Here is a 56246-nt window from a genome sequence, read left to right on the forward strand (position 1 = left end):
GCCGGGCGGTCGCGGCCCGGGCCGCCACCGCGGGCCGGGCGGTTACCCGCGCGGGCTGCGGCGTTCTCGGCGCGGACCTCGGCGATGTTCTTGACGTCGCCCTTGTAGATCCAGACCTTCACACCGATGCGGCCGAAGGTCGTCTTGGCCTCGAAGAAGCCGTAGTCGACGTTCGCGCGGAGCGTGTGCAGGGGCACACGGCCCTCGCGGTAGAACTCCGAGCGGGACATCTCGGCGCCGCCGAGACGGCCACCACACTGGATCTTGATGCCCTTGGCGCCGGCCTTCATCGTGCCCTGCATGCTCTTGCGCATGGCACGACGGAAGGAGACGCGGGAGGACAGCTGCTCGGCGACGGCCTGGGCCACCAGCTGAGCGTCCGTCTCCGGGCTCTTGACCTCAAGGATGTTCAGCTGGACCTGCTTGCCGGTCAGCTTCTCGAGGTCGCCGCGGATGCGGTCGGCCTCGGCGCCACGACGGCCGATGACGATGCCCGGGCGCGCGGTGTGGATGTCCACACGGACGCGGTCACGGGTGCGCTCGATCTCAACCTTCGAGATGCCGGCGCGCTCCATGCCGGACGTCATCATCCGACGGATGGCGACGTCTTCCTTGACGTAGTCCTTGTACAGCTTGTCGGCGTACCAACGGGACTTGAAGTCCGTGGTGATGCCGAGCCGGAACCCATGCGGGTTAACCTTCTGGCCCATTACCGGGTTCCTTCCTTGCTGCTGACGACCACGGTGATGTGGCTGGTCCGCTTGCGGATCCGGTAGGCACGGCCCTGGGCACGCGGACGGAACCGCTTCAGGGTCGGGCCCTCGTCGACGAAGGCCTCGGAGATGACAAGGCTGCCGGCGTCGGTGTGGTCGTAGTTGTGTGCGGCGTTGGCAATGGCGCTGTCAAGCACCTTGCCGACCGGCACGCTCGCGGCCTGCGGGGCGAAACGCAGGACCGCCTGAGCCTCCGTGGCATCCATGCCACGGATAAGGTCCACCACGCGGCGGGCCTTCATGGGCGTGACGCGGATGTACCGCGCCTGGGCCCTGGCTTCCATGGTTGTCCTTCCAGTGTCTGTCATGGTCGATTCCACCCCGCGTTAGCGGCGCTTCGACTTCCGGTCGTCCTTGACGTGACCCCGGAAGGTGCGCGTCGGCGAGAACTCGCCGAGCTTGTGGCCGACCATCGACTCGGTGACAAACACCGGGATGTGGGTCTTGCCGTTGTGCACCGCGATCGTGTGGCCGAGCATGGCCGGGATGATCATCGAGCGACGGGACCAGGTCTTGATGACGTTCTTGGAACCGGCTTCGTTCTGTACGTCCACCTTCTTGATGAGGTGGTCGTCGACGAAGGGCCCCTTCTTGAGACTGCGCGGCATCTAAACCCGCTCCTAGCGCTTCTTGTTCGTCTTGCGGCGGCGGACGATGTACTTGTTCGAAGCCTTCTTCGGCGAACGAGTACGACCCTCCTTCTGACCCCACGGCGAGACCGGGTGACGTCCACCGGAGGTCTTGCCTTCACCACCACCGTGCGGGTGGTCAACCGGGTTCATCGCCACACCGCGAACGGTCGGGCGGACGCCCAGCCAGCGCTTGCGGCCGGCCTTGCCCCAGTTGATGTTGCTCTGCTCGGCGTTGCCGACCTCGCCGACCGTGGCGCGGCAGCGCTGGTCGACCAGGCGGATCTCACCGGACGGCATGCGGAGGTGGGCCATCGAGCCCTCCTTCGCGAGCAGCTGTACGGAGGCACCGGCGGAGCGGGCGAACTTGGCGCCGCCACCGGGACGGAGCTCGATCGCGTGGATCGTGGTACCGACCGGGATGTTGCGGAGCGCCAGGTTGTTGCCCGGCTTGATGTCGGCCCCGGGACCGTTCTCGACGCGGTCGCCCTGCGACAGGTTGCGGGGGGCGAGGATGTAGCGCTTCTCGCCGTCCGCGTAGTGAAGCAGCGCGATGCGCGCGGTGCGGTTGGGGTCGTACTCGATGTGCGCGACCTTCGCCGGCACGCCGTCCTTGTCATGGCGACGGAAGTCGATGACGCGGTAGGCGCGCTTGTGTCCGCCACCCTGGTGGCGAACGGTCACACGACCGGAATTGTTACGGCCGCCCTTGCTGTGCAGGGGGCGAACCAGCGACTTCTCCGGCGTGGACCGCGTGACCTCGACGAAGTCGGCGACGCTGGAGCCACGACGGCCCGGCGTAGTCGGCTTGTACTTGCGGATTCCCATTTCTCAGTCCTCGTCCGATATTCGGACCAGGGCGCTCCGTTAGGAGGCCTGGCCGAAGATGTCGATACGGTCGCCCTCAGCGAGGGTCACGATCGCGCGCTTGCTGTCCGCACGCTTGCCGAAGCCGGTGCGGGTGCGCTTGCGCTTGCCCTGACGGTTGATCGTGTTGACCCCGGTGACCTTGACCGAGAAGACCGCCTGGACGGCCTCCTTGATCTGCGTCTTGTTGGAGCCGGGCGCGACGATGAAGGTGTACTTGCCCTCGTCGAGAAGCGCGTAGCTCTTCTCCGAGACGACCGGCTTGAGGAGCACGTCACGGGGATCCGTGAAGGACTTGCTCAGCGGGGTCTCGACGGTGTTCTTGCCCTCGGTGGCGTGGCGCTTCGCCTTGGCGACGCGCGCGACCTTCTTGGCCTTGGCGGCCTTCGAGGCGATGCTCGGGTGACGCGTAGCCATCAGGCTTCGCTCCCTTCGGTGTCAGCGTTCCGCTCTGCGGAGGGCGCGCCAGACACGAAGGACTCGAAAGCGGCCTGGGTGAAGACCACGTCGTCCGAGACGAGAACGTCGTACGTGTTCAGCTGGCCCGGCTCCAGGATGTGCACCTGGGGCAGGTTGCGTGCGGAGAGCAGGCCCTGCTCGTCCTCGCGGGAGATGACCAGGAGCACGTTCTTGCGCTCGCTGATCTTGCCCAGCAGGGACTTCGCGGCCTTCGTGGAGATCTCGCCGTCGACCACGCCGGTGACGACGTGGATGCGAGCGTTGCGGGCCCGGTCGGTGAGGGCGTGGCGCAGGGCCGCGGCCTTCATCTTCTTCGGGGTCCGCTGCGAGTAGTCACGCGGCACGGGACCGTGCACGACGCCACCACCGGCGAACTGGGGCGCGCGGGTCGAGCCCTGACGGGCGCGGCCGGTGCCCTTCTGGCGGTACGGCTTCTTGCCGCCACCGCGAACCTCGCCACGGGTCTTGGTCTTGTGCGTGCCCTGGCGGGCAGCGGCCAGCTGGGCGACGACGACCTGGTGGATCAGCGGAATGCTGATCTTCTCGACGTCGAAGATCTCCGCGGGGAGCTCGACCGTCCCGGTCTTGTCGCCTGCCGGCGAAAGGATGTCAACAGTGCTCATCGTTACCTCAGGCCCCCTTGGCCGCGGTGCGGACCAGGACGAGGCCGCCGTTCGGACCGGGAACCGCGCCCTTGATGAGCAGCAGACCCTTCTCCGCGTCAACGGCGTGGACGGTCAGGTTCTGGGTGGTGACCCGCTCGTTGCCCATGCGACCCGCCATGCGGAGGCCCTTGAACACACGGCCCGGGGTGGCACAGCCACCGATGGAGCCGGGAGAGCGGTGCTTGCGCTGGGTGCCGTGACCGGCGCCGAGGCCCTTGAAGTTGTGACGCTTCATGACACCGGCGAAGCCCTTGCCCTTGCTCTTGCCGGTCACGTCCACCTTCACGCCGGCCTCGAAGACCTCCGCGGAGATCTCCTGACCCAGCGTGTACTCGGAGGCGTCCGCGGTGCGGATCTCGACGAGGTGGCGGCGGGGGGTGACGTCGGCCTTGGCGAAGTGACCCTTGAGGGGCTTGTTCACCTTGCGCGGGTCGATCTCGCCGAAGGCGATCTGGACCGCTTCGTAGCCGTCGGAGTCGTTCGTACGGACCTGGGTGACGACGTTGGGGGAGGCCTTGACGACCGTCACGGGAACAACACGGTTGTTCTCGTCCCACACCTGCGTCATGCCGAGCTTCTCGCCCAGGATGCCCTTGATCTGCTTAGCCATTCTCAGATCACCGGCCCCTAGAGCTTGATCTCGATGTCGACACCGGCCGGGAGGTCGAGTCGCATCAGGGAGTCAACGGTCTTGGGCGTCGGGTCGAGGATGTCGATCAGGCGCTTGTGCGTGCGCATCTCGAAGTGCTCGCGCGAGTCCTTGTACTTGTGCGGCGACTTGATGACGCAGTACACGTTCTTCTCAGTGGGCAGCGGCACCGGGCCCGCGACAGACGCACCAGTTCGCGTCACCGTCTCGACGATCTTCTTCGCCGAGCTGTCGATGACCTCGTGGTCGTAGGCCTTGAGCCGGATGCGGATCTTCTGTCCCGCCATGGCTACTCAGTAGTCCTTAGTCTCGTTTAACGCTCTGGAACCCGGGGGTTCGCGTCCCTTGCCTCCGACCCACGCGGTCGGGCGTGTCGCGCTCCTGCTGACAGAGATGTCCACGAGTGGATTTCCCTGCCGAGGGACGCGGCTGAGCCCAAAAGACAACCGCTGGACCGGGGGCTGAACACCCACCGGGCGCCTGGTCGGCACCCCGCTGACACTTCCCGGAAGATTCCCGTACGTCCGCTCCAGCGCTGCCTTACGGCAGTTGGAGCGACGAGTACTGTGGGACTCGCTTCCGGTCCTCCCGGCGGGAGGCGCGCAGCATCGGCACTCAACCGAGCAACCCCGACAGTCTGCCATACGGGGCATACGGCTGGCCAATCGAGCCGGAGAGAATACCCCCAGGGTGACGCAGGTCAAACACAGGCTCGCAGGGGAGCGGGGCGGGCGCCCTCCACGGGGCCGCTGGCCGCGAGCCGCCACAACGCCGACCGTCACCGCCGGCCGCCTGGACGATCTCCCGCCGCCAGGTCTCACAGCCGTCCTGCACTCGCGACACGATCGCGGTCGCTCGCGGTCGGCGGGCCTGCCCCCGGCCCGCGTCGTCCGGCTTCTCAGCCCCGGGGCTCGTCGCGTTCGAGTGCGTCGAAGTCGATCGGCCGATAGCCCGGGGCGTAGCCACGCAGGAACACGGCCGCCTCCGTCGGCAGGGGCGGGGTCGCGATCACCGCGTACTCCAGTACGCGCTTCGGGGCGAAGTACTTCCAGAACTCGTACTCCGGCTCCCCCGCCGCGAGGCCCGGATACCGGTCCGTGACGCCGAGGCTGTCCAGGAGTTCGGGAAGCGTGGCATCGGCGAGATTCGCCATCGGCTCACGCGGGAGCACGATCCGCTCCACACCGGGGTCGAGACGAGGCTGCTTCCCTTGCGCGATGTCCTCCAACTGGGGCCGGTCCAGCACGTACCAGGGCCCGGCATACTCCTGCACGAGCCAGCTGTCCCGGGTGTCACTGCGGTGGATGGCGCATTCGTCGCCCCGGAAGATCTGCTCGACGTAGCCGAGACCGGGCTGGATCAGGGTCTGGGTCTCGCCGGCCGCCTGATACGTGATCTCCCTTCCGTGCCCTGTCGCGATCTGCGCGAACTCGGCGGCGAACTCCGACCGGGCGGGCGAGGCACGCAGGCAGGAGAAGTGGAGCGACCCGACCACGAACGCGTGGTCCTCCTGCCAGGTCGCCCGCATGAGGCGGTACGAAGGAACACTGCTGGCCCACCCGGGGATGTGCAGGACGAATTCCCCGCAGAAGACACACGAAGCATGTTCATTACTCATTACAGCTTTCCCTTTCCGCGGCGCGGTTCATGCCAAGGTATGCACATCGGTCATCCCATTCGCACGGGAACGATGAACCCCAATGGATTCACCGGACCACCCTCAGGATATGTCCCCTGCGGCAGCTCACGGATTCCCGCACCGTCGAAGAATCTCAGATTTCCGTCCCTGCTGACGACCACTTCCATATGATCCGACGCTTTGTATTCCAGGTCCCGCGACATGCTGTTGGGAATTCCCCGCGCCTCTTCTATTCGGTTGGGCGGTCCGGGAATTCGGTCTTCCGGGTGCGTATGGGCGATGAAATCGTAGTCCTGTCCCCTGAGGTCCCGTGGAATGGAACTCGTCCGCTCCGTCCCCCGGAAGAGACGCAGATCTCCCGCCGGATTCTGGATGATCGCGTGCTCGACCCCGTGGAAGCTCTGGAGTTCGGAGAGATGGGAAACATTCACCTCTCCGGGCCGGATGGGTATGTGCCCGTTCTCCAGCGCCCGGGTGAGCTGCCTGGCCTTCGGGGACAGCGCCCGGTAAGGGATCTGGCCACCCGGCATGCGGGCTCCGCCCTTGAAGACGCCGCTCATGCCGCGAACGCCCTCGGCCATGCCCTTGAGCCCGGCCTTGAGCCCGTTCATGGTCCGGAGGCCCTTGAGCCCCTTGGCGAGTCCGCCGAGGGTGGTGAGGCCCTTCATTCCGGGTATGCAGTCCAGCGCCGCGAAGGCCACATCCCACAGGGACGCCTGCCCCTTCATGTATTTGTTGAGGGTGTCGGCCAGGACGACGAGCGCCGCGATGAGAACGATCGCGCCGAGAATCGGTCCGCCGATGATCAGGGCGATGATGCCCAGAACGGCCACGACGACCTTGCAGACCGCGACGATGGTGTCCCAGTTGTCGGTGAACCAGTCCCCGACCTCCTCGTACCACTTACGGTTCTGGATCCCCGCGTCGGACGCCTCGTCCAGCTTCCGCTTGGCGTCCCCGGCCGCGTCCTCACGCATCTTGCGCGCGTCCGCCGCCATCTTCTTCGCGGCATCGAGGGCATTGGAGGCAGAGGTGACATCCGACTGGGCGGACGTCTGCGCGGACTCCGCGCTCTGCGCATCCCTCGTCGCGGCACGGACCTTGGACTCGTCCGGCTTCGGGACATCCTTGCCCGCGTCCTTGTCCTCCTTGTACTTGTCCGCTTCCTTGTTGGCCCGGGTCACCCACGAATCAGCCGACGAGAGACGGGACTTGGCAGAGGAGAGGTCCGCCTGGGCCTCACGCCCCTGGGCCAGCGCCTTGTCGGCAAGGGCCTGCGCACGCTCCAACTGCGGCCAGTACGCCGCCAGCGCATCCCCCGCCAGGTCGTACGACTTCTTGAGCTTCTTCAGGTTCTTCGGAACGCCGGAGAACTCGTCCCGGAACACATCGGCGGTCTTGCCCACCATCGTCAGGACGGCGTCTTCCTCCGCCATCCCCTTCACCAACCGCAGAGCATCCTGCACATCGTCCGCGAAGTCGTGCAGGCTCTTCGCCAGCGACTTCACCCGGACCGGATCCCCCGGCGTCGGATCCTTCTCCAGGTCCAGGACATGCCAGTCCGTCGGCCGATACCCCGCCACGCCTCATCCCCCGTCACGCCAGTACCAAAAGCATCCGTGTGCACACGTGAACTTACCGGGAACACCGGTGCGATCAAGCTGCAGCCCGAGACTGCGAAACCGATCACGACAGGAGCGGCACTCCAACTGGGCTCAGGCAGACACGAGAAGCTTCTCCAGCTCAAGGTCGTACGCGCGAAACGCGGCCCGCCCACTCTCCGGTGCCTCCGAATACGGGTGGAGGATGCCCGGCAGGTGGGCAACCCGCCACATGCGGAAGGCCGATTCAGGGGAGTTGCGGCCCGAGGGGTCCGCCAGGTCGGAGGCGATGCCGAGGATCTCGTGCTCGCCCCGCGACAACCGAGACACCCAGCAAGCCAACCAGCAAGACAACTTCAGAACATGCGACGGCCCCCGTCCGGGACTGCAATCCCGATCGAGGGCCTGACCACCGAGGAAGCAAGGACCCTTCCCGATGGATAAGCAGAACCCTAGCGCGCCCCCGTGCGCCCAGCCCTGGATTCCGCGGGGCATCACCCACATCAACGTCCCCCACACCACCCGCTTCACGGTGATCGGCAACCATCTCGCCCAGCACCCGGAGCTGTCCGGGCTCGCGATCGGGCTCGCCGTCCACATCCAGTCGCTGCCCACCGGTGCCCGCGCAGACATCAAGACGCTCGCGGCCCGCTTCCCCGAGGGCGAGACGAGAATCGCGGCGGCCCTACGGGAGTTGGAGACGCACGGCTATCTCGCCCGAACCCGCGAGCGCCTGCCGAGCGGCCGCGTAGTCACACACACGGTGTCGTACAACCGGCCGAGGAACACCGACGCCCAGGAGCCCCGACCCACGACTCCCCAGCCGAAGCCTGCTCCCACGCCGACGCTGACCTCTGCCCCGGCCCCGGCGCCTGCCCCCGCCCCCGTACGGCCCGACGCCGAGGTTCCACCGAGCCCCACCCCAGACCCCCACCCCAGAAACCCTCTCCCCACCCCCGAACCGCACACCCACCACTCAGCCGCCCACCACACAGCCACCGCCCTCCTCGCGAGCCTGCACCGCGACGACCCCCGCCTACTGCTCGCGGAGCGTGACGTACGCCGCCTCGCCCCCGCCGTCACCGCCTGGCTGGACCGCGGAGCCGCCCCCGAAGCCGTCGCCGCACCCTGACGGCGAGCCTCCCCGAGGCCCCCCTCCGCCACCCGGCCGGTCTCCTGGCCCACCGCCTCACCGAACTGCTCCCACCCCCACTCCCCGCGGCCCCGGCAGCCCGGGCAGCCGTACGCCCACTCCCCCTCCAGAACTGCGACGGCTGCGACCGCGCCTTCCGGGCCCCGGGCCCCGGCCGCTGCCGCGACTGCCGATCCGATCTCCTGGAGGCCGCCTAGCATGAGCGCTCACCGCCGGTACCGGACGGTGCCTCCATGGCCGGATACCTTGATCGGGGCACCCCTGGAGGACACCATGCGCACACGGTCCGACCATGGACACGAGCTGATCCCCCGCCCCGACAAGACTCCCGAAGCCCTACGCGCTGCCCTCGCCGTCATCGCCCCCGATCGTCTGGAGGAGATGCAGGCCGAGAAGGACGAAGCCTTCGCCAAAGCAGTCGAGTGGCAGTCCGTGACTCCGGTGCAGAGCTGGGTCCTGATCTGGGCCAGGGAGATCGAAATCGCCCGCCGCCCCGACCTGTCGACTCGCTACGCCGACGCGAAGAGCAATCTGGAGCACGAGGACTCGACGACCGCGCAGGAAGCCCTACGGGAGCTGAGCGCCGTCCTGGACGAGGCGAAGAAGGCAGTCCGCGCGTGAGCTGAAAGTGGGAGTAGGCCTTCGGCGCGGAGGCAGCCGCCCGCACCGCTCCCGCCGCTTTCCTGTCCGGTGTGGAGAGAAGGGCAGACGAACTGGTCAGGGCTGCCGAGGCTTTACACGTCCACGGTCGGGCTCATGAGGGGATCGACCCGAGGGGCGGCGACATCATCGTCCCCGGCGGCATGTTCACGTATCAGGTCGTCGTGCGCAGCGAGCGTGTCTAAGTTGTCCAGATCACCTGTCTGGGTTTCTGAACCGCAGAACGCCGCCCACTGCTCTGTTCCACAGCCACCTCCGATCGCTGCCGCGACCGTAGGTCCGAGTTGATGGAGATCGCTCAGCATGACGACTCGCCAGGGGTATCGGACGATGCGGAGTGTCATCCAAGCCTTGGACGACACCCTTCCCGGCAAGTTCGAGCTCACCGAGGAAGGGATCATCCATGACCTCGCAGCACCCAATTGTCCTCACGAACTGTCCTGGTCTCACCTGCGGAAACGCCTTGAGAAGGTGATGCAGGACAGCCTCGTCGCCCATACCGGTACCCCAGACGTGGAAAACGAGCCCGGGCGCATCATGCGCCGTCCCGACGTAATGGTGATCGCGACAGCAGACATGGAGGGCGACGGGGCCTTCGACCCTCATACGCTCATCGCCGCCATCGAAGTCGTCTCCCGCTCCAACCCCGACAACGACTGGGTCGGCAAGATGCGCGACCACGCCCTGCTCGGCATCCCGATCTACGTGATCTTCGATCCACGCACGGGCGAGGGCGCCGTCCTCTCCGACATCCACGCAACCCCGAGCGGCCCCCGCTACGCGACCCGCAAGGACTTCGTCTACGGCGAGGACGTCACCATCGGCGACTGGACGATCTCGACGGAAAACCTGCCGCGCTACGCGGACAAGGAGAAGGTCAAGCCCGAGGGCACCGGCTGACACAGCCCCTGGTCAACGTCAACGCCCCTCCGCCAGCCCCTCCCCCACAGCCCCATAAGCCGGTTTCCGTCCGAAGTCCTCCGTCATCAACGTCGCCGCCCCCTGCCCCGCGAAAACCCCCGGCACCCACGAGTACTTGTCCGTGAACCCCCACACGGTGAAGGACTTGCAGCTCCGCGCCCCCAGGCAGGCGTCCAACAGCCCCCGGAAGTACGTCGCCTGCGTGGCGAGCTTCTCCGCATCCGCAGGCAGGATCATCCGTACGTCCACCTCGGTGAAAGCGGTCTGCATTCCCAGCCGTTCGAACCGCGCGAGGTTCCCCGCCACGTCCCCCGGGAAGCCGTACTGGATGGCCAGGTGCCCCTGGATCCCGAAGCCCTGCACCGGAACGCCCTCCGCCCGGAGCCGCTTCGCCAAGTCGTAGTAGGCGGTCGACTTCGCGTTGACGCCCTCCACGTTGTAGTCGTTCAGGAAGAGCTTCGCCTTCGGGTCGGCCGCGTGGGCCCAGCGGAAGGCGTCGGCGATGTACGACGGTCCGAGCTTCTGCAGCCAGATCGAGTTCCGCAGCGAACCGTCCTCCTCGAAGACCTCGTTCACCACGTCCCACTGCTGGATCCTGCCCTTGTACCGCTTGACCTCCGTGGTGACGTGCTTGCGCAGGATCCCCCGAAGCTCCCCCGCTCCGATCGAACCGTCCGCCACCCCCGCCGTCAGCCACCCCGGCAACTGGCTGTGCCACACCAACGTGTGACCGCGCACAACCTGCCCCCGCTCCCGCGCGAACCGCACCAACTCATCCGCCCCCGACCAGTCGTACGTCCCCCGCGTCGGCTCGACGACCTCCCACTTCATGACGTTCTCGGCGGTAACGGAGTTGAACTCACGCCCGGTCGCCCGCCGATACGCCGTGTCGTCGGCCAGTGCCGCCATGTCCACGGCCGTACCGATCCGCAGGTCGGCACGCTCGGCGAGCGTCCGCAGCGGAACCGGTGACAGCTCATCCGCGGAAGCCGTCTGTACGCCCATGACGCCCGTGACCAGCAGCGTCGCACTGAGCAGCCCGACAACAGGCATGCGGAACTTCTTCATGTGCGGTCCCTCCAATGAATACGGCTCGACGAGTACGCCTCAGCGAACGCAGTTCAACGAACGCGGTAGCTCTCCAGCGGCCCCAGATACGTCGGCGTCAACCCACCCGTATCGATCACCAGTCGCTGCACGACCACCGTCGGATCGACCATCCAGAACTTCAGCCGGTGCACCCCGGCAGCCCCGATGGTGTGGCGCGTAGACGTGCGATTGACGTTGTCCGATGTGTTGCGGGCCCACTCGATGTCCATCAGCCCGTCATCGGCACCCGTGGCCGCATGGATGTCGACGATCTGCGGGGCGTCCCCGTCGAACGAGATCCCGTACCGCAGCCCGCCCGTCGGCAAGGCCGGGTTCCGCGGAGACAGATACGCCCACACCGTGACCTCACCCGCGGACAGCAGGCTCACCTCGTACTCCAGCCGCGGAGACGAGCCGCCCGGCGTCCGCCTCGGAGCCGTCACCGGCCATGGCGTGACCCCCGCCCCCGTACGCCCGATCCCGTCGATCCGCCGCCACGTCCCCACCGAGCGCTCGAAGTGCTCGGCATCGACGGCCACGTACCCACCCGCCTCGACGAACCCCCGCAGCCCACGGACTCCACGCGCCCCACTCACCCCACGCGCCGACGGCTGCTCGGCAACCACCCCGACCGTCACCACCGCACCCGCCCCCTCCACGGTCACCGACGCCTCCGTACGCCCCTGCGGAGCCCGGGCCCAGTCCACCGTCACCACCGCCCGCACCTGCTTCTCGACCCGACCCCGCGGACGGTCGACCCTGATCCACGGCACCGACGGCGTGATCCGGTAGTCGAAGGCCGTACGCCCCCGGTTGAAGACCTCGATGTACTGGTCGGGCCGGGTCTGGTACGGGCTGAAGACGGGCAGCGCTGCCTCGCCGGAGGCACGCGAACCCGGCCACCACTCCCCCGACTCCACCCCGTCCACCGCCACCCCCATCTCCGCCCCCACCGGCACCTCGACCCGCTTCACCGCCGGAAAGATCTCATCCGGAAGAGCCACGTTGTCCCGCTCCGGCTGCTGCCACGGCGCGTTCGGCCCGTACCGCTCCACGTCCCCGTACCCGATGTGCGGCTGCGTCTGGAAGCCGCGCCATTTCCCGCCCGCCACCCGGGAGTTGAAGCGCTCGGCGAGAGCGAAGTCCCGGGCGAGCCCGGCCTCCGCGTCCGCCGCCAGGTCATTCGTCGCGGCCCGCCCCTGACGCGCGTACAGCAGGTTGGTGAACTCGGCCTGCCGCAACCCGTACAGGTTGGCCGTCGCCTCCACCGCGTACCCGACGAGCTCGAACCACGCGTCCTGGTCCGCGGCCGGCAGCCGTCGGCCGATCCGCTCCGCGTCCCTCCCCAGCCGCCGCCACTCCTCCGTCACCCGCTCCAGCTCACGGTGACCGAAGTGGAAGGGCGTCTGCTGGTCGTCGTACACGACCTTCCCGTCCACCAGCGTGATTCTGCGGTTCAGCAACTCCGGCTTACGGCGCGACTGGAGCTGCGCGTACCTCGCCAGCACCGACGCGATCTCGGAAGCAAGCGCCCCGCCGAAGTTCTGCCGCGCATACCTCCGCTCCCACTCCCCCAGCCTCTCCAGCGGCCAACGCCCCGGATCCCAGGCGTAGTCGAGGAAGAACTCGGTCGGCAGCTCGTTCCCCTTCAGGTCGCCGACGTTCGTGACCCACAACTCCCGGTTCCCGTACTCGGCCGCCTGCTGGAGCTGGTCCCACATGTTCGGCAGCGAAGTGGTGTCCACCCACTTGTAGTTGCGGCCGACGCCGACGTAGTCGAAGTGGTAGTACAGCCCGTACCCGCCGCCCCGAAGCGCCTCCGCCGGATCCGGATGCTTGCGGATGTTCCCCCAGTTGTCGTCCGTCAGTACGACGGTCACGTCATCCGGGGCCCGCAGCCCGCGGTCCCAGTACCGCTGGACCTCCTTGTAGAGCGTCCACACCTGCGGGGTCTCGGCGGCCGGGCGCCCGGTGACGTCCTCGATGATCGACCGCTGCGTCGCGATGATCTCCCGCATCAGCTCGATGCCGTCGCCGTCGGGCAGGCTCGTGTCCCCGTTCCCGCGCATCCCGAGCGTGACGACACCCTCGAAGTCCTGGTCGGCCATGCGCCGCACGCCCTCGCGCCAATACGCCCTGATCGCCTCGGAGTTGCGCCGGTACGACCACTCCCCGGTGCCGCCGTAGGGATCGCTCCCCGGCGTCACGACGTTCCCCGCGCTGTCACGCACGGCCGGCACCGCATGCCGGTTCCACTCCTCGATACCCCGCATCATCGGCGCCTCATGAGACGTGCCCATGACAATCCCATACGCCTTCGCCCGCGCATGGTTCTCGGGATCGTCCTCGGCGAACGCCCGCCCCCACACAGCCGGCCACAGATAGTTCGCCTTCAGCCGCAGCAGCACCTCGAAGACCCTGGCGTAGAAGTCCGCGTTGAAGCCGCCGGGATGGCCAGGCGCCTTCCCCGGCCCGAAGAACGCGGGCGCCCACGTCCCCAGCGCCGGGTTCTCGTCGTTGATGAAGACCCCGCGGTACTTCACCGCCGGCGTGCCCTGGCTGTACCGCCCCGGCAGCACGTACACCTCGCTCCGCCGCACCGGCCGCACGTCGTCCCACCAGTACCAGGGCGAGACCCCGATCCCGTACGAGACGTCGTACGCCCCGAAGATCGTGCCGCGCGGATCACTGCCGGCGACGACGAAGGCCCGCTCCACCCCCGGCATCGGCCGCTCGACAACGGTCTGCAGCGAGGTCTCCCACTTGCCCCGGATCCCGCGGACGTCGAGTTTCCCGGCCGCGATCAGCCCGTCGATCAGCGGACTGCTCCCGATCGTCCCGACGAGCACGACCTCCCGCGCCACCGCCGAACCCGGCCGCACCCCCGTCACCCGCCCGATGTCGTCCCGCAGATCCCCTGCCACCCGTACGACTCCGGGATGGTCGTCATCACTGACCACAACCGGCGCCCCCACGAGGGGAAAGGCCCCGGCCTCCGGCGAGAAGGAGACGTACACCCCCGGATCCGTGGGCGCCGGATCCGCAGATCCCGACCCCGCTTCCGCCGCCCACGCGGCACCCGACAACCCGGCGCCCGACAGCGCGACCGACCCGGCCCCCGCCCCGATCCCCGCTGTCACCCCCGCCCCGAGAACCGTTCTACGGCTGACGCGCCCAGACATACCTCACCCCTCGAACATGTCATCCTGAATTTGCTCAGCGGCATGACAAATGGTGGAGGGAGGGGCCCCTGAGGGGAATGGGTCGTCGGCGCCGAATACTTTCGTTACAGCCACCGGCAACAGCAAAGGGGCCCGCACGACCGACGTCGTACGGTCGTACGGGCCCCTCGGTCCTACTTCGATTCCAACGACTCGTCGAATGCCCGCTGCCCGTCCCAGGGCACCTCGTCGCAGGGCTCCACCGCCCCCTTGACCGCGTAGATGCTTGCGGCAGGGCTCATCCGGCCCTTCACCGGTTCGGGCTCCTCGAAGACCAGGGAGTCACCGGAACGCAGTGTGTACTCGTACTTGGGCACCACAGAGGGGTCGCCCGACGAGGTCAGGCTCCAGCGCACCTGGTACACCTCACCACGAGGTTGCGCGCAGACATAGCCGCTCCTGGGCTTGTCCACGCTCACGGTGATGCCCTCGGCCCGGAGCCGCTCGGTCAGTTCCTTCTTCTCTTCCCCGCTCAGCAGGATCTCCTCCACGCTGACCGTGACACTGCCGTCCTCGTGCCGCTCGACGGCGTACGCCTGCGCCCCACCCGTCGACGCCGGCAGCGCCACCACGCCCCCCGCCGCGGCGACACACGCCGCGAGGGCGACCAGCGCCCGGCGAGTGGTGATCCTGCGGCGGATCACCGGCTCCGGCTCTGGCGGGTCCTCGGCCCTGAGAGCGATCTCCCGCTGGAGTTCGTTCAGCAGCCGGTCCTCGAAGGTCTTCGTCGTCCTGGCGCTCATGCCTCTCCCCCTGCGTACGTGAGTGGTGCCTGCTGCCCGCCGGCTCCGGCCGCCGCCGAGCGCAGCGACCTGCGCGCCCGGTGCAGCCGCACCCGGGCGGTGACCTTGCGTATGCCCAGCGCCACGGCGGCCTCGGTGACGCTCAGCTGGTCGACGGCGACGAGTTCGATCACCGCACGCTCGCCGTCGGGGAGCCTGACCAGGGCGGCCAGCGCGCGACGCCCGGCCTCCTCGGCGTCGAGCTTCTCCTCCAGCCGGTCGACGTCGTCGCCTTCCAGCAGCCGACGGCCGGCGATACGGCCGCCGAGCACGTTCTGACGCGCGCTCCTCCGGGCTTCCGCGGCCACCACGTTGCGTGCGATGCCGTACAGCCAGGCCGTCTCGCTCCCGAGGTCGGGGCGGTAGGCACGGGCGGAGTCGATCACCGCGAGGAAGGTCTCGGCGGTGAGATCGGCGACGGTGTGCGGGTCGGTGACCCGCCGGGCCATGAAGCGGGTGACGGTGTCGACATGGCGGCGATAGAAGACCTCGAAGGCGGCCGGGTCGTACATCTCTCCCGGTGGACCGCCCCGGCTTCTGCTGTCGGATGCCAAGGTGTGAACCTCCCGTTGTCCGTCCTGCTGTCACTTCTACTTGGGACAGGGAGCCGAATGCGTTACAGGACGGCCCCGGCGGGCCTGCCGGGAAAGCAAAAGGGCCCGCACGACCGAAGTCGTGCGGGCCCCTTCAAGGAGCTCAGCAATGCTGGAGCTACCAGGCGTTCAAGCCCAACAGGTAAGCGATGCCTACTTGTTGATCTTGGTGACCTGGCCGGCGCCCACGGTCCGGCCACCCTCACGGATGGCGAACTTCAGGCCCTCCTCCATGGCGACGGGCTGGATGAGCTCAACGGTCATCTCAGTGTTGTCGCCCGGCATGACCATCTCGGTGCCCTCGGGGAGGGTCACCACGCCAGTCACGTCCGTCGTGCGGAAGTAGAACTGGGGACGGTAGTTGTTGAAGAACGGCGTGTGACGGCCACCCTCGTCCTTGGACAGGATGTACGCCTGGGCCTCGAACTCCGTGTGCGGGGTGACCGAGCCGGGCTTGATGATGACCTGGCCGCGCTCGACGTCCTCGCGCTTGATGCCACGAAGCAGCAGACCGACGTTCTCACCGGCCTGGCCCTCGTCGAGCAGCTTGCGGAACATCTCGATGCCCGTGACCGTGGTGGTGGTCTTCTCGGTCTTGATGCCGACGATGTCGACGGTCTCGTTGACCTTGAGGACACCACGCTCGATACGACCGGTGACGACGGTGCCACGACCGGTGATCGTGAAGACGTCCTCGATCGGCATGAGGAACGGCTTGTCGACGTCACGCTCGGGCTGCGGGATCGACTCGTCGACGGCCTTCATCAGGTCGAGGACGGACTGGCCCCACTCCTTGTCGCCCTCAAGGGCCTTGAGCGCCGAGACCTTGACGACCGGAAGGTCGTCGCCCGGGAACTCGTACTCGGAGAGCAGCTCACGGACCTCGAGCTCGACGAGCTCCAGGATCTCCTCGTCGTCCACCATGTCGGCCTTGTTCAGCGCGACAACGATGTACGGAACGCCGACCTGGCGGGCCAGGAGCACGTGCTCCTTGGTCTGCGGCATCGGGCCGTCGGTGGCGGCGACCACGAGGATGGCGCCGTCCATCTGGGCAGCACCGGTGATCATGTTCTTGATGTAGTCCGCGTGACCCGGGCAGTCGACGTGCGCGTAGTGACGCGTCTCCGTCTGGTACTCGACGTGCGCGATGGAGATGGTGATACCGCGCTGGCGCTCCTCAGGAGCCTTGTCGATCTGGTCGAAGGCCGAGGCCTCGTTCAGGTCCGGGTACGCGTCATGCAGCACCTTGGTAATGGCGGCCGTGAGGGTCGTCTTACCGTGGTCGATGTGACCGATGGTGCCGATGTTGACGTGCGGCTTAGTCCGCTCGAACTTCGCCTTCGCCACTGGGTCCTCCTGTGGAGTGGTTCTGGTACGCCTTACTCATCGGCGCCAGGGTGATCTTTGCTGGGATGCCGCCCGCCGGGATTTCCGTTTCCGGATGAATCCCGTCGGTCGGTGTCAAGCCTAAAGCGTGCAAACGGTGTGCGTTACTCGCCCTTGGCCTTCGCGATGATCTCCTCGGCGACGTTCCGGGGAACCTCGGCGTAGGAGTCGAACTGCATCGAGTAGCTTGCGCGACCCGAGGTCTTGCTGCGGAGGTCGCCGACGTAGCCGAACATCTCCGAGAGGGGCACGAGGCCCTTCACGACGCGGGCACCGGCACGCTCCTCCATGGCCTGGATCTGGCCACGGCGGGAGTTGATGTCGCCGATGACGTCACCCATGTAGTCCTCGGGCGTGGTGACCTCGACGGCCATCATCGGCTCGAGCAGCACGGGGCTGGCCTTGCGGGCGGCCTCCTTGAAGGCCTGCGAACCGGCGATCTTGAACGCCAGCTCGGAGGAGTCGACCTCGTGGTAGGCACCGTCGAGAAGCGTGACGCGGACGCCCGTCATCTCGTAACCGGCGAGGATGCCGAACTGCATGGCCTCCTGCGCACCGGCGTCCACCGACGGGATGTACTCCCGCGGGATACGGCCACCGGTGACCTTGTTCACGAACTCGTACGAGGCGTCGCCGTCCACGATCGGCTCGATCGCGATCTGCACCTTGGCGAACTGACCCGTACCACCGGTCTGCTTCTTGTGGGTGTAGTCCACACGCTCGACGGCCTTGCGGATCGTCTCACGGTACGCGACCTGCGGCTTACCGACGTTGGCCTCGACCTTGAACTCACGGCGCATACGGTCGACCAGCACCTCGAGGTGCAGCTCGCCCATACCACCGATGATGGTCTGGCCGGTCTCCTCGTCCGAGTGAACCTGGAAGGAGGGGTCCTCCTCCGCGAGACGCTGGATGGCTACACCCAGCTTCTCCTGGTCACCCTTGGACTTGGGCTCGATGGCGACCTGGATGACCGGCGCCGGGAAGTCCATGGACTCCAGGATGACCGGGTGCTTGTCGTCACTGAGCGTCTCACCGGTGGTGGTCTGCTTCAGGCCCATCACGGCGACGATGTCGCCGGCGCCCACCGCCTCGATCTCCTCACGCTTGTTCGCGTGCATGCGGTAGATCTTGCCGATGCGCTCCTTCTTGCCCTTGACGGAGTTCAGCACGGCAGTGCCGGACACCAGGCGGCCCGAGTAGACCCGGACGAAGGTGAGCTTGCCCAGGTGCGGGTCGCTCATGATCTTGAACGCGAGGGCGGACAGCGGCTCGTCCACGGACGGCTTGCGCTGGATGACGACCTCGGGGTCCTTCACGTCGTGGCCCTCGATGGCCTCGACGTCAAGCGGGGTCGGCAGGTAGCGCACGACCGCGTCGAGCAGGGGCTGAACGCCCTTGTTCTTGAACGCGGTGCCACAGAACACCGGGGTGACCGTGGTGCCCTCGGACTTGCCGGACGCGATGGTGATGCGGCGGATCGCGGCGTACAGCTGCTCCACGGAAGGCTCCTTGCCCTCCAGGTACAGCTCCATGATCTCGTCGTCGTTCTCGGCGACCGTCTCGACGAGCTTGCCGCGGTACTCCTCGGCAGCCTCGGTGTGGGTGGCCGGGATGTCGACGACGTCGTACATCTCGCCCTTCTCCGCCTCGGCGGACCACACGAGAGCCTTCATCGTGACCAGGTCGACGACGCCCTTGAAGTCGGCCTCGGCACCGATCGGGAGCTGCATGACGATCGGCTGCGCGCCGAGGCGGCCGCTGATCATGTCGACGCAGCGGTGGAACTCCGCGCCGGTCCGGTCGAGCTTGTTCACGAAGCAGATGCGCGGCACGCCGTAACGGTCGGCCTGACGCCACACCGTCTCGGACTGCGGCTCGACACCCGCGACACCGTCGAACACGGTGACGGCACCGTCGAGGACGCGGAGCGAACGCTCCACCTCGACCGTGAAGTCGACGTGACCCGGGGTGTCGATGATGTTGATCGTGTAGTCGTTGTCCTCAAGCGGCCAATGACAGGTGGTAGCAGCAGAGGTGATCGTGATGCCACGCTCCTGCTCCTGCTCCATCCAGTCCATGGTGGCAGCGCCGTCGTGGACTTCACCGATCTTGTAGCTGACGCCGGTGTAGAAGAGGATCCGCTCGGTGGTGGTCGTCTTACCCGCGTCGATGTGGGCCATGATCCCGATGTTGCGGACCCTGGCCAGGTCAAGTGAAGTGGTAGCCATAAGGCTTCGGTCTTCTCTCGGTCTCGATGGGGGTAGCGACTACCAGCGGTAGTGCGCGAAGGCCTTGTTGGACTCGGCCATCTTGTGGGTGTCCTCGCGCTTCTTCACAGCGGCACCGAGGCCGTTGGAGGCGTCGAGAAGCTCGTTGAGCAGACGCTCGGTCATGGTCTTCTCGCGACGGGCGCGGGAGTAGCCGACCAGCCAGCGCAGCGCCAGGGTGCTCGCGCGGCCGGGCTTGACCTCGACCGGCACCTGGTAGGTGGCGCCACCGACACGGCGGGACTTGACCTCGAGGGTCGGCTTGATGTTCTCAAGAGCGCGCTTGAGCGTGATGACCGGGTCGTTGCCGGTCTTCTCGCGCAGGCCCTCCATGGCGCCGTAGACGATGCGCTCGGCGGTGGAGCGCTTGCCGTTCAGCAGCACCTTGTTGATGAGCGACGTGACAAGAGGAGAACCGTAGACCGGGTCGATGATGACCGGGCGCTTCGGGGCGGGGCCCTTACGAGGCATTTCTACTTCTCCTTCTTGGCGCCGTAGCGGCTGCGGGCCTGCTTGCGGTTCTTGACACCCTGGGTGTCCAGGGAACCTCGGATGATCTTGTAGCGAACACCCGGCAGGTCCTTCACACGGCCACCACGCACGAGCACGATGGAGTGCTCCTGCAGGTTGTGTCCCTCACCCGGAATGTAAGCGGTGACTTCGATCCCGCTGGTCAGACGCACACGCGCGACCTTACGCAGGGCCGAGTTCGGCTTCTTCGGGGTGGTCGTGAACACACGCGTGCAGACGCCGCGACGCTGGGGCGAACCCTCGAGTGCGGGCGTCTTGTTCTTCTCGACCTTGTCCTGCCGGCCCTTCCGGACCAGCTGCTGGATCGTAGGCACTACTTCTCCGGTTTCTGTGTGCCGAATGGTGAAGCTAACCTGGAACATCGCCGACCCACGCGGTCGGGTGTGTCGAATCCTGCAGACTCTCGCCGCGAGGCGAGAAGGGCGCAGATTTACGGTGGCCGCTTACGACTCCCCTTGCGGTTTGAAGGCACGCACGGGAGCCAGGGCACACCCCAGGCACAAGGTCTGAGCGTACCTACCTCATACGCTGCGGTCAAAACAAATGGGCCGCACTAACATCACTGAGCGGACCATGCCAACCCGCCACGCCGTCCGTGATCTTCATCCGGTCGTCAGCGCGGCGATGAGCAGCAGCGTCACCACAAGGGTCCAGCTGGCCGTGGCCAGCCATCCGATGACGAGCCCGGTGAGCGCCAGACCGTCACCGCCCTCGCCCGTGCGCCGGATCTCCGAGCGCGCGGAATGGCCGAGAATCACCGCGGGAAGACCGGTGAGCCCGACGGTCACCAGGCACAGCCCACCGCAGATCGCCGACCCGATCGCCTTCTCGTTCGTCTTCGGCACGGGAAGGGGCAGGAACGTCCGTGGCACGGCTCCTACGGCCGCCGGCAGCGGTACGGGCCCCTGGGGCAGGTCGGCCACCAGGAGGGCCAGCTCGCCCACCGTACGGGCCGCGTAGGCCCTCGCCACCCGCTTCTCGAACTCGGCCTGCTCCATGCGCCCCTCGCCGAAGCCGGCTCTGAGCACGTCGACGGCCCGCTCCCGGTCCGCGTGCGAGGCGAGCATCGAATGGCTGCCGTCCGCGTACCCGGGCTGCGGCGGACCGCCCTGCCCGTACCAGACCGGCGGCTGACCACCCTGCCCACGCCAGGACGGCACACCACCCGGCCCCTGCCGGGCCTGCGGATCCTTCGGCCCCTCCCCGGGCTGCCACGACGGGTACGACACGGGAGCACCTCCCCCCGAAAGACTGGGCTTCCATCATGCTCCAACGCGGCATTTCCGGCATAGGTTCCCGTCACAGGAAAAGCCGAAGGGCGGCCACCCCGAAAGGTGACCGCCCTTCAACTCAAGCAACCCGCTTACTGGTTGTACGGACCGTAGTCGTAGTCCTCCAGCGGAACGGCCTGGCCGGAGCCCGTGCCGAACGGCGAGTAGTCGATGTCGTCGTAGCCGACGGCCGAGTACATCGCGGCCTTGGCCTCCTCGGTCGGCTCGACCCGGATGTTGCGGTAGCGGGACAGGCCCGTACCGGCCGGGATGAGCTTACCGATGATGACGTTCTCCTTGAGGCCGATCAGGGAGTCGGACTTGGCGTTGATCGCCGCGTCCGTCAGAACCCTGGTCGTCTCCTGGAAGGACGCCGCCGACAGCCACGACTCGGTGGCCAGCGACGCCTTGGTGATACCCATCAGCTGCGGACGGCCGGAGGCCGGGTGGCCGCCTTCCTGGACCACACGACGGTTCTCGGTCTCGAACTTCGACCGCTCGACGAGCTCGCCGGGCAGCAGCTCCGCGTCGCCCGACTCGATGATCGTCACACGGCGGAGCATCTGCCGGATGATGATCTCGATGTGCTTGTCGTGGATCGACACGCCCTGCGAGTTGTAGACCCGCTGGACTTCGCCGACCAGGTGGACCTGGACGGCACGCTGACCCAGGATGCGCAGCACGTCGTGCGGGTTGGTGGCACCCACGGTGAGCTTCTGGCCCACCTCGACGTGGTCGCCCTCGCCCACCAGCAGACGGGCACGCTTCGAGATCGGGAACGCCGTCTCGTCGCTGCCGTCGTCGGGGGTGACGACGAGCTTCTTGGTCTTCTCGGTCTCCTCGATCCGCACGCGGCCGGAGGCCTCGGAGATCGGGGCGACACCCTTCGGCGTACGAGCCTCGAAGAGCTCGACGACACGGGGCAGACCCTGGGTGATGTCGTCACCGGCCACACCACCGGTGTGGAAGGTACGCATCGTCAGCTGCGTGCCGGGCTCACCGATGGACTGGGCGGCGATGATGCCGACCGCCTCACCGATGTCGACCAGCTTGCCGGTGGCCAGCGAACGGCCGTAGCACATGGCGCAGGTACCGACGGCGGACTCGCAGGTCAGGACCGAACGGGTCTTGACCTCCTCGATGCCGTACTTGACGAGCTCGTCGATGAGGACGTCGCCCAGGTCGGTGTTGGCCGGGGCCAGCACCTTGCCGTCGACAGTGATGTCCTCGGCCAGCGCACGTGCGTACACGCTGGTCTCGACGTTCTCCGTCTTGCGCAGGGTGCCGTCGGCGTCCCGCTCGGCGATCGCCAGACGCAGGCCGCGGTCGGTGCCGCAGTCCTCCTCGCGAATGATGACGTCCTGCGAGACGTCCACCAGACGACGGGTCAGGTAACCCGAGTCGGCGGTACGCAGGGCGGTGTCGGCCAGACCCTTACGGGCACCGTGCGTGGAGATGAAGTACTCCAGCACGGACAGGCCCTCACGGAAGGACGCCTTGATGGGACGCGGGATCGTCTCGTTCTTGGCGTTCGACACCAGACCACGCATACCGGCGATCTGACGCATCTGCATCATGTTTCCGCGAGCGCCCGAGTTGACCATCATCGAGACCGGGTTGGTCTTCGGGAAGTTCGCGTTCATCGCCTCGGCAACCTCGTTGGTCGCCTTGGTCCAGATCGCGATGAGCTCCTGCGTGCGCTCGTCCTTGGTGATCAGACCACGCTCGTACTGCTTCTGGACCTTCTCGTCCTGGTCCTCGTAGCCCTTGACGATCGCGCGCTTCGCGTCGGGAACGACGATGTCGGAGATGGCCACGGTGACGCCGGAACGGGTCGCCCAGTAGAAGCCGGCCGCCTTCAGGTTGTCGAGCGTCGCCGCCACGATGACCTTGGGGTAGCGCTCGGCGAGGTCGTTGACGATCTCGGAGAGCTGCTTCTTGCCGACCTCGTAGTCGACGAACGGGTAGTCCTCGGGCAGCAGCTCGTTGAAGAGCGCGCGGCCCAGCGTGGTGTTCAGGCGGAAGGTGTCACCCTGCTGCCACTCCGGGTCGCCCGCCTCCTGAGCCGGCGGGGTCCAGCCGCGCGGCGGGATGGTGCCCACCGGGAAGCGGATGTCCACCTGCGACTGCAGCGAGAGGTCACCGGCGTCGAACGCCATGATCGCCTCGGCCGCGGAGCCGAAGGACCGGCCCTCGCCCTTGACGTCCCGCAGCTCGCCGTCTGTGGTGAGGAAGAACAGACCGAGGACCATGTCCTGGGTCGGCATCGTCACCGGACGGCCGTCGGCGGGCTTGAGGATGTTGTTCGAGGACAGCATCAGGATGCGGGCCTCGGCCTGCGCCTCCGCGGAGAGCGGCAGGTGCACGGCCATCTGGTCACCGTCGAAGTCCGCGTTGAACGCGGTGCAGACGAGCGGGTGGATCTGGATGGCCTTGCCCTCGACCAGCTGCGGCTCGAAGGCCTGGATGCCGAGGCGGTGCAGCGTCGGCGCACGGTTCAGCAGAACCGGGTGCTCGGCGATGACCTCTTCCAGGACGTCGTACACGACCGTGCGGCCGCGCTCGACCATCCGCTTGGCGCTCTTGATGTTCTGCGCGTGGTTCAGGTCGACCAGGCGCTTCATCACGAACGGCTTGAAGAGCTCCAGCGCCATGGCCTTCGGCAGACCGCACTGGTGGAGCTTCAGCTGCGGACCGACGACGATCACGGAACGCGCGGAGTAGTCCACACGCTTGCCGAGCAGGTTCTGACGGAAACGACCCTGCTTGCCCTTGAGCATGTCGGACAGCGACTTCAGCGGACGGTTGCCGGGGCCCGTGACCGGGCGACCACGACGGCCGTTGTCGAAGAGCGCGTCGACGGCCTCCTGGAGCATGCGCTTCTCGTTGTTCACGATGATCTCGGGCGCGCCGAGGTCGAGAAGCCGCTTCAGACGGTTGTTCCGGTTGATCACACGGCGGTACAGGTCGTTCAGGTCGGAGGTCGCGAAGCGGCCACCGTCCAGCTGCACCATCGGGCGAAGGTCCGGCGGGATGACCGGGACGCAGTCGAGAACCATGCCCTTGGGGCTGTTGGAGGTCTGCAGGAAGGCAGACACGACCTTCAGCCGCTTCAGCGCACGGGTCTTCTTCTGGCCCTTGCCGGTACGGATGATCTCGCGGAGGCGCTCGGCCTCCTCGTCCAGGTCGAAGGACTCCAGGCGCTTCTGCAGGGCAGCCGCACCCATGGAGCCGTCGAAGTAGGTCCCGAAGCGGTCACGCAGCTCGCGGTAGAGGAGCTCGTCACCCTCCAGGTCCTGGACCTTGAGGTTCTTGAAACGGGTCCAGACCTCGTCGAGACGGTCGATCTCGCGCTGCGAACGGTCACGCAGCTGCTTCATCTCACGCTCGGCACCTTCGCGCACCTTGCGGCGTACGTCGGCCTTGGCGCCCTCGGCCTCCAGCTCGGCCAGGTCGGTCTCGAGCTTTTTGGCGCGGGTCTCGAGGTCGGCGTCGCGGCGGTTCTCGATCTGCTGACGCTCGACGGAGACGTGGGCCTCCAGCGACGGCAGGTCGCGGGTACGACGCTCGTCGTCCACGTACGTGATCATGTACGCGGCGAAGTAGATGACCTTCTCGAGGTCCTTCGGGGCGAGGTCGAGCAGGTAGCCCAGCCGCGACGGAACGCCCTTGAAGTACCAGATGTGGGTGACGGGAGCGGCCAGCTCAATGTGGCCCATCCGCTCACGACGCACCTTGGCGCGAGTGACCTCGACGCCGCAGCGCTCGCAGATGATGCCCTTGAAGCGGACACGCTTGTACTTGCCGCAGTAGCACTCCCAGTCCCGGGTCGGACCGAAGATCTTCTCGCAGAAGAGTCCGTCCTTTTCGGGCTTGAGGGTGCGGTAGTTGATGGTCTCCGGCTTCTTGACCTCACCGTGGGACCACTGACGAATGTCGTCAGCGGTAGCAAGGCCGATCCGCAGCTCGTCGAAGAAGTTGACGTCGAGCACTTGTCGTCAATCCCTCTTTCGGGGTCGATTCTTCACTGGTCTGACTGGGGTCCGGGGTTAGCCGGGGCTCCTGTTCAAGGAGCCCCGGCCAGACCCGTCAGACCTCTTCGACGCTGCTCGGCTCGCGCCGGGACAGGTCGATACCGAGCTCCTCCGCGGCGCGGAAGACGTCCTCGTCCGTGTCGCGCATCTCGATGGACATGCCGTCCGAGGACAGCACCTCCACGTTGAGGCAGAGCGACTGCATTTCCTTGATGAGCACCTTGAAGGACTCGGGAATGCCGGGCTCGGGGATGTTCTCGCCCTTGACGATGGCCTCGTAGACCTTCACGCGGCCGGTCACGTCGTCGGACTTGATGGTCAGCAGTTCCTGGAGGGCGTAAGCGGCGCCATAAGCCTCCAGCGCCCACACCTCCATCTCACCGAAGCGCTGGCCACCGAACTGGGCCTTACCACCCAGCGGCTGCTGGGTGATCATCGAGTACGGACCGGTCGAGCGCGCGTGGAGCTTGTCGTCGACCAGGTGGTGGAGCTTGAGGATGTACATGTAGCCGACCGAGATCGGCTCCGGGAACGGCTCGCCGGAGCGGCCGTCGAACAGAGGCGCCTTACCGGTGGGGAGCACCATGCGCTCGCCGTCGCGGTTCGGGATCGTGTGCTGCAGCAGACCGGCCAGCTCGTCCTCACGCGCACCGTCGAAGACGGGGGTGGCGACGTTCGTGCCCGGGTCGACCTTGTCGGCCTCGATGGCCTGGAGGCGCTGCGCCCAGTCGTCCGCCAGACCGGAGACGTCCCAGCCACGGCTGGCGAGCCAGCCGAGGTGGATCTCCAGGACCTGTCCCGGGTTCATTCGGGACGGGACACCCAGCGGGTTGAGGATGATGTCGACGGGCGTGCCGTCCTCAAGGAAGGGCATGTCCTCGATCGGAAGGATCTTGGAGATGACGCCCTTGTTTCCGTGACGGCCGGCGAGCTTGTCACCGTCCGTGATCTTGCGCTTCTGCGCCACGTAGACACGAACCAGCTGGTTCACGCCCGGCGGCAGCTCGTCGCCCTCTTCACGGTCGAAGACGCGGACGCCGATGACCTTGCCGATCTCGCCGTGCGGCACCTTCAGCGAGGTGTCGCGCACCTCGCGCGCCTTCTCACCGAAGATCGCGCGGAGCAGGCGCTCCTCCGGGGTCAGCTCGGTCTCACCCTTGGGCGTGACCTTGCCGACCAGGATGTCGCCGGCGACGACCTCGGCACCGATGCGGATGATGCCGCGCTCGTCGAGGTCGGCCAGGACCTCCTCGGAGACGTTCGGGATGTCCCGGGTGATCTCCTCGGGGCCGAGCTTGGTGTCACGGGCGTCGACCTCGTGCTCCTCGATGTGGATCGAGGAGAGGACGTCGTCCTGGACGAGGCGCTGCGACAGGATGATCGCGTCCTCGTAGTTGTGACCCTCCCAGGGCATGAAGGCGACGAGCAGGTTCTTGCCCAGCGCCATCTCGCCTTCCTGGGTGGCCGGACCGTCGGCGAGAACCTGGTTCTCGACGACCCGGTCGCCCTCGTCCACGATCACCTTCTGGTTGACCGAGGTGCCCTGGTTGGAACGCGAGAACTTGGCGACGCGGTACGTGGTGTACGTGCCGTCGTCGTTGGCGACGGTGATGTAGTCCGCGGAGACCTCCTGGACGACACCCGCCTTCTCGGCCTTGATGACGTCACCGGCGTCGACGGCGCAGCGGTACTCCATGCCCGTACCGACGAGGGGGGCCTCGGCGGTGATCAGCGGCACGGCCTGGCGCATCATGTTCGCGCCCATGAGGGCACGGTTGGCGTCGTCGTGCTCCAGGAAGGGGATCATCGCGGTCGCGACGGACACCATCTGGCGCGGGGAGACGTCCATGTAGTCGACGTCGTCACCGGGGACGTAGTCGACCTCTCCGCCACGACGGCGGACCAGGACACGAGCCTCGTCGAAGCGCATGTCGTCATTGAGCGAGGCGTTGGCCTGCGCGATGACGAACCGGTCCTCCTCATCGGCCGTGAGGTAGTCGACGTCGTCGCTGACCCGGCCTTCGACGACCTTGCGGTACGGCGTCTCGACGAAACCGAACGCGTTGATCCGGCCGTAGGAGGCGAGCGAGCCGATCAGGCCGATGTTCGGGCCTTCGGGGGTCTCGATCGGGCACATGCGGCCGTAGTGCGAGGGGTGCACGTCACGGACTTCGAAGCCGGCCCGCTCACGGGACAGACCACCCGGGCCGAGCGCGTTGAGACGACGCTTGTGCGTCAGGCCCGACAGCGGGTTGTTCTGGTCCATGAACTGCGACAGCTGGCTGGTGCCGAAGAACTCCTTGATGGAGGCGACGACCGGCCGGATGTTGATCAGGGTCTGCGGCGTGATCGCCTCGACGTCCTGGGTCGTCATCCGCTCACGGACGACTCGCTCCATACGCGCCAGACCCGTACGGACCTGGTTCTGGATGAGCTCGCCGACGTTGCGCAGACGACGGTTGCCGAAGTGGTCGATGTCGTCGGTCTCGACGACGATCGAGGCGCCGTTGGGACCGACGGTCTCGGTCTCACCGGCGTGCAGCTTCACCAGGTACTTGATCGTCTCGATGATGTCTTCGACGGTCAGGATCCCGGCGTCCAGCGGGGCCTCGCTGCCCAGCTTCTTGTTGACCTTGTAACGGCCGACGTTGGCGAGGTCGTAGCGCTTCGGGTTGAAGTAGAGGTTCTCGAGCAGCGTCTGCGCGGCCTCACGGGTCGGGGGCTCGCCCGGACGCAGCTTGCGGTAGATGTCGAGCAGCGCGTCGTCCTGGCCCTGGGTGTGGTCCTTCTCCAGGGTGGCCCGCATGGACTCGTACTCGCCGAACTCCTCGAGGATCTGCTCGGTCGTCCAGCCGAGAGCCTTCAGGAGAACGGTGACGGACTGCTTGCGCTTGCGGTCGATGCGGACACCGACCATGTCGCGCTTGTCGATCTCCATCTCCAGCCAGGCACCCCGGGAGGGGATGACCTTGACCGAGAAGATGTCCTTGTCGGACGTCTTGTCGATGGAGGAGTCGAAGTAGACACCCGGCGAACGGACCAGCTGCGTCACGACGACACGCTCGGTGCCGTTGATGACGAAGGTGCCCTTGTTGGTCATGAGCGGGAAGTCGCCCATGAAGACCGTCTGGGACTTGATCTCGCCGGTCTCGTTGTTGGTGAACTCGGCCGTGACGAAGAGCGGGGCGGCGTACGTGAAGTCGCGCTCCTTGCACTCGTCGATCGAGTTCTTGGGAGGCTCGAAGCGGTGGTCGCGGAATGTCAGGGACATCGACCCGGAGAAGTCCTCGATCGGGGAGATCTCCTCGAAGATCTCCTCCAGACCGGACTTGGTGGGGACGTCCTGTCCGCTGTCCAGAGCCGCCTCGACACGAGCCTTCCACGCGTCGTTTCCGAGCAGCCAGTCGAAGCTCTCGGTTTGCAGCGCAAGAAGGTTCGGAACCTCGAGGGGCTCCTTGATCTTTGCAAAAGAGATGCGCAGCGGGGCGGTGCTGGCGCCGTTGTTCGTATTCGCGGAGGCAGTGCGCGAGGCGGCCAAGAGGGGGTCCTTCCGAGGGCTCGGACTCACTACGCGCGTACCGGTCCCAAGCCGGACACCGGGACAGCCGTTTCCAGAATCAGCCAAAAGGCCAGGTCAGGATCGGTTCAATCCACAGTGCTGAAGCGAGGGCATGCCCCTGGTGACGGGCAGGAGGCAGCTAACAGGCAGCGCAAAGGGTCAGTGTAGCCACTAGGCCCACTGATGTCCAGTGCGGGTTTTTGAAGACCCTCGTTGTTCTCAACCCCTGCTGCAAGCCACGCCCTCGATGCACATCGATACTGCCCTCTTCGCCACCGATCCATGCCTCGGATCCGGATCGTTGTGACGACGCGTCCTGAGAATTGCGCGCTGCGTGCGGTTCGTCAAGGCCCCCCCATGCCCGAACCGGGTGCTGCCATCGTCACTTGCAACCCGTCTTGCAACCTGTCTTGCTGCCCGTCACAGGGCGGCCGGAGGCACGAACGAAGATCACCATACTCGTAGCGACCGACAGCGCAAGGCAGTCGCCGCACGGCCCCCTCGAACGCCGAAGAGCGACCACCCAGATGGATGATCGCTCTTCGGTGCGTCAGCGTTACAGCCCCTGCTGGAGCGGCTGTGTCGGCTCGCTGGAGCCGCTGCCACAGTGCCCCTGAGGGCGCGTGGCGGACGGCTCGTGGGGTTACTTGACCTCGACGGAGGCGCCGGCGCCCTTGAGGGACTCGGCGGCCTTCTCGGCGGCGTCCTTGGCGACCTTCTCGAGGACCGGCTTCGGAGCGCCGTCCACGAGGTCCTTGGCCTCCTTCAGACCCAGGGAGGTCAGCTCACGCACGACCTTGATGACCTGGATCTTCTTCTCGCCGGCACCCGTGAGGATGACGTCGAACTCGTCCTGCTCGGCCTCGGCCTCGGCCGGGGCGGCGGCACCGGCGGGGCCGGCAACGGCGACCGCGGCGGCGGCGGTGACGTCGAACTTCTCCTCGAAGGCCTTCACGAACTCGGAGAGCTCGATGAGGGTGAGGGACTCGAACTGCGCGAGCAGCTCTTCCTGGGACAGCTTCGCCATGATGGCGTCCTTCCACTAATTCGGCAGGTGCCGGATGTACTGGTGAGGCGGGCGTACGTTCGGCCCGCTACGACCGTCGCCTCAGGCGGCGGTCAATGCGCGAGCCGAATTACTCGGCACCGCCCTGCTCTTCGAGCTTGACGCGAAGCGCCTCCGCAGTGCGGACGAACTTCGACGGAAGCGCCTGGAAGAGCTGCGCAGCCTGAGTCTGCTTGCCCTTCATGGCACCCGCCAGCTTGGCGAGCAGAACCTCGCGGGACTCGAGGTCCGCAAGCTTCTTGATCTCGTCGGCGGACAGCGCCTTGCCGTCAAGGACACCGCCCTTGATGACGAGGTTCGGGTTGTCCTTGGCGAAGTCACGAAGACCCTTCGCCGACGTCACCGGGTCACCGGAGATGAAGGCAACCGCCGTCGGACCGTTGAACAGGTCGTCGAGCGTGGAGATCCCGGCCTCGTTGGCCGCGATCTTGGTCAGCGTGTTCTTCACCACGGCGTACTGGGCGTCTTCACCGAGCGAACGACGCAGCGTCTTGAGCTGCGCCACGGTGAGACCCCGGTACTCGGTCAGCACAGCGGCGTTCGAGCTGCGGAACTGGTCCGCGAGCTCGGCTACCGCGGCAGCCTTGTCGGGCCTTGCCATAAGCGTGGCCTCCTTCCGGGTGATGAGGACCGCTCAGAAGGAGACTGGGAAAACGAAACGCCCCGGCGCAGGCGCACGGGGCGTGACTCGACCGAACGGATCCGTACGAAGTACGGGACTGTCCGGGAGTTCATCCACAGTCACCTACGCGGGTCGTCCGCAGTTTCAGCGGATCCTTCGGTCGCCGCGCCCTCTAACAAGCACACGGCAACGACCAGCGGTCTTTGGCTTCTGTGGAAGGTTACGTGAACGGGTCGCTGTCAAGCAAATCCGTACGTGGGCCGACGTAGTACGCCGACCGACGCCCAGGTCAGCTCTCGGTGTCGCCCATCATCTCGGCCAGGTCCATGACGTCCTTGGCGGGCGGCGCCTCGACCGTCACGGGCTTGTTGTAGTCGACGAAGGTGATGGTCATGTCGAGCTTGCCCTTGTCGGCGTCGCCCTTCATACGGAACTGCTTGGTGCGGTCGTCGCCGTCGATCCACATGTCCATCGTGAGCGCGTCCACGCCCATCTTCTCGTACTGCTCAAGGCTCTTCTCCCGCTGCTCACGGGTGGTCCTGCTCTCGCTCTTGAGGGACTTGCGGAACTCGTCGAGGGTGACCGTGCCCTTGTAGTGGGTGGTCTCGACGCCGTCGATCTTCTCGGTGCCGACCTTCTTCACGTCCTTGGAGCCGGTGAGGAAGGTGGACTCCTGGGCCGGGTTCTTGTCGGCCGTCCCGGCGCCCGGAGCCGCGCCCCCCAGCGCGTCGTCCCCCAGCGTGGACAGGTCGAACTTGATCCAGCTCTTGCCGTCCATCTCCTTGGCGGCCGCGGCGCCTCCGCCTATGTACATCGCCTTGTCGACGAGGCGGATCTCGGCGGTGCCGTCCGCGCCCTGGTCGAGGGCGGTCATCTTCATGCTCATGGCGACGTCGGGCTTCATGCGCATCTGGGCTTCGGCCTTGACGCGCCCCTCCTCAGGGGTCCTGCCGGTCATCCGGTAGCTGATGGAGGTGATGTCCTCCGTGTTCTTCGCCGCCTTGGCCACGGCCGCGGCGGGCGTCATCTTCGGCGACTCCTCGCTGCCGTCGTCCTTCGAACAGCCGACGGCACCCCCAGCGAGGACCAGCGCGGCGAGTGCCGCACCGGTCGTCCTACGACGCACGGATCCGCGCACAGAAGACTTCATGGTTCCCCCCAAGGAACAGATGAGCGACTCACAGGCAGGGCGCGAGCGTATCCCAGAGGGACTCGGCCAGTCCTCCGAGTTCCTTGAGGCCTGTGTGACGCCCGGGGCGCCTGGGTGGCGCCCCTCCCTGCGTCCCGTACGGGGCCTCTCAGGCCGCCGGCTGAGTCTGCATCAGGTCCTTGAAATCGGCCGTGTCGCCCGCCGGGGGTTCCTCGGTGGAGACCTTCACGCCGTAGTCGCTGTAGAACGCCGTCGAGGACATCGAGCCGGTCGCCAGCTCACCCTTCTCGACCTTCTTGACCAGCAGGTCCTCGTCGTTGACCCATATGTCGATGGTCTCGGTGGTGACTCCGGCCTGCTCCAACTGGCGCTTCATGTCGGCCAGTTGATCCGCGGTGAGGTTCGAGCTCTCGCCCGCGAGGTCCGCGACGTCGACCGTGCCCGAGTAGTGCGTGGTGTTCTCGCCGCGCACCTTCTCCTCGCCGACCTTCTTGACGTCCCCGGAGGCCAGCAGCAGCTTCACCGACTGGTTCGGCGTGGTGTTCTGCATCTGGTCCTTCATGTACGCGCCCGATCCGCCGGCGAGGTCCGCCAGGTCGTCGTACGCGTACTTGATCCAGTGCTTGCCGCCGGACTGCTCGGCGAACGTGTCGCCCATCTTCGCGTAGTAGGCGTCCGGCAGATAGCGGGCCTCCATGGAGGTGGTGCCCAGCTGCCGCATCTGGTCGGCCATCGTGCCGCCGGTGTACGTGATCGTCAGGGTGCCGGTGAGGCCGTCGGCCCAGCCGAGGGCGCCGTCCGCCTCCATGGACATGATCGTGCCCATGGTCGTGGTGGACTCGACCTTGGCGGAGTCGGCCTTGTCGGTGGACTTCTCGACGGAGCGCAGGGCCGAGATCGGGTTCGCCTGGGTCTTGGCCTTGCCGGCCGCCTTGTCGCCCCCTCCGGAGCTTCCGCCCGAGCTTCCGCCCGAACCCCCGTCGGAGTCCGAGCCGCTACAGGCCGCGACCCCCGTCAGCGCGGCGGCCATCGCGATCGAGACAGTCGCGCGTCGCACGGCAGTGCTCTTCATTCGTCCCCCTATGCGATTCCTGTGCCTTGCACGCTAGCGCAGGGCACTGACACCCGGTCCGGAATCGGGCATCTGACAAAGAGGGACGGGCCCCGCACCTCGAAAGGTTGCGGGGCCCGTCCTGGAATCGCGTGTGCGACGCGGCTGCCGGTGAGCGTCAGGCTCAGACGGAGGCCGGGTCCTCCTCGACGAGGAGGTTGCGGGTGCGGTTCGGGTCGAGCGGGATGCCGGGGCCGATCGTCGTGCTGATCGCGGCCTTCCGGATGTAGCGACCCTTGGCGGCGGACGGCTTCAGACGGAGGATCTCCTCCAGCGCGGCGCCGTAGTTCTCCACCAGCTGGGTCTCGTCGAACGAGGTCTTGCCGATGATGAAGTGCAGGTTCGAGTGCTTGTCGACGCGGAACTCGATCTTGCCGCCCTTGATCTCGGTCACGGCCTTGGCCACGTCCGGGGTCACGGTGCCGGTCTTCGGGTTCGGCATCAGACCACGCGGGCCGAGGACACGGCCCAGGCGGCCGACCTTGCCCATGAGGTCCGGGGTGGCGACGACGGCGTCGAAGTCCAGACGGCCCTTCGCCACCTCGTCGATGAGCTCGTCGGAGCCGACGATGTCGGCGCCCGCGGCGGTCGCGGCCTCGGCACGGTCACCGGTCGCGAAGACCAGGACCCGGGCGGTCTTACCGGTGCCGTGCGGGAGGTTCACGGTGCCACGGACCATCTGGTCGGCCTTGCGCGGGTCGACACCCAGGCGGAAGGCGACCTCGACGGTGCCGTCGAACTTGCTCGTGGAGGTCTCCTTGGCGAGACGGACGGCCTCGAGCGGGGCGTACTGCTTGTCCCGGTCGATCTTGGCGTCCGCAGCGCGGAGAGACTTGCTGCGCTTGCTCACTACTGCTCCTGTGTGTTCTGAGGAGTCGTGGTGTGGGCCGAGCAGGCCCTGCCACGGTCTTTCCTACGGGGTGGAGGTCAGCCCTCGACCGTGATGCCCATGGAACGGGCGGTGCCGGCGATGATCTTCGACGCGGCGTCCAGGTCGTTGGCGTTCAGGTCGGGCATCTTCGTGGTGGCGATCTCGCGGACCTGCGCCTGGGTGATCTTGGCGACCTTGGTCTTGTGCGGCTCGCCGGAGCCCTTCTCCACGCCCGCGGCCTTGAGGATCATCTTCGCGGCCGGCGGGGTCTTGGTGATGAAGGTGAAGGAGCGGTCTTCGTAGACCGTGATCTCCACCGGGATCACCCAGCCACGCTGCGACTCGGTCGCGGCGTTGTAGGCCTTGCAGAACTCCATGATGTTGACGCCGTGCTGGCCCAGCGCGGGGCCGACCGGCGGCGCCGGGTTGGCCGCACCGGCCTGGATCTGGAGCTTGATGAGCCCCGTGACCTTCTTCTTCTTGGGAGGCATTGCTCTCTCCGGGTCCTAGTGAGAGTTTTCAGCCGCCGATCCGGATCATCCGGACGGAGGCATACCGCACAACGATAACGGGTATCTGTCTGCGGCCAAAAACCGAGCAGGTCAGACAGGCTTTGAGGGCCCGTCTGACCTGATCGGAGGCGTGTGTTCCGGAAGACCGTCCCGAGAGGGGTCAGTTCTTCTGGATCTGGTCGAAGCTCAGCTCGACCGGGGTCTCGCGGCCGAAGATCTCGACGAGGCCCTTGACCTTCTTCGAGTCGGCGTTGATCTCGTTGATGGTCGCCTGCAGCGTCGCGAACGGACCGTCGGTGACGGTGACCGAGTCGCCCACCTCGAAGTCCAGCACCTGGACCTCGAGCTTGCGGGACGGAGCCGGCTTGCCCTCGGCCTCGGCCGCCTCGCGGGCGGCCTTCTCCTCGGCCTCCGGGGCGAGCATCTTGACGATCTCGTCCAGCGTCAGCGGGTACGGGTCGTACGCGTTGCCCACGAAGCCGGTGACGCCGGGGGTGTTGCGGACGACGCCCCAGGACTCGTTCGTCAGGTCCATGCGCACCAGCACGTAGCCGGGGAGCTTGTTCTGACGGACGGTCTTGCGCTCGCCGTTCTTGATCTGCGCGACCTCTTCCTGCGGCACCTCGGCCGCGAAGATGAAGTCCTCGACGTTCAGAGAGACGGCACGCTGTTCGAGGTTCGTCTTCACGCGGTTCTCGTAACCCGCGTACGTGTGGATGACGTACCACTCGCCGGGCAGCCTGCGGAGTTCCTCGCGGAGGGCCACGACGGGGTCGACCGGCTCGGCCTCTTCCTCGGGCTCTTCGAGCTTCTCGGCTTCTTCGGCCTCGTCGGAGACGGCCAGGTCCTCGGCGTCCACGTCGGTCTCGACGTCCTCACCGGACTCGTCCTCGACGTGCAGGGCAGCCTCTTCGGCGGCCTCGCCGGCTTCGGCGTCGGCAGCCTCGACCTCGTCCTCGACGTCCGCGCCCTCGACGATGTCGAGCTCGTCGTCAACGGACTCGACCGACTCGCCGGCGTCGTTCAGGTTCGGGTCAGACACGGTGGCTGCTTCTTCCTGGATCATGGGGGTGGAACACGCGAAAGCGGGCGCCGGGTACGGCGCCCTTCGCGCTTGGCTCAGCCGAATACGTACTTGGCGGCCTTGTCGAGTCCGAAGTCAATCAGAGTCACCAGACCGATCATGATGACAACGAACACAATCACCACTGTGGTGTACGTCGTCAGCTGATTCCGGGTCGGCCAGACAACCTTGCGGAGTTCCGCGATGATCTGGCGGTAGAAGAGGGCAAGGCGCTTCAGCGGGCCCTTCTTGGCACGCTTACCGCCCTTGCGGCCCTTCTTCTGGGACTCCGGCACCTCATCCTGGGCATCAGGCATGTCGATGGAGCCCACGGCGTCCGTCACTCGTCCTCACCTGATTCCGGGTCGTGGCCGTGCCGCGCCCGGGTATGAGCCGCACGGCGGTGCATTGCAGTACGTACATGCGCACACATCCTGGCGAAAGGAGTGTGTAGCAGGGCCGGAGGGACTTGAACCCCCAACCGCTGGTTTTGGAGACCAGTGCTCTACCAATTGAGCTACGACCCTTTGTTTCCCCAACAACGTACCGCATCCGCCCGGGTGCTCGGTGTGCACCGGGTGGGCGCGGCCGGTGAAGGCCAACGAGGTGAGAGTGTACGTGGTCGACGGCCGGTCGTCGAACAGAAAGTGTCCGTACGGGCTTTGTCGGCCACTGCTCAGTCTGTGAAACCGGTGTGCCGGGGAGGTTTCGTGTCTGGAACGATGGGCCCATGAGCGCTGCAACCCCTCCCACCGAGCGCCGGGTCTCCGCCCGGATCGGTGCGATCTCCGAGTCCGCCACCCTCGCCGTGGACGCCAAGGCCAAGGCCCTCAAGGCCGCAGGACGTCCGGTGATCGGCTTCGGCGCCGGTGAGCCCGACTTCCCGACCCCGGGCTACATCGTCGAGGCCGCCATCGAGGCCTGCAAGAACCCGAAGTACCACCGGTACACGCCGGCCGGCGGCCTTCCCGAGCTGAAGGCGGCGATCGTCGCCAAGACGCTGCGCGATTCCGACTACGAGGTTGACGTCTCCCAGGTCCTGGTGACCAACGGCGGCAAGCAGGCCATCTACGAGGCGTTCGCCGCGATCCTCGACCCGGGCGACGAGGTCATCGTCCCGGCGCCCTACTGGACGACGTACCCGGAGTCGATCCGTCTCGCCGGCGGTGTCCCGGTCGAGGTCGTCGCGGACGAGACCACCGGCTACCGCGTCTCGGTCGAGCAGTTGGAGGCGGCCCGTACGGAGAAGACGAAGGTCGTCCTCTTCGTGTCGCCGTCCAACCCGACGGGCGCCGTCTACAGCGCCGAGGACACCGAGGCGATCGGCCGCTGGGCCGTCGAGCACGGTCTGTGGGTGCTGACGGACGAGATCTACGAGCACCTGGTCTACGGGGACGCGAAGTTCACCTCGCTGCCCGCGGTCCTGCCCGAGCTGCGCGACAAGTGCATCGTGGTCAACGGCGTCGCGAAGACGTACGCGATGACCGGCTGGCGTGTCGGGTGGATCATCGGCCCGAAGGACGTGGTGAAGGCCGCGACGAACCTCCAGTCGCACGCCACGTCGAACGTGTCGAACGTCGCCCAGGCCGCAGCCATCGCCGCCGTCTCCGGCGACCTGACGGCCGTCGCCGAGATGCGCGAGGCCTTCGACCGCCGCCGCAAGACCATCGTGCGGATGCTCAACGAGATCGACGGTGTGCTCTGCCCGGAGCCCGAGGGCGCCTTCTACGCGTACCCCTCGGTGAAGGCCCTCATCGGCAAGGAGATCCGCGGCAGGCGCCCGCAGAACTCCGTCGAGCTGGCCGCGCTGATCCTTGAGGAGGCCGAGGTCGCGGTCGTCCCGGGCGAGGCCTTCGGCACGCCGGGCTACCTGCGGCTCTCGTACGCGCTGGGTGACGAGGACCTCGTCGAGGGCGTCTCGCGGATCCAGAAGCTGCTGGCCGAGGCCACGGACTGAACCTCCTCACCGTGAGTGGGTACGAGCGGGCCGCTTCCCTCTGGGAGGCGGCCCGCTTCTTCGTGTCTTGGTTCGTGTCTTAGTGCGAGCAAGACCACGTTCAGGGAAAGCGCTACCGATACGGAGGCGGCGTACGGCAGGATCCTGGAATGGAGCACGTACGTGATGTCTCTGAGCTGCCCAAAGCTCATCTGCACCTGCATTTCACCGGGTCGATGCGGATCACCACTCTGCTGGAACTGGCCGACAAGCACGGGATCCACCTTCCCGACGCGCTGACCAGCGGGGAGCCTCCGAAACTGCGGGCCACCGACGAGCGGGGCTGGTTCCGTTTCCAGCGGCTGTACGACGCGGCGCGGTCGTGTCTCAGAGATCCCGAGGACATCCGGCGGCTGGTACGGGAGGCCGCCGAGGAGGACATCAAGGACGGCTCGGGGTGGCTGGAGATCCAGGTCGACCCGACCTCGTACGCGCCCCGGCTGGGCGGGCTGATCCCGGCTCTGGAGATCATCCTGGACGCCGTGGACTCGGCCGTGCGCGAGACCGGGCTCGGGATGCGGGTCCTGGTGGCCGCGAACCGGATGAAGCACCCGCTGGACGCGCGCACGCTGGCCCGGCTGGCCGTGCGGTACGCGGACCGCGGCATCGTCGGCTTCGGGCTCTCCAACGACGAGCGGCGCGGTATGGCGCGGGACTTCGACCGGGCGTTCGCCATCGCGCGTGAGGGCGGGCTGCTGGCGGCGCCGCACGGCGGCGAGCTGACGGGCCCGGCGTCCGTCCGCGACTGCCTGGACGACCTGCACGCCTCGCGCATCGGGCACGGGGTGCGGGCGGCCGAGGACCCGCGGCTCCTGAAGCGGCTCGCGGACCGGGGTATCACCTGCGAGGTCTGCCCGGCGTCGAATGTCGCCCTGGGGGTGTACGAAAAGCCGGAGGACGTCCCCTTGCGCACGCTTTTCGAGGCCGGGGTCCCGCTGGCACTCGGCGCGGACGACCCGCTGCTGTTCGGCTCGCGGCTGGCCGCCCAGTACGACATCGCCCGCCGGCATCACGCCTTCACGGACGCCGAACTGGCCGAACTGGCACGGCAGTCGGTACGGGGTTCGGCGGCCCCGCAGGACATCAAGGAGAAGCTGCTGTCCGGGATCGACGACTGGCTGACCGCCCCGGTCGCCTGAAGTGGGCGTAGGGCGGATACGCCTGGAACCCGATGTCCAGTTCCGTGTGCCGCCCCCGGCTCAGGGGCATGTGCGTCGTGAGCGAGGTGACCAGCACGTCGTGCCCCTTGGCGGCCCTCTTGTGTCGGGGGCCGAAGCCGGCCGCGGTCTCCAAGTGAACGGACGCCGAGGCGAAGGTGTCCCGGGCGCCGAAGAGGAACAGCGTCCGGGCGTGCACGGCGGGGCGGATCCGGTCGACGGGGTCGAGGCGCTCCCAGCGCTGCTCCCAGCGCGCCTGCCAGGCCGCCGCGTGGTCGGCGGTGCGCCGTTCGTCGGTGCGGACGGTGCCCGGCGTGCCCCGGGTCAGCCCGCGGCGCAGCGACGGCCACGCGGAGGGCCGCAGGCCCAGTGTCCGGTGGGCGAGGACGAGGTCGACCGGCACTCCGGGCGCGTACGTCCTGGGGACGCTGTCGCGCAGCGGGACGTGGACGACCGTGTGCGGGGAGTACGCGGCGAACGAGAACAGCGCGGCGAGGCGGGCCAGTCCGTCGTGGTCGCCGACCAGATAGCCCCAGCCCCGCAAGGGGTCGCTGAGAGTGGTGTGCCGCAGCGCGGGGCGCGGCTGGACCACCCGGAACGCGTACCGGCCGGCGCTCGGCCGGAACTCACCGACCCTCAGCCGCACAGGAGTTCTCTCATGACCCCAGGGTGATCGCCGGGCCGGGCGACCGGCAAGCGAAATATCCCGCCGCCTCAGAGGCTGACGCCGACCGTCACCGGTTCGTTGACGAGCGTGATCCCGAAGGCTGCGTGGACGCCCGCGACGACCTCGCGGGCGAGCGCGAGGAGGTCCTCCGTGGTGGCCTCGCCGCGGTTGGTGAGGGCCAGGGTGTGCTTGGTGGAGATGCGGGCGGGGCCGGTGCCGTAGCCCTTGGTGAAGCCGGACTTGTCGATCAGCCAGGCCGCGGAGGTCTTGGTGTGCCCGTCGCCCGCCGGGTACGCGGGCGGGATCACGCCGTCGCCGAGACGCTCGGCCACGCGCACGTGGAACACGGCGAACTCCTCGTGGGTGAGGATCGGGTTGGTGAAGAACGAGCCGGCCGACCAGGTGTCGTGGTCCTCCGGGTCGAGCACCATGCCCTTGCCGGAGCGCAGCTTCAGGACGGTCTCCCGGGCCTTCTCCAGCGGCACGCGGTCGCCGGGCTCGACACCGAGGGCGCGCGCCGTCTCGGCGTACTTGACCGGCGCGGAGAGCCCGGAGGCGTCCTCCAGGTCGAAGCGGACGCGCAGCACGACGAAGCGCTCGGGGTCGGCCTTGAAGCGGCTGTGACGGTACGAGAAGACGCACTCGGCGTTCGGAACAGTGACCGTCTCGCGGGTCTTCCGGTCGTAGGCGATCACTTCGGTGATCGTCGACGACACCTCCTGGCCGTACGCCCCCACGTTCTGGATGGGCGTCGCACCCGCGGAGCCCGGGATTCCGGCGAGGCACTCGATGCCCGCGAGGCCGGCCTCGACGGTGCGGGCGACGGCGTCGGTCCACACCTCGCCGGCGGCCAGCTCCAGCTTCGTACCGTCGAGGGCGAAGCCGCGGGTGGCGATGCGCAGGGCGGTGCCCGCGAAGCCCTTGTCGCCGATGACCAGGTTGGATCCGCCGCCGATCAGCAGCAGCGGGGTGCCGGAGTCGTCGGCCTCGCGGACGGCGGCGATCACCTCGGCGTCGGTCGTGGCGGTGATCAGGCGCGCGGCGGGGCCGCCGAGCCGGAAGGTGGTCAGCGGGGCGAGCGGGGCGTCGTGGAGTTCCAGCACGTGCCCAAGAGTACGAGAACGGCCCCGCCGGTCGGGGCGGGGCCGTTCTCGCGGCTGAACCGTTCGCGGCGTCGGTCGGTCACAGACGGCGCAGCGCCTGTGCCCAGTCGAGCGGGAGGTCGTCCGCCGTGACCGTCCACGAGACGAACTTCGCGTCCCGCATCTGGGGGCCGAGGCCCCGGGCGGTCGGCGCGTGCGTGCCTGAGCGGGCGAAGGTCTTGAGCGCCGCGGGCGACTCCCAGGCGGACAGGGTCCAGAAGGTCCGCCGCAGCGGGGCCGCCTTGAGCGTGGCGCCGTACGCTCCGGGGGCTTTGCTCACCTGCCGCCAGACGGCCGGTGTCCTGGCGAAGAACTTCAGCGCTCCCCAGCGGGTGCGGGTCTCGAAGCGGGAGGCGAAGACGTGCACCTCGACGCCCTGCGGCGGCTTGTTCGGCACGGTCCAGGGAAGGGTGGGCATGATCGGACTCCTTTCGGGTTCGGGGTCGGGTTCGGATTCCGGACTCAGTGAGGGCCCTCAGCGGGAGGCCGTCTCCAGCACCCGCTCGGGCGCGGTCCCGGTGCTGCCCTCGCCCGCCTCCGCCGCCCGGCGACGACCGGGGATGAGCAGTGCCGCGACTCCCGCCACGGCCACCGCGGCGGAGCCGACCCAGAGCGCCGGCTGGGTGCCGTCCACGAAGGTCTGCGCGGTCCCGTAGCCGCCCTGGGCGGAGAAGATCGAGGCCATCACCGCGATACCGAGCGCGCCGCCGACCTCGCGCAGCGCGTTGTTGGCGCCGGACGCGATCCCCTGCTCGTGCGGACGGACGCTGGACATGACCAGGTTGGAGGCGGGGGCGAAGAAGAGGGACATGCCCACACCGCTGATGATCAGGGCGGGCAGTTGCGTGGCGTACGACGTGTCGGGCGCGATCACGGTGGCGAACCAGCCGAGCCCGACGGCCTGGAGGAAGAGACCCGCGGCGACGACCGGGCGGCCGCCGATCCGGTCGGACAGATAGCCGGCGACGGGCGCGATGAGCATCGGCATCCCCGTCCAGGGCAGCATCCGCAGTCCGGCCTGGGTGGGCGAGTAGCCGAGGACGCCCTGCATGTACTGGCTGAGCAGGAAGATCGAGCCGAACATCCCGAGGAACATCAGCAGGCTGGCCGCGTTGATCCCGGCGAAGGCCCGGTTGCGGAAGAGCCGCATCGGCAGCATCGGGTTCTTGGCGCTGATGCCGTGGAGCACGAAGCCGACGAGCAGAGCGGTACCGGCGAACAGCCCCAGCAGGACTATCCCGTCGGTCCAGCCGACGACGGGCGCCCGGACCAGCCCGTACACGATCCCGAAGAGGCCGCCGCTGGCCAGCAGGGTGCCGCGGATGTCGAGCGGGGCGCCGGCGCCGAACGACTCCGACAGACGCAGCCGGGCGAGCGGCAGCAGGACCAACCCCAGCGGAACGTTCAGCCAGAAGATCCACTGCCAGGAGATGTGCTCGGTGAGACTGCCGCCGATCAGCGGCCCCGAAGCGACCGCGAGACCGTTGACGGCACCCCAGATCCCGTACGCCATCCCGCGCTTGGCGGCCGGAACGGCGGCCGTGAGCAGGGTCAGCGTCAGCGGCATCATGATGGCGGCGCCGACGCCCTGGACCGCGCGGGCGGCGATCAGCGAGTCGATGCCGGGCGCCATGGCCGCGGCGGCGGACGCGGCGGTGAACACGGCGATGCCGACGAGGAAGAGCCGGCGCCGGCCGAACCGGTCGCCCAGGGCCGCGCCGAACATCAGCAGCACGGCGAAGGTGAGCGTGTACGCGCTCACGGTCCATTCCAGATCGGGGAGGTCTCCCCCGAGGTCCTTGCGGATCGAGGGCAGTGCGGTGGTGACGACGAGGTTGTCGAGCGCCGCCATGAACCCGGCGACGCTGGTGATGACGAGGGCCCAGACGGCTCCCCCGGGACGTGCGGTCTGCTGTGACATCGCTTCCCCCAGCGGGTGATCACTGACTTCGATTAGTTATTGCTGACTAACTTTCACGGGCATGAAAAGGCGGCAACCCTCGCCACCCTTGGTTCAGTGTTCGAGCCGGCCCTTGATCCGGGCCGAGGGGTAGAGCCCCTCCCAGACCCGGTGCTCGGGCGGAAATCCCATGACCACCAGGCAGTTGACGAGCATTCCGTACGCCATGAAGGTCGTGGTCTCGTCGACATCGGCACCGAGCGGCAGATGGACGGTGTCCCACAGGCGCATCCAGCCCGCCCGCACCGACTCGCCCAGTTCGTGGTCACCGGCCTGCTCTGCGGCCGCCACCGCGACGTACATCTGCATCTGCATGAGCAGCTGTTCCGGATTCTCGGCGATGACCCTGGTGTACGCGTTCGCCATGGAGTGCAGGGCCTCTTCGCCCTGCAGCCCCTTGGAGGCGTCGGCGAAGGTGTGCATGGTCTCCTCCATGCACCGCTCGGCCGCCGCGAGGAAGATCGCCTTCTTGCCCGGGAAGAGCCGGAAGAGGTACGGCTGCGAGACACCCACACGCTTGGCGATCGCCTCGGTGGACGTGCCGTAGTAGCCGCCCCGGGAGAACTCGCTCATCGCCGCGCGGATGACGCTCTCGCGCCTCTCTTCTGCGCTCATCCTGACCATGCGAACAAGTTAGTACTCAATCACTAACTAGGTCAAGGGGTGGGATGGGGAGAGAGGGAGCGAGAGGCGCGAGAAGCAAGAAGTAAGGGGCGCCCGCAATGGCGGACGCCCCTTACTCACACTCCTCGCGCTCCCGCCGAGCCCGCCCTGTCAGGCGAGGCGGACGACCGCGCGGGACATGCCCAGGACCTTCTGGCCCGCGCTCATCGCGACGAGATCGACGCGGACGGTGTTGTCGTCGAGCTTGGCCGCGACCTTGCCGCTGACCTCGATCGTGGCGCCCTGGTCGTCGTTCGGGACGACGACCGGCTTGGTGAAGCGGACGCCGTACTCGACGACCGCGCCCGGGTCGCCGGTCCAGTCGGTGACGACCCGGACCGTCTCGGCCATGGTGAACATGCCGTGCGCGATGACGTCCGGGAGGCCGACCTCCTTGGCGAACTTCTCGTTCCAGTGGATCGGGTTGAAGTCCCCCGAGGCGCCCGCGTACTGCACGAGCGTCGCGCGCGTCACGCCGAAGGTCCGGGCCGGCAGTTCGGTGCCGACCTCGACGTCGTCGTACGAGATCTTCGCCGTCATCTGTTCACGCCCCCTCGGCCGCGCGGGACACGAGCTTGGTCCAGGCGGTCACCACGTGCTCGCCGGCCTCGTCGTGGACCTCGCCGCGGATGTCCAGAATGTCGTTGCCCGCCAGCGACTTGATCGCCTCGATGGTGGAGGTGACCGTGAGCCGGTCGCCCGCGCGCACCGGGCGGCGGTAGACGAACTTCTGGTCGCCGTGCACCACACGGCTGTAGTCGAGCCCCAGTTGGGGGTCCTGGACGACCTGTCCCGCGGCCTTGAACGTGATGGTGAACACGAAGGTCGGCGGGGCGATCACATCGGGGTGACCGAGGGCCTTGGCTGCCTCCGGGTCCGTGTACGCGGGGTTGGCGTCGCCCACCGCCTCCGCGAACTCGCGGATCTTCTCCCGGCCGACCTCATAGGGCTCGGTGGGCGGATAGGACCGCCCCACGAAGGACTGGTCGAGCGCCATGGGCCCGGCACCTCCTGGTTCGCAACTGGGTGTAACGACGCGAGGCCGCCCCCCGACTTCAGGGGACGGCCTCGTGTACGAGCCTTATTTATCGCGTTTCGCGGTGCGCGGTGTGCGCATTGCAACGCGGGCAGTGCTTCTTCATCTCCAGTCGGTCCGGGTTGTTACGCCGGTTCTTCTTGGTGATGTAGTTCCGCTCCTTGCACTCCACGCAGGCCAGCGTGATCTTCGGGCGGACGTCGGTGGCAGCCACAGGAGTGCTCCTTGACGAACGGATGGGACGATTGGCGCATTAACACACAGAAGAGTAGCCGATCGAAGGACCGACCCCACAATCGGCTACTGTCAGTAGCGGTGACCGGACTTGAACCGGTGACACAGCGATTATGAGCCGCTTGCTCTACCGACTGAGCTACACCGCTGTGATGTGATCAGTTCCCGCCTTGCGAGCGGGAACCTCCCACACCAGAGCCCCAATACGGAATCGAACCGTAGACCTTCTCCTTACCATGGAGACGCTCTACCGACTGAGCTATTGGGGCGAGCGATGAAGACATTACACGCTCGGCCACCGATCGCCCAAATCCGTTTCGCGGCACCTGCCCCAGCCCGTTCCGGGCCGCTCGCGGGGCGTTTCACACGCCCCTCCCGCACGACGGACCACACCGGTACGACTATTCCGCTCCTCCTCGATGCGCGCCGGTCGCCACCCTAGGCTCGACTCACGCTGCGTGATCTTGTGTCCCTCCTTCGCAGCCGCCTGCCCCTTCTTTCGCAGCCGCCGCCGAGCCCCAGGAGCGCGATGCCCGACAGTCAGCCGCAGCAGCCCCACTCCTCCTCGTCCTCGTCGGGCTCCTCGGGCTCGTCCGGCCGGAGCGACGGCTCCGACCTGCTGCTCTGCGGTGCGCGGCTCACCGACGGCCGGACCGTGGACGTAAGGCTGGGCGGCGGACGCATCGAGGCGGTCGGCACGGCGGGCAGCCTCACCGCACACAGCGCGCGCGTGGACCTCGCCGGCTATCTCCTCCTGCCGGCCCCGGCCGAGCCCCACGCGCACGGGGACACGGCCCTGTCGGCGGACGGCGACGGACCGGTGTCGTACGAGGCGCACGAGGTCCAGCGCCGTACGACCGAGGCCGCGTTGCTCCAGCTCGGGCACGGGGCCACGGCCATGCGCTCGCACGTGCGCGTGGGCGATGTGCAGGGGCTGGGCTCGATGGGCGCGGTGCTCCAGGCGCGGCGCGCCCTGCGTGGGCTGGCCGAGTTGACGGTGGTGGCGATGCCACGGGTACTGACCGGGCTCGCCGGGGCGGACGGGCTGGCGATGCTGCGGGACGCGGTGAAAATGGGCGCCTCCGTAGTGGGTGGTTGTCCAGATCTGGACCCTGATCCGACGGGATACGTGGAGGCGGTCCTGGAGGTCGCCTCGGAGCACGGCTGCCCGGTCGATCTGCACACGGACGGTGACGACCCGGCGCGGCTCGCACGGCTCGCGGCGATGGCCGGCGGACTGCGGCCCGGGGTGACGCTCGGTCCGTGCGGCGGACTCGGGCGGCTGCCCACCGAGGTCGCCTCGCGGGCGGCGGACCAACTCGCCGCGGCCGGCGTGAGCGTGGTCTGTCTGCCCCAGGGCGGCTGCTCGGGCGTGGACCGCCGCGGGACGGCTCCGGTACGGCTGCTGCGGGCGGCCGGGGTGCGCGTGGCGGCCGGGAGCGGCGCCCTGCGGGACGTGTCGAACCCCGTGGGGCGCGGGGACCCGCTGGAGGCGGCCTATCTGCTGGCCTCGCGGTACGGGCTGCGGGCCGGGGACGCCTACGACGCGGTGAGTTCGTCGGCGCGGGCTGCGCTGGGGCTGCCCGAGGTCCGGGTGGAGGCCGGGTTTCCCGCGGAGTTGCTCGCGGTGCGCGGGGACCGGCTCGACGCGGCGTTGTCCCTGGCGTACAGCCGGATCGTGGTGCACCGGGGGCGGGTGGTGGCGCGGACGAGTGCGGTGCGGGAGTACTGCAACTCCGCCGTGACCGTGGCGTTGGACCTGCCTCGGCAGGGGCGGACGGGGCGCGCGGAGGAGCCGTCGTGAGTCTTTGACGGCGGGGCGCTTTGGGCCGGCGGGGTGTTTTGGACTGGCGGGGCGCTTTGGGCTTGGGCACGCGCGCGTGGAGGGCTGTTTGGGGTCTTGCCTGGTCCACGCGCGCGTGACGGTGCTCCTGAAGTGCGCCCACTCGTGGCCGTCGGGTCACCCGTCGCTGTCGGGGCTGCCCGTCACCGTCGGTCCGTCGGGCCACCGGCGTGACCGTCGAGTTCCGGACAGGCCGTCAGAAGCCGCTCAGCAGGCCTCCGGTGAACGGGTTGCCCGGGCCCCCGAACCCGTCCGCGGGTATCTCGGTGGCACCGGACGGGGCGCTGACGTCGCCTGCCTCGCCAAACTTGACCACCAGAGGGAGCCGGGTGCCCTTCGGTCCGTCCGCGAGGGCGGCGAGGTCTACGGAGACCCGGGTCAAGTCGCCGTTCTTCAGGGAGAAGTTGACGGCGATCTTCTTGTTCGGCGCCTCCTTGAGGTCCTCGTCGGTGGGCAGTTCGGCGCCCGCCGGAAGGTCGTCGGCCAGCGGCCGGAGCTTGTCGAGGACACCGGTGAGCAGCTCGCGGAACGAGGCCTTGGCGACGATCCGTTCGACGCCGTCGCTGCCTCCCTCGTTGCTGAAGGTGACCTGGCGGGCGACGACTCCGCGTAGGGCCTTGAGGATCTTCTGCTGGGTCTTGGTGTCGATCTCGCCGGGCCCACCGGACTTGTCAGCCTTGTCGCCCTTGCCGGCCCGGTCGAGCTCGCTGGTGTCGACCTTGACCCACTTGCCCTCGATGACCTTCTTGAGTTCCTTCTCGCTCTCGGGGAGTTCGTCGGCCGACGGCAGCGGGAAGCCCATGGCCTCACCGAGGGCCTTCATGTCGGCGCGGTAGTACGTGTAATCGCCGACGAGGCGGTATTCGGCCAGAACACCGTCGGGCCCCGAGATCGTCACGCCCGTACCGACGAGATCCTTCTCACCCGAGTCGGCGAGCGGTTTCCTCGACTCGACGGACACCTTCACCCGTACCCCGGTGAAGAGTTCGGCCAGCTCGGGCGGCAACTCCTCGCCGGGCTCCGCCTCTCTGGCCAGCTTCGTGAGGGCGGAGGGCTTGGCGTCGAGCCCCAACTCGAAGGCCAGCGACTCCTTTTCGCCGAGCCCTTCGAAGGCGCGGTCGACCTTCTGACCGGCGGTGAGGTTCTCGACCGTGCCGCAGGCGGCCACGCCGGCGAGCAGAGCCGTGGTGCAGGCGGCCGCGGTGAGGGTCTTGCGCAGGGCAGGGCGGTTGCGCGTGGCAGGGCTCATGCGCGTCGCAAGGCTCTCGCGTGTGATGGTGATGACGGTCTCCTTCATGACGCCGCACGGCGTCACCCCTCGTACACAGTGATCGTTCATGAGACTCACGAGTTATCCACAGGGTTGTGCGGCGAGTGGGGTCGTCCGGGCGTACGGTCGGAAACATGCGCATTGTCATCGCTGGAGGTCATGGTCAGATCGCGCTGCGGTTGGAGCGGCTGCTCTCCGCGCGCGGTGACGAGGTGGCGGGGATCATCCGCCGCGCCGAGCAGGGGGAGGATCTGCGGGCGGCCGGCGCCGAGCCGGTCGTGTGCGATCTGGAGTCCGCTTCGCTGGAGGAGGTCGCCGCGCACCTGGAGGGCGCGGACGCCGCCGTCTTCGCGGCGGGTGCGGGCCCGGGCAGCGGGGTGGACCGCAAGAACACCGTGGACCGGGGTGCCGCCGTGCTCTTCGCGGACGCGGCCGCCCGGGCCGGGGTACGTCGGCATGTGGTCGTGTCGTCGATGGGCGCGGATCCGGAGCACCCCGGGGACGACGTCTTCGACGCGTATCTGCGCGCCAAGGGCGAGGCCGACGCGTACGTACGCGCTCACCGGGGCCTGGACTGGACGATCCTGCGTCCCGGGATGCTGACGAGCGACGCGGGCACCGGTCTCGTACGCCTGGAGGCCGCCACGGGGCGCGGCCCCATCCCCCGCGACGACGTCGCGGCGGTCCTCGCGGAACTGGTGGACACTCCGGCGACGGCCGGGCTGACGCTGGAGCTGATCAGCGGGTCGGCGCCGGTGTCCGTAGCGGTGAAGTCGGTGGCCGGTAACTGACCGGGAGGACGCACGCGGGCGTGGGGCGGTATCGGCCGCCCCGCCTCACGCGCGCGAGGGGGAGGTCCTGTTCCCGTCGCGGTACCCGCAGCTCAGGAGGCCCTGCTGCGGAGGATGTACGACGTCTTCAGCACCCCCGAACGCGACGCGTTCCTCCCCCACTGCCTGTCGCCCGACGTGAACTGGCCGAACGTCGCCGACGGGGTTCGCCTCCACGGCCACGAGGCGGTACGCGCCTACTGGGCAGCCCAGTTCGCAGCCGCACACCCCCTCGTACGACTGGAGGGGCTGCGCCTCGACGAGGACGGGCGACGCGTGGTCGCCCTGGTACGACCCGGGCTGCGGGACGCCACGGGCGAGCACTGGGCGGAGGAGCCGGTCGAGCACGTGTACGCCTTCGGCGCGGACGGACTGGTGAGTCGGATGGACGTACGCCGGCCGCCTTGAACCGCCGGGGCGGGACGGAACGGGACGCGGGAATCAGCGAGGCAGCGCGGGGCTACGGGGTCGGCAGGGGCCAGCGAGCGCATGCGATGTCGGCAGGGGCCAGCGAGCGGGCAGCCGGGGTCAGAAGAGCGGCAGCTGGCCGGGGAACTCCGCGACGACGTACCCGTCCAGCGCCGGCTGCGCAGCGCCCAGCTCCGCCTGCCTGCGCGACCCGGGACACGACACGAGCTCCCCACTCCCCCGCGCCCCCGGCGGGTCGTGCCGGGCGAACCGCCCCGCGACAACGGCAATCTCGCGACGGCACTCGGGGCAGTTCCTGCGACGTGAGGACATGAACTCAGGGTACGAAGGAAGCGTGGGAAGGCCGGTGAGGCCCCGGCCCGGGAATCGGCCGCCACCCTGCTCGCGACAGGGCCGACGGCCTCGCGACAGGGACAGCGGCCCCTCAGCAGGGGCAGCGTCCAAGGCCCGCGCCCGCCCTTGGGGGCGCACCACCCCAGACACGCAGAAACCCCCTCCGAACTGCAAGAACACAATTCGGAGGGGGTTTCTCTCAGCGTGGCGGCGCCAGGGTTCGAACCTGGGTAGGCTGAGCCGGCAGATTTACAGTCTGCTCCCTTTGGCCGCTCGGGCACACCGCCGGGGTCGCTGCCGTTCGAACCGCTATTCGGCGGTGCTCCGTGGCAACGACGTAAACGATACCCGATGCTCGGGGGTGCTTCGCCACCCGATAGATCGGCGCTCGGAGGGGAGCGGGTGGCTAGGCTTATGCGGATGCGGCCCGGGACCGACGCGGTGCTCTACGGCCGCCACTACGCACCCCGATACAAGGAGCCACAGGACATGGCCGACTCCAGTTTCGACATCGTCTCGAAGGTCGAGCGGCAGGAGGTCGACAACGCCCTCAACCAGGCCGGCAAGGAGATCTCGCAGCGCTACGACTTCAAGAACGTCGGCGCCTCCATCTCCTGGTCCGGCGAGAAGATCCTTATGGAGGCGAACTCGGAGGAGCGGGTCAAGGCCATCCTCGACGTCTTCCAGTCCAAGCTGGTCAAGCGGGGCATCTCGCTGAAGGCGCTGGACGCCGGTGAGCCCCAGCTCTCCGGCAAGGAGTACAAGATCTTCGCCTCGATCGAGGAAGGCATCTCCCAGGAGAACGCGAAGAAGGTGGCGAAGATCATTCGTGATGAGGGCCCGAAGGGCGTCAAGGCTCAGGTGCAGGGCGACGAGCTGCGGGTCAGCTCGAAGAGCCGTGACGACCTGCAGGCCGTCCAGGCGCTGCTGAAGGGCCAGGACTTCGACTTCGCGTTGCAGTTCGTCAACTACCGGTGACCGCGTGCTCGTTGCGCGTACGTAAGACAGCACGAGGAAGGGTGGGCACCGGCGGTGCCCACCCTTCTCGCCTGCTGGCCGCGGTCTGAGGGGTGCGCGCTCAGTTGCGCGAGTTGCCGAACAGCAGGCGGTAGGCGATCAGCAGGACGAGCGAGCCGCCGATCGCGGCGGCCCAGGTGGCGCCGTCGTAGAAGTCCTTGGCGACCGGGTGGTCCAGCCAACGGGCCGATATCCAGCCGCCGATGAACGCGCCCGCGACGCCTATCAGCGTCGTGCCGATGAAGCCGCCGGGATCACGGCCCGGCAGCAGGAATTTGGCGATGGCTCCGGCCAACAGCCCCAGGATGATCCAGCTGATGATGCCCATGCCGTGAACCTGCCTCTCCGTGCTGCGCCTGTGCTGTGATCTTTCTCCGGCCAGGCTTTGTTCATGCCGCTCTCGTGTCACCGATCGCGCGCTTGTTTGCTCGCTTGTTTGCTCGCTTGTTCGTTTGCTTGTTCGTTTGCTGTTGCTGTTGCTGTTGCTGTTGCTGTTGCTGTTGCTGTTGCTGTTGCTGTTGCTGGGGAGGACGTCGGCGCGGCGGCGACCGGTTGCACTGATCAGTAGGGTGCGTTCCATGGCACAGTCCGATTCCGGCCGAACCGGTTCGGCCCGGCCCGGAGCGCCGCAGCGCACGGCGGAGCTGAAGCGGACGCTCGGCGTCGGCGACGCCGTTGTCATCGGCCTCGGCTCGATGCTCGGCGCTGGAATCTTCGCCGCGCTGGGACCCGCGGCACGGGCCGCCGGGTCCGGGCTTCTCCTCGGCCTGGGCATCGCCGTCGTCGTCGCCTACTGCAACGCGACGGCGTCGGCCCGCCTCGCCGCCCGCTATCCCGCGTCCGGCGGAACGTACGTGTACGGGCGGGAGCGGCTCGGGGAGTTCTGGGGGTATCTGGCGGGCTGGTCGTTCGTCGTCGGCAAGACCTCCTCGTGTGCGGCGATGGCGCTCACCGCGGGCGCGTACGCCTGGCCGGAGCAGGCGCACGCCGTGGCCGTCGGGGCCGTGGTGGCACTGACCGCGGTGAACTACGGCGGTGTCCAGAAGTCCGCGTGGCTGACGCGGGCGATCGTGGCAGTGGTCCTCGGAGTCCTCGCTTCCGTGGTCGTCGTGTCTCTCACCTCCGCGAACGCCGACGCCGGGCGGCTGGACGTGGGGGTCTCCGGAGGTGTGGGCGGGGTGCTTCAGGCGGCCGGCCTGCTGTTCTTCGCCTTCGCCGGGTACGCGCGGATCGCGACGCTCGGCGAGGAGGTACGGGATCCGGCGCGCACCATTCCACGCGCGATCCCGCTCGCACTGGGCATCGCGCTGGTGGTGTACGCGGCTGTCGCGGTGGCTGTCCTCTCCGTGCTCGGGTCGGGCGGGCTCGGTCGGGCGACGGCGCCACTGGCCGACGCGGTGCGCGCCGCGGGTGTGCCGGAACTCGTCCCGGTCGTGCGGGTGGGCGCCGCCGTGGCAGCGCTCGGCTCCCTGCTCGCGCTGATCCTGGGGGTGTCACGGACCACGCTGGCGATGGCCCGCGACGGGCATCTCCCAGGCGCGCTGGCCGTCGTGCATCCGCGCTTCCAGGTGCCTCATCGGGCGGAGTTGGCCGTCGGAGCGGTGGTCGTCGCGGTGGCCGCGACGGTGGATGTGCGGGGTGCTATCGGCTTCTCCTCCTTCGGGGTGCTGGTGTACTACGCGATCGCCAACGCGGCGGCCTGGACGTTGAGTTCGACGGTCGTGTCGCGGGGTGCGCCGGTGGTGGGGCTGGCGGGGTGCGTGACCCTGGCCTTCGCGTTGCCGTGGGTGTCGGTGGTTGTGGGCATGGGCGTGCTGGGGTTGGGAGCGGTTGTGTATGGGGTGAGGAGACGGCTGTCTCGCGCTGAGCGCTGAGCACGCAGGGCTCAGCACGCAGGGCTCAGCACGGAGGGCTCAGCACGGACGGCTTCGCGCAGAGGGCGCGTGTAAGAGGTGCGGATCGTGGGAGCTGGTCGCGCCCCGCGGCGGAGCCACACATGTCACAGCCCCGCGCCCCTGGAGGGGCGCCCCTGCCCAAAGGCTGAAACTCCGCTACGAAGCCCGCGCCGCCCCCGTGCGTATGCGGAATTCGGCCCACGGTTCCAGATCCGCGCCGTCGTGGGACTCGTCGTACCAGCCCGTGCCGTTGAGCCAGGTGTGGAGCCAGGCCGTGAGGGTGGGGGCGTCCACGAACCAGGCGTGGTCGGCCTCGTCCGCGTTGGGCTCGAAGAGGAGGACGGTGGCATCGGGGGTGCGGCAGTCCACGCACGCGTACATGCCGCAGCCCCAGTGGGATATCGGCAGGACGCCCTCGGGCCAGGGCCATTCGGGATCCTTGCGGCCGCTCTCGCGATGGGCGAGGTACTGCGCGACGACGGCGGGCTCGCCGGACGGCGGGCTGTCGAGCAGGGGGAGCAGACCGTACTCCGGGCCGAACCCTCCGTCGCCTATCCGCAGATAGAGGGCGGCGAGCAGCGGCGGGACGGTGAAGCCCAGGGTGGACTCCGCGCGGGCGAGCGTCGCCGCGTCCACGGGCTCGGGGAGTGAAGGCCAGCCCCACGGCCGGGAGTTGCGCGCCTCGGCGGAGACACTTGCCAGCAACTGCTCGATCTCGGTCATGCATTCATGATGCAGGCCGCCACTGACATTCGGGCAGCCTGTGGATAACCCTCATTCGAGACGGACGGCGATGCCCTTTTCCTCGAAGAACTCAAGGAGTTCCTCGAACGTCCAGGGCCGCTGACCTGTGTGCGGGACGAGGCCGAGGCAGATACGGGCGACCTCCGCGTCGTGCCAGACGAGGGTGAAGGGCCGCTGGGCTCCCCAGCCGCCGCGGAGGCAATCATCGAGCGCGTCCAGCCCCCAGCCGAAGTAGCCTCCGGGGCCGTTCACCGCCTCGCCCAGCGCGCAGAAGAAGCCCGGCAGGTCGGTGATGCGGCGGCCGTCGAGGTGAAACGTGCCGCCGGCCTCCGCGTCGGGCCTGACCGGCTCGTGATGGTCCAGCGCCGTGGTCAGCCAGTGGCGGCGGCCCTCCACATCGCACCGGGCCCAGAGACCGGGCTCGGTGGGGCGGCCGCCGTCCCACAGTTCCCAGACCTCCTCGGCCGCGGTCGGGGGCCGTTCCGACCAGGGTTCGAGCGTGAGGTCCACCAGGCCACGGCCGCGTGCGGACGGGATCCATGCGACGAGTTCGCCCTCAACGGCTGACTGGACGGTGCCGCCGGACGCGTCGAGGCGTATCAGCCTGGCGTGTCCGAGGTCCTCCTCCCCCGCGTCCAGGGCCGCCTGGAGGGCTCCGCGCGGGGCGCAGCCGAGCACCCGCACGGACGGTTCGGCAAGGTCCGGCTGCCCGTCCAGGACATGCGCCAGGTCCCGGCAGCCGCCCCATGGTTCGCTCTGCGCACCGAACAGCCGGTAGCCCGGGGAGAGCGGCGGGCACTGTGGATAGTCGTACGGGTTGTCCGGGGACTCGCTCGCCTCGATCGTGATGTCGCGCAGGGACAGGTCACGCGCGCACGGGCGGTCGCCAAGGACGCGTACGCCCTCCAGGGACCACTCCTCGACCTGTGCGCCCTCTTTTGCCGAGGATCTCCAGGGTGAGGCCGCCGAGGGGCGCCGAGCCGTCGGCACGCGCGCGCGTGAGGACCTTGCTCAGCTCCCCCTCGGGGGCGCAGCCGATCAGTTCGTACGTCCCGCGCACGGGAGGCGGCGAATCGCCGAAGAGGTTCTCGGCGTCCGCGCACAGGGCCCAGATCTCGTCGACCTCGTCCGCGGCACCGTACGCCGCGAGGGCGTACTTCGGCGGCTCCACCTCCGGAGCCGCCCTACCAGCGGGACGAGGCGAACGGCTGGTCCGTACGTACGATTTCGCGCCCCAGGGGGAACAGCGAGACCGGGATCAGCTTGAAGTTGGCGATCCCCAGAGGGATGCCGATGATCGTGATGCACTGGAGGAAGCCCGTCACGATGTGGGCGAGGGCGAGCCACCAGCCGGCGAGGATCACCCAAAGGATGTTGCCGATGAAGGACGGCGCGCCCGCGTCACGGCGCTCGACCGTCGTCCGGCCGAACGGCCACAGCGCGTAGACGGCGATGCGGAAGGCCGCGATGCCGAACGGGATGCCGATGATGGTGATGCACAGCAGCACGCCCGCGAACACGTAGCCGAGGAACAGCCAGAAGCCGCTCAGGACGAGCCAAATGATGTTCAGGATTGTCTTCACTGGTTACGACCTGCCATCTGCTCGAGCCGGGCGATGCGCTCCGCCATCGGCGGATGCGTAGAGAACATCTTGGAGAGTCCCTGGCCCGGACGGAAGGGGTTGGCGATCATCATGTGGCTTGCGGTCTCGATGCGCGGCTCCGGAGGTAGCGGAAGCTGTTTCGTGCCTGCCTCCAGCTTGCTCAGGGCGCTCGCGAGGGCAAGCGGGTCGCCGGTGAGCTGGGCGCCTGACGCGTCCGCCTCGTACTCCCTGGAGCGGCTGATGGCGAGCTGGATGAGGGACGCGGCAAGCGGGCCCAGGATCATGATCAACAGCATGCCGAGGATGCCGGGGCCGTCGTCGTCGTTGGATCGCCCGATCGGGATCAGCCAGGCGAAGTTGACCAGGAACATGATGACGGAGGCCAGCGCGCCCGCGACGGACGAGATCAGGATGTCGCGGTTGTAGACGTGGCTCAGTTCGTGGCCGATGACGCCGCGCAGCTCCCGCTCGTTCAGGATGCGCAGGATGCCCTCCGTGCAGCACACGGCGGCGTTGCGCGGATTGCGGCCCGTCGCGAACGCGTTCGGCGCCTCCGTCGGGGAGATGTACAGCCGGGGCATGGGCTGGCGGGCCTGTGTGGAGAGCTCGCGGACCATCTTGTACAGAGCCGGGGCCTCGAACTCGCTCACCGGGCGCGCGCGCATCGCGCGTAGAGCCATTTTGTCGCTGTTCCAGTACGCGTACGCGTTCGTGCCGACAGCGACGACGAGTGCGACGACGAGGCCCATACGCCCGAAGAAACTGCCGATGCCGATGATGAGTGCTGACAGTCCCCCGAGGAGTACGGCGGTCCTGAGCCCGTTGTGCCGGCGGTGCACGGTACGCCCTCCAAGTCGTGCGGCAGGGGAACCCTTTGCTTGTCGATCTCTGACGTCACTGGTCCGTGGCTCCACGGTCCAGTGGACCCTCCCGTACTGGTCAACGCCAGGCGGGAAGCACTAGTTCCCTTGTGCGCGCGGCGACGCGCGTGGGCCGTCCAGGTGACGAAGGGGGACATCGCACGCGCGCGTGGGGCCCGGGTGCTCCACGCGCGCGTGCGCACGCTTTGGGTCAGCGGCGGTTCAGAAGAGGCCGGTGTCGGAGAAGCGCAGGACCAGTTGGGGTGCTCCGGAGAGGGCGATGCCGAGGACGGCGGTCAGGGCGATCGCGGCCGTGAGGGGGGCCGGGACGCGGTGGGTCTCGGGTTCGCCCTCCGGGGCGCGGAACAGGAGGGTCGTCCACTGGAGGTAGTAGAAGAGCGCGATCACGACGTTGACGGCCATGACCACGGCGAGCCAGCCGAGGCCGGCGTCGACGGCGGCCGAGAAGACGGTGACCTTCGCGAAGAGGCCGATGATGCCCGGCGGCAGGCCCGCGAGACAGAGCAGGAAGAAGCCGAGGACGAGCGCCGCGAGGGGCCGTGAGGCGTACAGGCCCCGGTAGTCGCTGACGCGGTTCAGCGGCTTCGTACGGGCCACCAGGGCGGCCACCGCGAAGGCGCCGAGGTTCACCGCGGCGTACATCAGGGCGTACGCGACGGTGGAGCCGATGGCCTTCTCGGCGTCCTCGGAGTACGCGGCGGCGGCGATCGGCACCAGGAGGTAGCCGGCCTGGCCGACGGAGGACCAGGCGAGCAGGCGGACCGCGCTGTACGCGCGCGTGGACTGCTGCCTGAGGGCCCCGACGTTGCCGACGGTCATGGTGAGCGCGGCCAGGGCGGCGAGTGTCGGGCCCCAGACGTCCGCGTACGACGGGAGGGCGATCACGGTGACGAGGATCAGCCCGGAGAAGCCGACCGCCTTGCCGACGACCGACAGGTAGGCCGCGACCGGGAGAGGTGCTCCTACGTAGGTGTCGGGTACCCAGAAGTGGAACGGGACCGCGGCGGTCTTGAAGGCGAAGCCGACCAGGGTGAGGACGACGCCCGCCTGGGCGAGCGTCTGCAACTGGTCGTCGACGTTCTCGATCCTGGTGGCGATCTCCGTGAGGTACAGGGTGCCCGTCGACGCGTAGACGAAGCTGACGCCCATGAGGCTCACGGCGGTCGCGGTGACCGAGGACAGGAAGAACTTCAGGGCTGCTTCGGAGGACTTCCTGTCACCGTGCTTGATGCCCACGAGGGCGAAGGCGGGCAGGGAGGCGACCTCCAGGGCGACGATCAGGGTAGCGAGGTCGCGGGAGGCGGGCAGCAGGGCGGCGCCCGCGGCGGAGGAGAGCAGCAGGAACCAGAACTCCCCTTCGGGGAGTTCCCTGTTGGCGTCCTTGAGGGTGGTCATCGA

The 56246-nt window shown here is 68.0% G+C and carries 54 protein-coding genes, 4 tRNA genes and 2 pseudogenes (1 of these 60 running past the window's edge); 10 read left to right on the plus strand and 50 right to left on the minus strand.

Annotation, left to right across the window (positions count from 1 at the left end; genetic code table 11):
* The 11 genes and pseudogenes from rpsC to O3Q52_RS02630 form a co-directional block, all read right to left on the minus strand.
* A partial coding sequence (gene rpsC, locus O3Q52_RS02580) for a 30S ribosomal protein S3 (protein ID WP_269647132.1) occupies positions 1-710 on the minus strand: 710 nt, incomplete at its 3' end.
* On the minus strand, positions 710-1057 hold the full coding sequence (gene rplV, locus O3Q52_RS02585) for a 50S ribosomal protein L22 (RefSeq protein ID WP_184575744.1): 348 nt from the start codon (positions 1055-1057) through the stop codon (positions 710-712). The genes rpsC and rplV, both read right to left, overlap by 1 nt.
* Before the next feature lie 42 nt (positions 1058-1099).
* The gene (gene rpsS / locus O3Q52_RS02590; protein ID WP_006376029.1) at positions 1100-1381 is read right to left on the minus strand and encodes a 30S ribosomal protein S19; all 282 of its coding nucleotides are present in this window, start codon (positions 1379-1381) and stop codon (positions 1100-1102) included.
* Positions 1382-1393: 12 nt separating this feature from the next.
* Positions 1394-2230, minus strand: coding sequence for a 50S ribosomal protein L2 (gene rplB, locus O3Q52_RS02595; RefSeq protein ID WP_152787310.1), 837 nt, complete (start codon positions 2228-2230; stop codon positions 1394-1396).
* Positions 2231-2269: 39 nt separating this feature from the next.
* Positions 2270-2686 carry a 50S ribosomal protein L23 gene (rplW, locus tag O3Q52_RS02600; RefSeq protein WP_143642849.1) on the minus strand — a complete coding sequence of 139 codons (417 nt, stop codon included), beginning with the start codon at positions 2684-2686 and terminating at the stop codon, positions 2270-2272.
* Entirely contained in the window at positions 2686-3351 is a 666-nt protein-coding gene (rplD, locus tag O3Q52_RS02605) for a 50S ribosomal protein L4 (protein ID WP_269647133.1), read from the minus strand. The genes rplW and rplD overlap by 1 nt, the downstream gene beginning before the upstream one ends.
* A gap of 7 nt (positions 3352-3358) precedes the next feature.
* Positions 3359-4003 (minus strand): 50S ribosomal protein L3, encoded by a 645-nt coding sequence (gene rplC / locus O3Q52_RS02610; protein ID WP_055614929.1) that lies wholly within the window; start codon positions 4001-4003, stop codon positions 3359-3361.
* A 17-nt stretch (positions 4004-4020) separates the two neighbouring features.
* Entirely contained in the window at positions 4021-4329 is a 309-nt protein-coding gene (rpsJ, locus tag O3Q52_RS02615) for a 30S ribosomal protein S10 (protein ID WP_003948644.1), read from the minus strand.
* A gap of 611 nt (positions 4330-4940) precedes the next feature.
* Positions 4941-5660: a hypothetical protein gene (locus O3Q52_RS02620; protein ID WP_269647134.1), complete on the minus strand. Its 720-nt coding sequence runs from the start codon at positions 5658-5660 to the stop codon at positions 4941-4943.
* Between the two features lie 581 nt (positions 5661-6241).
* A pseudogene (locus O3Q52_RS02625) lies at positions 6242-7264 on the minus strand (putative T7SS-secreted protein); the annotation flags it as partial.
* 132 nt (positions 7265-7396) lie between these two features.
* Positions 7397-7612, minus strand: a complete 216-nt coding sequence (locus tag O3Q52_RS02630) for a hypothetical protein (protein WP_269647135.1) — start codon at positions 7610-7612, stop codon at positions 7397-7399.
* Positions 7613-7718: 106 nt separating this feature from the next.
* Between O3Q52_RS02630 and O3Q52_RS02635 the strand changes: the two are divergent.
* From O3Q52_RS02635 to O3Q52_RS02650, 3 genes and pseudogenes are all read left to right on the plus strand, one after another.
* Positions 7719-8632: pseudogene (locus O3Q52_RS02635) on the plus strand (helix-turn-helix domain-containing protein).
* A gap of 76 nt (positions 8633-8708) precedes the next feature.
* The gene (locus O3Q52_RS02640; RefSeq protein WP_269647136.1) at positions 8709-9056 is read left to right on the plus strand and encodes a hypothetical protein; all 348 of its coding nucleotides are present in this window, start codon (positions 8709-8711) and stop codon (positions 9054-9056) included.
* Between the two features lie 342 nt (positions 9057-9398).
* Positions 9399-9995 (plus strand): Uma2 family endonuclease, encoded by a 597-nt coding sequence (locus tag O3Q52_RS02650; protein WP_269647137.1) that lies wholly within the window; start codon positions 9399-9401, stop codon positions 9993-9995.
* Between the two features lie 18 nt (positions 9996-10013).
* Here the strand turns inward: O3Q52_RS02650 and O3Q52_RS02655 are convergent, their stop codons facing one another.
* The 20 genes from O3Q52_RS02655 to O3Q52_RS02750 all read right to left on the minus strand — a co-directional run bounded on the left by O3Q52_RS02655 (position 10014) and on the right by O3Q52_RS02750 (position 35674).
* Positions 10014-11084, minus strand: a complete 1071-nt coding sequence (locus O3Q52_RS02655) for an endo-1,4-beta-xylanase (protein WP_269647138.1) — start codon at positions 11082-11084, stop codon at positions 10014-10016.
* A gap of 53 nt (positions 11085-11137) precedes the next feature.
* Positions 11138-14287, minus strand: coding sequence for a glycosyl hydrolase 115 family protein (locus O3Q52_RS02660; RefSeq protein WP_269647139.1), 3150 nt, complete (start codon positions 14285-14287; stop codon positions 11138-11140).
* Positions 14288-14460: 173 nt separating this feature from the next.
* Positions 14461-15069 carry a hypothetical protein gene (locus O3Q52_RS02665; protein ID WP_269647140.1) on the minus strand — a complete coding sequence of 203 codons (609 nt, stop codon included), beginning with the start codon at positions 15067-15069 and terminating at the stop codon, positions 14461-14463.
* The gene (locus O3Q52_RS02670) at positions 15066-15620 is read right to left on the minus strand and encodes an RNA polymerase sigma factor (protein ID WP_269647172.1); all 555 of its coding nucleotides are present in this window, start codon (positions 15618-15620) and stop codon (positions 15066-15068) included. Before O3Q52_RS02670 ends, O3Q52_RS02665 begins: the two co-directional genes overlap by 4 nt.
* 234 nt (positions 15621-15854) lie before the next feature.
* Positions 15855-17048 (minus strand): elongation factor Tu, encoded by a 1194-nt coding sequence (gene tuf, locus O3Q52_RS02675; protein WP_055610510.1) that lies wholly within the window; start codon positions 17046-17048, stop codon positions 15855-15857.
* A gap of 143 nt (positions 17049-17191) precedes the next feature.
* Positions 17192-19318: an elongation factor G gene (fusA, locus tag O3Q52_RS02680; RefSeq protein ID WP_143642861.1), complete on the minus strand. Its 2127-nt coding sequence runs from the start codon at positions 19316-19318 to the stop codon at positions 17192-17194.
* Between the two features lie 39 nt (positions 19319-19357).
* The gene (gene rpsG / locus O3Q52_RS02685; protein WP_030345396.1) at positions 19358-19828 is read right to left on the minus strand and encodes a 30S ribosomal protein S7; all 471 of its coding nucleotides are present in this window, start codon (positions 19826-19828) and stop codon (positions 19358-19360) included.
* A gap of 2 nt (positions 19829-19830) precedes the next feature.
* Positions 19831-20202 carry a 30S ribosomal protein S12 gene (gene rpsL, locus O3Q52_RS02690; protein WP_003948652.1) on the minus strand — a complete coding sequence of 124 codons (372 nt, stop codon included), beginning with the start codon at positions 20200-20202 and terminating at the stop codon, positions 19831-19833.
* A gap of 288 nt (positions 20203-20490) precedes the next feature.
* Entirely contained in the window at positions 20491-20955 is a 465-nt protein-coding gene (locus O3Q52_RS02695; protein WP_269647173.1) for a DUF1707 and DUF4190 domain-containing protein, read from the minus strand.
* Positions 20956-21251: 296 nt separating this feature from the next.
* Positions 21252-25151: a DNA-directed RNA polymerase subunit beta' gene (locus O3Q52_RS02700; RefSeq protein ID WP_269647141.1), complete on the minus strand. Its 3900-nt coding sequence runs from the start codon at positions 25149-25151 to the stop codon at positions 21252-21254.
* A 97-nt stretch (positions 25152-25248) separates the two neighbouring features.
* The gene (gene rpoB / locus O3Q52_RS02705) at positions 25249-28731 is read right to left on the minus strand and encodes a DNA-directed RNA polymerase subunit beta (RefSeq protein WP_055610507.1); all 3483 of its coding nucleotides are present in this window, start codon (positions 28729-28731) and stop codon (positions 25249-25251) included.
* A gap of 664 nt (positions 28732-29395) precedes the next feature.
* A complete protein-coding gene (gene rplL / locus O3Q52_RS02710; protein ID WP_269647142.1) occupies positions 29396-29779 on the minus strand; it encodes a 50S ribosomal protein L7/L12 in 384 nt (127 codons plus the stop codon).
* Between the two features lie 109 nt (positions 29780-29888).
* The gene (gene rplJ, locus O3Q52_RS02715) at positions 29889-30419 is read right to left on the minus strand and encodes a 50S ribosomal protein L10 (protein ID WP_055610505.1); all 531 of its coding nucleotides are present in this window, start codon (positions 30417-30419) and stop codon (positions 29889-29891) included.
* Positions 30420-30729: 310 nt separating this feature from the next.
* Positions 30730-31590, minus strand: coding sequence for a DUF1396 domain-containing protein (locus tag O3Q52_RS02720; protein ID WP_269647143.1), 861 nt, complete (start codon positions 31588-31590; stop codon positions 30730-30732).
* 148 nt (positions 31591-31738) lie between these two features.
* Positions 31739-32662, minus strand: a complete 924-nt coding sequence (locus tag O3Q52_RS02725) for a hypothetical protein (RefSeq protein WP_269647144.1) — start codon at positions 32660-32662, stop codon at positions 31739-31741.
* Between the two features lie 163 nt (positions 32663-32825).
* A complete protein-coding gene (gene rplA / locus O3Q52_RS02730; protein ID WP_189844519.1) occupies positions 32826-33551 on the minus strand; it encodes a 50S ribosomal protein L1 in 726 nt (241 codons plus the stop codon).
* Positions 33552-33628: 77 nt separating this feature from the next.
* Positions 33629-34063 carry a 50S ribosomal protein L11 gene (rplK, locus tag O3Q52_RS02735; RefSeq protein ID WP_030359033.1) on the minus strand — a complete coding sequence of 145 codons (435 nt, stop codon included), beginning with the start codon at positions 34061-34063 and terminating at the stop codon, positions 33629-33631.
* A 181-nt stretch (positions 34064-34244) separates the two neighbouring features.
* On the minus strand, positions 34245-35126 hold the full coding sequence (nusG, locus tag O3Q52_RS02740) for a transcription termination/antitermination protein NusG (RefSeq protein ID WP_269647145.1): 882 nt from the start codon (positions 35124-35126) through the stop codon (positions 34245-34247).
* Between the two features lie 77 nt (positions 35127-35203).
* Positions 35204-35491, minus strand: coding sequence for a preprotein translocase subunit SecE (secE, locus tag O3Q52_RS02745; RefSeq protein ID WP_269647146.1), 288 nt, complete (start codon positions 35489-35491; stop codon positions 35204-35206).
* Between the two features lie 110 nt (positions 35492-35601).
* Positions 35602-35674, minus strand: a tRNA-Trp gene (locus O3Q52_RS02750).
* Between the two features lie 203 nt (positions 35675-35877).
* On the opposite strand from O3Q52_RS02750, the gene O3Q52_RS02755 reads away from it, so the two are divergent.
* On the plus strand, positions 35878-37104 hold the full coding sequence (locus O3Q52_RS02755) for a pyridoxal phosphate-dependent aminotransferase (protein WP_269647147.1): 1227 nt from the start codon (positions 35878-35880) through the stop codon (positions 37102-37104).
* 149 nt (positions 37105-37253) lie between these two features.
* Positions 37254-38282 (plus strand): adenosine deaminase, encoded by a 1029-nt coding sequence (locus O3Q52_RS02760; protein ID WP_269647148.1) that lies wholly within the window; start codon positions 37254-37256, stop codon positions 38280-38282.
* On the opposite strand, the gene O3Q52_RS02765 is transcribed toward O3Q52_RS02760, so the two are convergent.
* The 10 genes from O3Q52_RS02765 to O3Q52_RS02810 all read right to left on the minus strand — a co-directional run bounded on the left by O3Q52_RS02765 (position 38227) and on the right by O3Q52_RS02810 (position 44271).
* On the minus strand, positions 38227-38946 hold the full coding sequence (locus O3Q52_RS02765) for a hypothetical protein (RefSeq protein ID WP_269647149.1): 720 nt from the start codon (positions 38944-38946) through the stop codon (positions 38227-38229). The genes O3Q52_RS02760 and O3Q52_RS02765 overlap by 56 nt on opposite strands.
* A gap of 68 nt (positions 38947-39014) precedes the next feature.
* Complete coding sequence (locus tag O3Q52_RS02770; protein ID WP_269647150.1) at positions 39015-40070, minus strand: UDP-N-acetylmuramate dehydrogenase; 1056 nt, start codon at positions 40068-40070, stop codon at positions 39015-39017.
* A 79-nt stretch (positions 40071-40149) separates the two neighbouring features.
* Positions 40150-40527 carry a DUF3291 domain-containing protein gene (locus O3Q52_RS02775; protein WP_269647151.1) on the minus strand — a complete coding sequence of 126 codons (378 nt, stop codon included), beginning with the start codon at positions 40525-40527 and terminating at the stop codon, positions 40150-40152.
* Between the two features lie 57 nt (positions 40528-40584).
* The gene (locus O3Q52_RS02780; RefSeq protein ID WP_269647152.1) at positions 40585-42030 is read right to left on the minus strand and encodes a DHA2 family efflux MFS transporter permease subunit; all 1446 of its coding nucleotides are present in this window, start codon (positions 42028-42030) and stop codon (positions 40585-40587) included.
* 93 nt (positions 42031-42123) lie between these two features.
* Positions 42124-42693: a TetR/AcrR family transcriptional regulator gene (locus O3Q52_RS02785; RefSeq protein ID WP_269647153.1), complete on the minus strand. Its 570-nt coding sequence runs from the start codon at positions 42691-42693 to the stop codon at positions 42124-42126.
* 150 nt (positions 42694-42843) lie between these two features.
* The gene (locus O3Q52_RS02790; protein ID WP_269647154.1) at positions 42844-43272 is read right to left on the minus strand and encodes a MaoC family dehydratase; all 429 of its coding nucleotides are present in this window, start codon (positions 43270-43272) and stop codon (positions 42844-42846) included.
* Between the two features lie 4 nt (positions 43273-43276).
* Positions 43277-43729 (minus strand): MaoC family dehydratase N-terminal domain-containing protein, encoded by a 453-nt coding sequence (locus O3Q52_RS02795; protein ID WP_269647155.1) that lies wholly within the window; start codon positions 43727-43729, stop codon positions 43277-43279.
* Between the two features lie 88 nt (positions 43730-43817).
* Positions 43818-43982: a 50S ribosomal protein L33 gene (gene rpmG / locus O3Q52_RS02800; RefSeq protein WP_003948671.1), complete on the minus strand. Its 165-nt coding sequence runs from the start codon at positions 43980-43982 to the stop codon at positions 43818-43820.
* Between the two features lie 96 nt (positions 43983-44078).
* Positions 44079-44151: transfer RNA gene (locus O3Q52_RS02805), tRNA-Met, on the minus strand.
* A gap of 47 nt (positions 44152-44198) precedes the next feature.
* Positions 44199-44271, minus strand: a tRNA-Thr gene (locus O3Q52_RS02810).
* A gap of 260 nt (positions 44272-44531) precedes the next feature.
* Here O3Q52_RS02810 and O3Q52_RS02815 point away from each other — a divergent pair.
* The gene (locus O3Q52_RS02815) at positions 44532-45806 is read left to right on the plus strand and encodes an amidohydrolase family protein (RefSeq protein WP_269647156.1); all 1275 of its coding nucleotides are present in this window, start codon (positions 44532-44534) and stop codon (positions 45804-45806) included.
* 235 nt (positions 45807-46041) lie between these two features.
* On the opposite strand, the gene O3Q52_RS02820 is transcribed toward O3Q52_RS02815, so the two are convergent.
* Positions 46042-47142, minus strand: coding sequence for a hypothetical protein (locus tag O3Q52_RS02820; RefSeq protein ID WP_269647157.1), 1101 nt, complete (start codon positions 47140-47142; stop codon positions 46042-46044).
* 107 nt (positions 47143-47249) lie between these two features.
* On the opposite strand from O3Q52_RS02820, the gene O3Q52_RS02825 reads away from it, so the two are divergent.
* Together O3Q52_RS02825 and O3Q52_RS02830 are read left to right on the plus strand one after the other, a co-directional pair.
* Positions 47250-47906 (plus strand): NAD(P)H-binding protein, encoded by a 657-nt coding sequence (locus O3Q52_RS02825; RefSeq protein ID WP_269647158.1) that lies wholly within the window; start codon positions 47250-47252, stop codon positions 47904-47906.
* A 114-nt stretch (positions 47907-48020) separates the two neighbouring features.
* Positions 48021-48353: a nuclear transport factor 2 family protein gene (locus O3Q52_RS02830; RefSeq protein ID WP_269647159.1), complete on the plus strand. Its 333-nt coding sequence runs from the start codon at positions 48021-48023 to the stop codon at positions 48351-48353.
* A gap of 120 nt (positions 48354-48473) precedes the next feature.
* Here the strand turns inward: O3Q52_RS02830 and O3Q52_RS02835 are convergent, their stop codons facing one another.
* Together O3Q52_RS02835 and O3Q52_RS02840 are read right to left on the minus strand one after the other, a co-directional pair.
* Positions 48474-48686, minus strand: a complete 213-nt coding sequence (locus tag O3Q52_RS02835) for a hypothetical protein (RefSeq protein ID WP_055614634.1) — start codon at positions 48684-48686, stop codon at positions 48474-48476.
* A gap of 226 nt (positions 48687-48912) precedes the next feature.
* A tRNA-Tyr gene (locus tag O3Q52_RS02840) sits at positions 48913-48994 on the minus strand.
* Positions 48995-49127: 133 nt separating this feature from the next.
* On the opposite strand from O3Q52_RS02840, the gene O3Q52_RS02845 reads away from it, so the two are divergent.
* A complete protein-coding gene (locus O3Q52_RS02845; RefSeq protein WP_269647160.1) occupies positions 49128-49685 on the plus strand; it encodes a YajQ family cyclic di-GMP-binding protein in 558 nt (185 codons plus the stop codon).
* 100 nt (positions 49686-49785) lie between these two features.
* Here O3Q52_RS02845 and O3Q52_RS02850 read toward each other — a convergent pair whose 3' ends face one another.
* Entirely contained in the window at positions 49786-50052 is a 267-nt protein-coding gene (locus tag O3Q52_RS02850; protein WP_189844531.1) for a GlsB/YeaQ/YmgE family stress response membrane protein, read from the minus strand.
* Between the two features lie 250 nt (positions 50053-50302).
* On the opposite strand from O3Q52_RS02850, the gene O3Q52_RS02855 reads away from it, so the two are divergent.
* Positions 50303-51598, plus strand: a complete 1296-nt coding sequence (locus tag O3Q52_RS02855) for an APC family permease (protein ID WP_269647161.1) — start codon at positions 50303-50305, stop codon at positions 51596-51598.
* 177 nt (positions 51599-51775) lie between these two features.
* On the opposite strand, the gene O3Q52_RS02860 is transcribed toward O3Q52_RS02855, so the two are convergent.
* The 5 genes from O3Q52_RS02860 to O3Q52_RS02880 form a co-directional block, all read right to left on the minus strand.
* Complete coding sequence (locus tag O3Q52_RS02860) at positions 51776-52342, minus strand: SMI1/KNR4 family protein (protein WP_269647162.1); 567 nt, start codon at positions 52340-52342, stop codon at positions 51776-51778.
* Between the two features lie 51 nt (positions 52343-52393).
* Positions 52394-53353, minus strand: coding sequence for a barstar family protein (locus tag O3Q52_RS02865; RefSeq protein WP_269647163.1), 960 nt, complete (start codon positions 53351-53353; stop codon positions 52394-52396).
* 194 nt (positions 53354-53547) lie between these two features.
* Entirely contained in the window at positions 53548-53946 is a 399-nt protein-coding gene (locus tag O3Q52_RS02870; protein WP_055614639.1) for a YccF domain-containing protein, read from the minus strand.
* Positions 53943-54806, minus strand: coding sequence for a zinc metalloprotease HtpX (gene htpX, locus O3Q52_RS02875; protein WP_269647164.1), 864 nt, complete (start codon positions 54804-54806; stop codon positions 53943-53945). The genes O3Q52_RS02870 and htpX overlap by 4 nt, the downstream gene beginning before the upstream one ends.
* Before the next feature lie 243 nt (positions 54807-55049).
* On the minus strand, positions 55050-56246 hold the 3' portion of the coding sequence (locus O3Q52_RS02880; protein WP_269647165.1) for an NADH-quinone oxidoreductase subunit N. Its footprint extends 315 nt past the window's final position; the window shows 1197 of its 1512 coding nt (coding positions 316-1512); its start codon lies off the right edge, out of view; it ends in the stop codon at positions 55050-55052.

Origin of the sequence: Streptomyces sp. ActVer, assembly GCF_027270795.1 — a bacterium.
GTDB classification, from domain to species: Bacteria; Actinomycetota; Actinomycetes; order Streptomycetales; family Streptomycetaceae; genus Streptomyces; species Streptomyces umbrinus_A.

Excerpts from the sequence above, each read along its gene's own strand:
- O3Q52_RS02790 (WP_269647154.1), bottom strand. The coding sequence starts at position 43,272 with ATGACGGCGAAGATCTCGTACGACGACGTCGAGGTCGGCACCGAACTG.
- O3Q52_RS02695 (WP_269647173.1), bottom strand. The coding sequence starts at position 20,955 with ATGCTCGCCTCGCACGCGGACCGGGAGCGGGCCGTCGACGTGCTCAGA.
- O3Q52_RS02650 (WP_269647137.1), top strand. The coding sequence starts at position 9,399 with ATGACGACTCGCCAGGGGTATCGGACGATGCGGAGTGTCATCCAAGCC.
- rpsJ (WP_003948644.1), bottom strand. The coding sequence starts at position 4,329 with ATGGCGGGACAGAAGATCCGCATCCGGCTCAAGGCCTACGACCACGAG.
- O3Q52_RS02835 (WP_055614634.1), bottom strand. The coding sequence starts at position 48,686 with ATGTCCTCACGTCGCAGGAACTGCCCCGAGTGCCGTCGCGAGATTGCC.
- rpsS (WP_006376029.1), bottom strand. The coding sequence starts at position 1,381 with ATGCCGCGCAGTCTCAAGAAGGGGCCCTTCGTCGACGACCACCTCATC.
- O3Q52_RS02755 (WP_269647147.1), top strand. The coding sequence starts at position 35,878 with ATGAGCGCTGCAACCCCTCCCACCGAGCGCCGGGTCTCCGCCCGGATC.
- O3Q52_RS02830 (WP_269647159.1), top strand. The coding sequence starts at position 48,021 with ATGTACGACGTCTTCAGCACCCCCGAACGCGACGCGTTCCTCCCCCAC.
- O3Q52_RS02620 (WP_269647134.1), bottom strand. The coding sequence starts at position 5,660 with ATGAGTAATGAACATGCTTCGTGTGTCTTCTGCGGGGAATTCGTCCTG.
- O3Q52_RS02845 (WP_269647160.1), top strand. The coding sequence starts at position 49,128 with ATGCGGCCCGGGACCGACGCGGTGCTCTACGGCCGCCACTACGCACCC.
- O3Q52_RS02760 (WP_269647148.1), top strand. The coding sequence starts at position 37,254 with ATGGAGCACGTACGTGATGTCTCTGAGCTGCCCAAAGCTCATCTGCAC.
- O3Q52_RS02860 (WP_269647162.1), bottom strand. The coding sequence starts at position 52,342 with ATGACCGAGATCGAGCAGTTGCTGGCAAGTGTCTCCGCCGAGGCGCGC.
- O3Q52_RS02820 (WP_269647157.1), bottom strand. The coding sequence starts at position 47,142 with ATGAAGGAGACCGTCATCACCATCACACGCGAGAGCCTTGCGACGCGC.
- O3Q52_RS02825 (WP_269647158.1), top strand. The coding sequence starts at position 47,250 with ATGCGCATTGTCATCGCTGGAGGTCATGGTCAGATCGCGCTGCGGTTG.
- rplJ (WP_055610505.1), bottom strand. The coding sequence starts at position 30,419 with ATGGCAAGGCCCGACAAGGCTGCCGCGGTAGCCGAGCTCGCGGACCAG.
- O3Q52_RS02720 (WP_269647143.1), bottom strand. The coding sequence starts at position 31,590 with ATGAAGTCTTCTGTGCGCGGATCCGTGCGTCGTAGGACGACCGGTGCG.
- O3Q52_RS02775 (WP_269647151.1), bottom strand. The coding sequence starts at position 40,527 with ATGCCCACCCTTCCCTGGACCGTGCCGAACAAGCCGCCGCAGGGCGTC.
- rplB (WP_152787310.1), bottom strand. The coding sequence starts at position 2,230 with ATGGGAATCCGCAAGTACAAGCCGACTACGCCGGGCCGTCGTGGCTCC.
- O3Q52_RS02665 (WP_269647140.1), bottom strand. The coding sequence starts at position 15,069 with ATGAGCGCCAGGACGACGAAGACCTTCGAGGACCGGCTGCTGAACGAA.
- rplK (WP_030359033.1), bottom strand. The coding sequence starts at position 34,063 with ATGCCTCCCAAGAAGAAGAAGGTCACGGGGCTCATCAAGCTCCAGATC.
- O3Q52_RS02855 (WP_269647161.1), top strand. The coding sequence starts at position 50,303 with ATGGCACAGTCCGATTCCGGCCGAACCGGTTCGGCCCGGCCCGGAGCG.
- O3Q52_RS02670 (WP_269647172.1), bottom strand. The coding sequence starts at position 15,620 with ATGTACGACCCGGCCGCCTTCGAGGTCTTCTATCGCCGCCATGTCGAC.
- rplL (WP_269647142.1), bottom strand. The coding sequence starts at position 29,779 with ATGGCGAAGCTGTCCCAGGAAGAGCTGCTCGCGCAGTTCGAGTCCCTC.
- O3Q52_RS02660 (WP_269647139.1), bottom strand. The coding sequence starts at position 14,287 with ATGTCTGGGCGCGTCAGCCGTAGAACGGTTCTCGGGGCGGGGGTGACA.
- rplV (WP_184575744.1), bottom strand. The coding sequence starts at position 1,057 with ATGGAAGCCAGGGCCCAGGCGCGGTACATCCGCGTCACGCCCATGAAG.
- O3Q52_RS02780 (WP_269647152.1), bottom strand. The coding sequence starts at position 42,030 with ATGTCACAGCAGACCGCACGTCCCGGGGGAGCCGTCTGGGCCCTCGTC.
- O3Q52_RS02655 (WP_269647138.1), bottom strand. The coding sequence starts at position 11,084 with ATGAAGAAGTTCCGCATGCCTGTTGTCGGGCTGCTCAGTGCGACGCTG.
- O3Q52_RS02725 (WP_269647144.1), bottom strand. The coding sequence starts at position 32,662 with ATGAAGAGCACTGCCGTGCGACGCGCGACTGTCTCGATCGCGATGGCC.
- O3Q52_RS02815 (WP_269647156.1), top strand. The coding sequence starts at position 44,532 with ATGCCCGACAGTCAGCCGCAGCAGCCCCACTCCTCCTCGTCCTCGTCG.
- O3Q52_RS02785 (WP_269647153.1), bottom strand. The coding sequence starts at position 42,693 with ATGGTCAGGATGAGCGCAGAAGAGAGGCGCGAGAGCGTCATCCGCGCG.
- rpsG (WP_030345396.1), bottom strand. The coding sequence starts at position 19,828 with ATGCCTCGTAAGGGCCCCGCCCCGAAGCGCCCGGTCATCATCGACCCG.
- rplD (WP_269647133.1), bottom strand. The coding sequence starts at position 3,351 with ATGAGCACTGTTGACATCCTTTCGCCGGCAGGCGACAAGACCGGGACG.
- O3Q52_RS02850 (WP_189844531.1), bottom strand. The coding sequence starts at position 50,052 with ATGGGCATCATCAGCTGGATCATCCTGGGGCTGTTGGCCGGAGCCATC.
- O3Q52_RS02795 (WP_269647155.1), bottom strand. The coding sequence starts at position 43,729 with ATGGCGCTCGACCAGTCCTTCGTGGGGCGGTCCTATCCGCCCACCGAG.
- rplC (WP_055614929.1), bottom strand. The coding sequence starts at position 4,003 with ATGGCTAAGCAGATCAAGGGCATCCTGGGCGAGAAGCTCGGCATGACG.
- O3Q52_RS02640 (WP_269647136.1), top strand. The coding sequence starts at position 8,709 with ATGCGCACACGGTCCGACCATGGACACGAGCTGATCCCCCGCCCCGAC.
- fusA (WP_143642861.1), bottom strand. The coding sequence starts at position 19,318 with ATGGCTACCACTTCACTTGACCTGGCCAGGGTCCGCAACATCGGGATC.
- rplW (WP_143642849.1), bottom strand. The coding sequence starts at position 2,686 with ATGGCTACGCGTCACCCGAGCATCGCCTCGAAGGCCGCCAAGGCCAAG.